At 59.7% G+C, this 57,671-nt stretch carries 53 protein-coding genes (2 of these 53 cut by a window edge); 18 read left to right on the plus strand and 35 right to left on the minus strand.

Annotation, left to right across the window (positions count from 1 at the left end; genetic code table 11):
• Window positions 1–404, plus strand: the 3' portion of a protein-coding gene (melR, locus tag G5195_RS05155) for a transcriptional regulator MelR (RefSeq protein WP_421172683.1). Its footprint begins 517 nt before the window's first position; only the last 404 of its 921 coding nucleotides appear in the window; its start codon lies off the left edge, out of view; its stop codon occupies window positions 402–404.
• 51 nt (window positions 405–455) lie between these two features.
• Here melR and G5195_RS05160 read toward each other — a convergent pair whose 3' ends face one another.
• The 5 genes from G5195_RS05160 to G5195_RS05180 all read right to left on the minus strand — a co-directional run bounded on the left by G5195_RS05160 (window position 456) and on the right by G5195_RS05180 (window position 6,562).
• The gene (locus G5195_RS05160) at window positions 456–2,042 is read right to left on the minus strand and encodes a hypothetical protein (protein ID WP_421235912.1); all 1,587 of its coding nucleotides are present in this window, start codon (window positions 2,040–2,042) and stop codon (window positions 456–458) included.
• A 58-nt stretch (window positions 2,043–2,100) separates the two neighbouring features.
• Entirely contained in the window at window positions 2,101–3,501 is a 1,401-nt protein-coding gene (gene melB / locus G5195_RS05165) for a melibiose:sodium transporter MelB (protein WP_216952768.1), read from the minus strand.
• Window positions 3,502–3,545: 44 nt separating this feature from the next.
• On the minus strand, window positions 3,546–4,898 hold the full coding sequence (locus G5195_RS05170) for an alpha-glucosidase/alpha-galactosidase (protein ID WP_421222751.1): 1,353 nt from the start codon (window positions 4,896–4,898) through the stop codon (window positions 3,546–3,548).
• A 202-nt stretch (window positions 4,899–5,100) separates the two neighbouring features.
• On the minus strand, window positions 5,101–5,610 hold the full coding sequence (locus G5195_RS05175; protein WP_421235913.1) for a GNAT family N-acetyltransferase: 510 nt from the start codon (window positions 5,608–5,610) through the stop codon (window positions 5,101–5,103).
• A 130-nt stretch (window positions 5,611–5,740) separates the two neighbouring features.
• Window positions 5,741–6,562, minus strand: coding sequence for an HDOD domain-containing protein (locus tag G5195_RS05180; protein WP_201937502.1), 822 nt, complete (start codon window positions 6,560–6,562; stop codon window positions 5,741–5,743).
• A gap of 169 nt (window positions 6,563–6,731) precedes the next feature.
• Between G5195_RS05180 and G5195_RS05185 the strand changes: the two genes are divergently transcribed.
• Window positions 6,732–6,995, plus strand: coding sequence for a hypothetical protein (locus G5195_RS05185; protein ID WP_042658108.1), 264 nt, complete (start codon window positions 6,732–6,734; stop codon window positions 6,993–6,995).
• A gap of 100 nt (window positions 6,996–7,095) precedes the next feature.
• On the opposite strand, the gene G5195_RS05190 is transcribed toward G5195_RS05185, so the two are convergent.
• A complete protein-coding gene (locus tag G5195_RS05190; RefSeq protein WP_302055900.1) occupies window positions 7,096–7,242 on the minus strand; it encodes a hypothetical protein in 147 nt (48 codons plus the stop codon).
• Between the two features lie 290 nt (window positions 7,243–7,532).
• On the opposite strand from G5195_RS05190, the gene G5195_RS05195 reads away from it, so the two are divergent.
• The 5 genes from G5195_RS05195 to G5195_RS05215 are packed head-to-tail and all read left to right on the plus strand — an operon-like array spanning window position 7,533 to window position 14,019.
• Complete coding sequence (locus G5195_RS05195) at window positions 7,533–8,753, plus strand: PAS domain-containing protein (protein WP_216952764.1); 1,221 nt, start codon at window positions 7,533–7,535, stop codon at window positions 8,751–8,753.
• 15 nt (window positions 8,754–8,768) lie between these two features.
• Window positions 8,769–9,140 (plus strand): anti-anti-sigma factor, encoded by a 372-nt coding sequence (locus G5195_RS05200; RefSeq protein WP_216954502.1) that lies wholly within the window; start codon window positions 8,769–8,771, stop codon window positions 9,138–9,140.
• Between the two features lie 6 nt (window positions 9,141–9,146).
• A complete protein-coding gene (locus tag G5195_RS05205; RefSeq protein WP_216952763.1) occupies window positions 9,147–10,211 on the plus strand; it encodes an ATP-binding SpoIIE family protein phosphatase in 1,065 nt (354 codons plus the stop codon).
• Complete coding sequence (locus G5195_RS05210) at window positions 10,212–12,878, plus strand: response regulator (protein WP_216952762.1); 2,667 nt, start codon at window positions 10,212–10,214, stop codon at window positions 12,876–12,878.
• Window positions 12,817–14,019, plus strand: a complete 1,203-nt coding sequence (locus G5195_RS05215; RefSeq protein ID WP_216952761.1) for an HD-GYP domain-containing protein — start codon at window positions 12,817–12,819, stop codon at window positions 14,017–14,019. Before G5195_RS05210 ends, G5195_RS05215 begins: the two co-directional genes overlap by 62 nt.
• On the opposite strand, the gene G5195_RS05220 is transcribed toward G5195_RS05215, so the two are convergent.
• Window positions 14,016–14,696, minus strand: a complete 681-nt coding sequence (locus G5195_RS05220; RefSeq protein WP_421172712.1) for an ATP-binding protein — start codon at window positions 14,694–14,696, stop codon at window positions 14,016–14,018. The genes G5195_RS05215 and G5195_RS05220 overlap by 4 nt on opposite strands.
• 166 nt (window positions 14,697–14,862) lie before the next feature.
• Between G5195_RS05220 and G5195_RS05225 the strand changes: the two genes are divergently transcribed.
• The 8 genes from G5195_RS05225 to G5195_RS05260 all read left to right on the plus strand — a co-directional run bounded on the left by G5195_RS05225 (window position 14,863) and on the right by G5195_RS05260 (window position 22,361).
• On the plus strand, window positions 14,863–16,182 hold the full coding sequence (locus G5195_RS05225) for an MFS transporter (protein ID WP_151287144.1): 1,320 nt from the start codon (window positions 14,863–14,865) through the stop codon (window positions 16,180–16,182).
• A gap of 144 nt (window positions 16,183–16,326) precedes the next feature.
• A complete protein-coding gene (locus G5195_RS05230; protein WP_151287145.1) occupies window positions 16,327–17,049 on the plus strand; it encodes a MarC family NAAT transporter in 723 nt (240 codons plus the stop codon).
• Between the two features lie 159 nt (window positions 17,050–17,208).
• On the plus strand, window positions 17,209–17,412 hold the full coding sequence (locus G5195_RS05235) for a hypothetical protein (RefSeq protein WP_216952760.1): 204 nt from the start codon (window positions 17,209–17,211) through the stop codon (window positions 17,410–17,412).
• 182 nt (window positions 17,413–17,594) lie between these two features.
• Complete coding sequence (locus G5195_RS05240; protein ID WP_041209699.1) at window positions 17,595–17,798, plus strand: hypothetical protein; 204 nt, start codon at window positions 17,595–17,597, stop codon at window positions 17,796–17,798.
• Window positions 17,799–18,060: 262 nt separating this feature from the next.
• Window positions 18,061–18,957 carry an N-acetylmuramic acid 6-phosphate etherase gene (gene murQ, locus G5195_RS05245; RefSeq protein ID WP_227341511.1) on the plus strand — a complete coding sequence of 299 codons (897 nt, stop codon included), beginning with the start codon at window positions 18,061–18,063 and terminating at the stop codon, window positions 18,955–18,957.
• Window positions 18,958–19,053: 96 nt separating this feature from the next.
• A complete protein-coding gene (gene murP, locus G5195_RS05250) occupies window positions 19,054–20,508 on the plus strand; it encodes a PTS N-acetylmuramic acid transporter subunit IIBC (protein WP_041234056.1) in 1,455 nt (484 codons plus the stop codon).
• Between the two features lie 102 nt (window positions 20,509–20,610).
• Window positions 20,611–21,684, plus strand: a complete 1,074-nt coding sequence (locus G5195_RS05255) for a porin (protein WP_227341512.1) — start codon at window positions 20,611–20,613, stop codon at window positions 21,682–21,684.
• Window positions 21,685–21,728: 44 nt separating this feature from the next.
• Window positions 21,729–22,361 (plus strand): DUF2057 family protein, encoded by a 633-nt coding sequence (locus G5195_RS05260; protein ID WP_421235914.1) that lies wholly within the window; start codon window positions 21,729–21,731, stop codon window positions 22,359–22,361.
• Between the two features lie 68 nt (window positions 22,362–22,429).
• Here the strand turns inward: G5195_RS05260 and G5195_RS05265 are convergent, their stop codons facing one another.
• The 27 genes from G5195_RS05265 to G5195_RS05395 all read right to left on the minus strand — a co-directional run bounded on the left by G5195_RS05265 (window position 22,430) and on the right by G5195_RS05395 (window position 52,120).
• Window positions 22,430–23,293 carry an SIS domain-containing protein gene (locus G5195_RS05265; protein ID WP_041209636.1) on the minus strand — a complete coding sequence of 288 codons (864 nt, stop codon included), beginning with the start codon at window positions 23,291–23,293 and terminating at the stop codon, window positions 22,430–22,432.
• A 32-nt stretch (window positions 23,294–23,325) separates the two neighbouring features.
• Window positions 23,326–24,774 carry a metalloprotease TldD gene (tldD, locus tag G5195_RS05270; RefSeq protein WP_005348653.1) on the minus strand — a complete coding sequence of 483 codons (1,449 nt, stop codon included), beginning with the start codon at window positions 24,772–24,774 and terminating at the stop codon, window positions 23,326–23,328.
• A gap of 133 nt (window positions 24,775–24,907) precedes the next feature.
• Entirely contained in the window at window positions 24,908–25,741 is an 834-nt protein-coding gene (locus G5195_RS05275) for a carbon-nitrogen hydrolase family protein (protein WP_421235915.1), read from the minus strand.
• A 25-nt stretch (window positions 25,742–25,766) separates the two neighbouring features.
• Window positions 25,767–26,087: a Dabb family protein gene (locus G5195_RS05280; RefSeq protein WP_421235916.1), complete on the minus strand. Its 321-nt coding sequence runs from the start codon at window positions 26,085–26,087 to the stop codon at window positions 25,767–25,769.
• Between the two features lie 34 nt (window positions 26,088–26,121).
• Window positions 26,122–30,015 carry a YhdP family protein gene (locus tag G5195_RS05285; RefSeq protein ID WP_421235917.1) on the minus strand — a complete coding sequence of 1,298 codons (3,894 nt, stop codon included), beginning with the start codon at window positions 30,013–30,015 and terminating at the stop codon, window positions 26,122–26,124.
• Window positions 30,016–31,485 (minus strand): ribonuclease G, encoded by a 1,470-nt coding sequence (rng, locus tag G5195_RS05290; protein ID WP_005340056.1) that lies wholly within the window; start codon window positions 31,483–31,485, stop codon window positions 30,016–30,018.
• A gap of 95 nt (window positions 31,486–31,580) precedes the next feature.
• Window positions 31,581–32,168, minus strand: coding sequence for a Maf family protein (locus G5195_RS05295; RefSeq protein ID WP_227341517.1), 588 nt, complete (start codon window positions 32,166–32,168; stop codon window positions 31,581–31,583).
• A gap of 2 nt (window positions 32,169–32,170) precedes the next feature.
• Complete coding sequence (gene mreD, locus G5195_RS05300; RefSeq protein ID WP_227341518.1) at window positions 32,171–32,656, minus strand: rod shape-determining protein MreD; 486 nt, start codon at window positions 32,654–32,656, stop codon at window positions 32,171–32,173.
• Entirely contained in the window at window positions 32,656–33,549 is an 894-nt protein-coding gene (gene mreC / locus G5195_RS05305) for a rod shape-determining protein MreC (RefSeq protein WP_005342907.1), read from the minus strand. The genes mreD and mreC overlap by 1 nt, the downstream gene beginning before the upstream one ends.
• A 42-nt stretch (window positions 33,550–33,591) precedes the next feature.
• The gene (locus G5195_RS05310; RefSeq protein WP_005340051.1) at window positions 33,592–34,632 is read right to left on the minus strand and encodes a rod shape-determining protein; all 1,041 of its coding nucleotides are present in this window, start codon (window positions 34,630–34,632) and stop codon (window positions 33,592–33,594) included.
• Between the two features lie 204 nt (window positions 34,633–34,836).
• Window positions 34,837–38,493: a DUF6701 domain-containing protein gene (locus G5195_RS05315; protein ID WP_421235918.1), complete on the minus strand. Its 3,657-nt coding sequence runs from the start codon at window positions 38,491–38,493 to the stop codon at window positions 34,837–34,839.
• On the minus strand, window positions 38,490–38,915 hold the full coding sequence (locus G5195_RS05320; RefSeq protein WP_144716014.1) for an MSHA biogenesis protein MshP: 426 nt from the start codon (window positions 38,913–38,915) through the stop codon (window positions 38,490–38,492). Before G5195_RS05320 ends, G5195_RS05315 begins: the two co-directional genes overlap by 4 nt.
• A 37-nt stretch (window positions 38,916–38,952) precedes the next feature.
• Window positions 38,953–39,882 (minus strand): PilW family protein, encoded by a 930-nt coding sequence (locus tag G5195_RS05325; protein ID WP_421235919.1) that lies wholly within the window; start codon window positions 39,880–39,882, stop codon window positions 38,953–38,955.
• Complete coding sequence (locus G5195_RS05330; protein WP_128834797.1) at window positions 39,882–40,442, minus strand: type II secretion system protein; 561 nt, start codon at window positions 40,440–40,442, stop codon at window positions 39,882–39,884. The genes G5195_RS05325 and G5195_RS05330 overlap by 1 nt, the downstream gene beginning before the upstream one ends.
• On the minus strand, window positions 40,429–40,917 hold the full coding sequence (locus G5195_RS05335) for a type II secretion system protein (protein WP_128834795.1): 489 nt from the start codon (window positions 40,915–40,917) through the stop codon (window positions 40,429–40,431). Before G5195_RS05335 ends, G5195_RS05330 begins: the two co-directional genes overlap by 14 nt.
• A gap of 58 nt (window positions 40,918–40,975) precedes the next feature.
• Complete coding sequence (locus tag G5195_RS05340) at window positions 40,976–41,407, minus strand: prepilin-type N-terminal cleavage/methylation domain-containing protein (RefSeq protein ID WP_106844143.1); 432 nt, start codon at window positions 41,405–41,407, stop codon at window positions 40,976–40,978.
• A 14-nt stretch (window positions 41,408–41,421) separates the two neighbouring features.
• On the minus strand, window positions 41,422–42,093 hold the full coding sequence (locus G5195_RS05345) for a prepilin-type N-terminal cleavage/methylation domain-containing protein (protein ID WP_106844142.1): 672 nt from the start codon (window positions 42,091–42,093) through the stop codon (window positions 41,422–41,424).
• Window positions 42,094–42,170: 77 nt separating this feature from the next.
• Window positions 42,171–42,632 (minus strand): hypothetical protein, encoded by a 462-nt coding sequence (locus tag G5195_RS05350; protein WP_128834793.1) that lies wholly within the window; start codon window positions 42,630–42,632, stop codon window positions 42,171–42,173.
• A 145-nt stretch (window positions 42,633–42,777) separates the two neighbouring features.
• On the minus strand, window positions 42,778–43,998 hold the full coding sequence (locus tag G5195_RS05355) for a type II secretion system F family protein (protein ID WP_005340027.1): 1,221 nt from the start codon (window positions 43,996–43,998) through the stop codon (window positions 42,778–42,780).
• A gap of 3 nt (window positions 43,999–44,001) precedes the next feature.
• Window positions 44,002–45,711 (minus strand): MSHA fimbrial ATPase MshE, encoded by a 1,710-nt coding sequence (gene mshE, locus G5195_RS05360; RefSeq protein ID WP_421223044.1) that lies wholly within the window; start codon window positions 45,709–45,711, stop codon window positions 44,002–44,004.
• A gap of 73 nt (window positions 45,712–45,784) precedes the next feature.
• A complete protein-coding gene (locus tag G5195_RS05365; RefSeq protein ID WP_266134568.1) occupies window positions 45,785–46,867 on the minus strand; it encodes a tetratricopeptide repeat protein in 1,083 nt (360 codons plus the stop codon).
• Complete coding sequence (locus tag G5195_RS05370; RefSeq protein WP_216952746.1) at window positions 46,864–47,760, minus strand: ExeA family protein; 897 nt, start codon at window positions 47,758–47,760, stop codon at window positions 46,864–46,866. The genes G5195_RS05365 and G5195_RS05370 overlap by 4 nt, the downstream gene beginning before the upstream one ends.
• A 92-nt stretch (window positions 47,761–47,852) precedes the next feature.
• Window positions 47,853–49,523 carry a pilus (MSHA type) biogenesis protein MshL gene (mshL, locus tag G5195_RS05375; protein ID WP_421235920.1) on the minus strand — a complete coding sequence of 557 codons (1,671 nt, stop codon included), beginning with the start codon at window positions 49,521–49,523 and terminating at the stop codon, window positions 47,853–47,855.
• Between the two features lie 70 nt (window positions 49,524–49,593).
• A complete protein-coding gene (locus G5195_RS05380; protein ID WP_106844136.1) occupies window positions 49,594–49,923 on the minus strand; it encodes a SctD/MshK family protein in 330 nt (109 codons plus the stop codon).
• Window positions 49,916–50,563, minus strand: a complete 648-nt coding sequence (pilO, locus tag G5195_RS05385) for a type 4a pilus biogenesis protein PilO (RefSeq protein WP_106844135.1) — start codon at window positions 50,561–50,563, stop codon at window positions 49,916–49,918. The genes G5195_RS05380 and pilO overlap by 8 nt, the downstream gene beginning before the upstream one ends.
• Complete coding sequence (locus tag G5195_RS05390) at window positions 50,563–51,156, minus strand: PilN domain-containing protein (protein WP_227341523.1); 594 nt, start codon at window positions 51,154–51,156, stop codon at window positions 50,563–50,565. Before G5195_RS05390 ends, pilO begins: the two co-directional genes overlap by 1 nt.
• A 100-nt stretch (window positions 51,157–51,256) precedes the next feature.
• On the minus strand, window positions 51,257–52,120 hold the full coding sequence (locus tag G5195_RS05395) for an MSHA biogenesis protein MshI (RefSeq protein WP_421205609.1): 864 nt from the start codon (window positions 52,118–52,120) through the stop codon (window positions 51,257–51,259).
• Window positions 52,121–52,206: 86 nt separating this feature from the next.
• On the opposite strand from G5195_RS05395, the gene G5195_RS05400 reads away from it, so the two are divergent.
• Window positions 52,207–53,130, plus strand: a complete 924-nt coding sequence (locus G5195_RS05400) for a 1-aminocyclopropane-1-carboxylate deaminase/D-cysteine desulfhydrase (protein WP_216952742.1) — start codon at window positions 52,207–52,209, stop codon at window positions 53,128–53,130.
• 64 nt (window positions 53,131–53,194) lie between these two features.
• Here G5195_RS05400 and G5195_RS05405 read toward each other — a convergent pair whose 3' ends face one another.
• Window positions 53,195–55,123, minus strand: a complete 1,929-nt coding sequence (locus G5195_RS05405) for an EAL domain-containing protein (RefSeq protein ID WP_421223052.1) — start codon at window positions 55,121–55,123, stop codon at window positions 53,195–53,197.
• 495 nt (window positions 55,124–55,618) lie between these two features.
• Between G5195_RS05405 and G5195_RS05410 the strand changes: the two genes are divergently transcribed.
• On the plus strand, window positions 55,619–57,148 hold the full coding sequence (locus G5195_RS05410) for an EAL domain-containing protein (RefSeq protein WP_421223054.1): 1,530 nt from the start codon (window positions 55,619–55,621) through the stop codon (window positions 57,146–57,148).
• A 265-nt stretch (window positions 57,149–57,413) separates the two neighbouring features.
• On the plus strand, window positions 57,414–57,671 hold the 5' portion of the coding sequence (locus tag G5195_RS05415; RefSeq protein WP_216952739.1) for a calcium:proton antiporter. Its footprint extends 840 nt past the window's final position; the window shows 258 of its 1,098 coding nt (coding positions 1–258); it begins with the start codon at window positions 57,414–57,416; its stop codon lies beyond the right edge, outside the window.

The following is a 57,671-nucleotide window of genomic DNA, read 5'->3' on the forward strand; positions in this document are numbered from 1 at the left end:
GCTGGAGCCGCCTGCTCGCCAACCACAGCAATCAGGGGACGACGACGGGTGCCTCAAAACACTCCCAGTTCCATGTGCAGCAGATGCTCGAATACATTGCCGCCCACCATGATGCCCCGCTCACCACCAGGGAGCTGGCCGATCATGTTGGGTTGCACCCCAACTACGCCATGGGGCTGTTTCAGAAGGTGATGCAGATGAGCATCAAGCAGTACGTCACCGCGATGCGGATCAACCATGCCAGAGCCCTGCTCAGCGATACCGACCGCACCATCCTCGATGTCGCACTGACGGCAGGTTTCAACTCCAGCAGCCGCTTCTATGAGACCTTCCAGCGTTATCTGGGGCTGACACCGAGTCGCTACCGCCAACTGAGTCGGGAACGGGCCAACTCTTCGCAGTAAATTCCCAAATAAAAAAGGGGCTCACGCCCCCCTGACTCAATCTCTCACCGCTTAGCGGGACGGTACCGATACATTCACTCGTCCACCCGGCGGCACAGTCACCTCGACCGCACTCACAGTGACTCCGTTGAGGCGCTGCATACTCGCCTTGCGCAGCTTGCCATCCACCAGCAGGAATCCGTGGTTGCCCGGGAAGCGGGCCTCCCAGAACAGCGCGCGCGGCCCCGTGTTGCCCAACTTGCTGGCGGTAACGCCCTCATGGCGCAGTGACAACCGGTGGGCCCCGACCGGCAGTTGCTCGATGGCTACCCAGTCGATGAAAGCGGGCAATCGGGACAGGGTTGCCACCCGGTGCGCGGCCGCATCCGGCTCAACCCCCATCATCCCCTCCACGGTCTGCGACACCAGCGTAAAGGAGATCTCCGGATAGTCGCCATTGGTGCCCTGACTAGGCCGCTCATGGGGGAGATTTCGCTTGGCCAGAATGTAGCGCATCCAGCGCCACGCCTCCTCGTTGCGCTGATAGGGGAAATAGGTATCCGGCAGATAGGTGTAGGCCTCGATGTTGGCGGGTGCCTGTGGTGTCGAGCCGATCCCCTCGCCCACCATCTCGCTGATAAAGTCGAGATAGCGGTCATTGCGCGGCCCCGGCTCAGATAGCCGCTTCATCGGAATAAACCAGCTGTTCTCCTTGCCAAAATCGTTGCGCTTGCTGAGATTGCTGTCGAGTATGCGGGCATAGTGGCCCTGCTCATCCCCGGCAACCCGGCTCCACTCCTCGTTGAAGTAGCGCTTCAGCAGCACCGCCTTGCGCTGCCAGACTTGCGCCGCCCGCTTTTCACCGCGAGCCTGCAGCATGGCGGCATAAGCCAGCGTCGCCTGATACTGGGAGCCGATGGCATCGGCTGCCTCTATCGGGTGCTCGCCCCGCTCGTTGTAGGTGCAGGATCCCTGGAAAATACCTCCCTTGCCCTCGGCGATCCCGTTGGGGTGCTGCTCATCATGCAGCGCGATGAAGTCGGTCAGCACCTTGCCGTAAAAGGACCACAGCTCGGGATCCTCGATATAGCGGCGATCGCCGCTCCAGAGGTAGGCGTGGTAAGCCTTCTCCACCAACTCGAACTGGGCGGGCACCTCGCGCACGAACCAGCTGTCATCCTTGTAGTCGATGGTGTGGGGAGAGCCATCAAAGTTGAAGGCCCAGAGGGTATACCACTTGCGCGCGTCGGTGGCATTGCGAGCAAACACCTTGAACATCGAAAAGTTCTCGGCGCGCCAGCCAGCAATCTCGGCACCGGCAACCTGATGGGCAAAGTCGCGTCCGTAAAAGGCCGTGCGATCGTAATAGCCGGCCCAGTATGAGGGGATGTAGTCATGCAGGCCGGTGCCATCCCCCTCCGGGTGGTACTCGTCCTTGTTGGTGACGCCACGCTGGCCGGTCATGATGAACTGCGCCGTTTTGGCGGCCGCCCAGTTGAATCCTTCTGCCAGTTCGGTGCTGGAAGAGCTGAGATGCACGGCCGGTTGCGATGCTGCCTCCACTCCGGCGGCGACCGCCGGCTGCGCACAGAGGGTAGCGATGCCTGCCGCCATCATGGCGCATGAGAGACGGGCCCGGCGACTCATTGGATATCCCATGTTCAACTCCTTTGATGATGAACGCCGACCCCAAGGTCGGCGTTATAGGTGAAAGAGATCAGCTGGCCGCCGCCTGCGCCTGCTTGGCCTCGATACTTTCGGATTCATATTTGCACATCAGATGATCTACCACCTTGCTCTGGTAGTGGCCGTTGAGCTTGTAGAAGCGGAAGTAAACAAACAGGGTCAGGGCAAAGAAGATGGCCGGCAGCACCACCATGATGGCCTGCATGCCGAAGAGGGTTTCGGCACTCTGCACCGCATTGGGGACATAACCGACCAGAGTCAACATGACACCGATGAAGAAGCCGGCGAAGGCCGAGCCAGCCTTGACCACCATGGTCTGCACCGAGTAAGCGATGCTCTCGTTGCGGGTGCCAAGCTTGTACTCGCCATAGTCGACCGTGTCGGCGACCATGATCACCTGTAGCACCCAGAACAGGGCGGTACCTATGTGGAGCAGGATGCCGGAGAGGATGATCAGCGCGACATTCTGGGGAGCAATGAAACCGATATACATCAGCATCAGGCAGCTCGTTATGGGGCAGAGTGAGGCCAACGCCCAGAGCACCCGCCGCGAGATGAAGCGGGCCAGCCGCGGGAAGATCATCAGGGTGATCAGGTTGGCGATGCCCCCGTACATCATGAAGCTGGGAAAGAGGGACTCCTGACCAATCACATAGGTAAAGTAGTAGATGGCGAAGGCGGTGATGGTGTTGTTCGCCACGTTGTAGCAGAGCGCCATAAACAGCACGCTGGTGAGCTGATCGTTGCGGAAAATAAGCTTGACCGAATCCATGATGGTGGTGCGCTGCTGACTGACAGTGGGGGTCGCGGCCGAGCTGTAGCGCTCCTTAACATTGCGCAGGGTGACCAGGGTCGAGACAAGAAAGAAGGCGACCAGGATGAAGGTGAACATCAGAAAACCGTGGGCCTTGTCCCCCTGGCCAAAATAGTCCACTACCTTGAGGCCGATGGCACCGGTAATAAGCCAGGAGAGACTGGCAAAGAAGCGGGGATAGGGAACCAGTGCCTCGCGCTCGTGCTTATCGATGGTCAACGTTGGCACCAGCGACCAGAAGGGTATATCCATCAGGGTATAGGTCATGCCCCACAGGATGTAGGTGATGGCCACATAGACGAGCAGGGCCGTCCCTTCGAAATAGTGGGCACTGAACACCATCACCAGGGCGATGGAGTTGACCACTGTACCGATCAGTATCCAGGGTTTGAACTTGCCCCAACGGCTACGGGTATTGTCGACAATCCACCCCATGATGGGGTCATTGACCGCATCCCAAATCCTGGCAATCAGAAAGATGGTGCCGACGAAGGCAGCCGACACCCCCACCACATCCGTGTAGTAGAACATCAGGTACATGTAGACGATGCCGATGGCAAAATCCTTGCCGAAGGCCCCGAAGCCATAGCTCAACTTGGTTTTCAGCGAGACGCTCATGGTTTATCTCCTTGGGGATTAAGCCCCCCGCAGGGGACTCTTGCTCAGCCGTGAATCCACTCCGGCAACCAGCCGCGGTGGGCTTCAATCAGTTCGTCGATCAGGGCGTAGATCTCGTCCATGCCAAGCACTGCTGCGGTGTGGGGGTCGAGCAGGGCTGCATGGTAGATGCTTTCCCGCTTGCGCTCGGTGATCGCTTCGGTGACTAGCGCCTGCACGTTGATGTTGGTGCTCATCAGGGCGGCCAGATGGGTTGGCAGCCGACCGATGGCGGTGGGCTGAATGCCGTTGGCATCCACCAGACAGGGCACCTCCACGCAGCAGCCATCCGGCAGGTTGGTAATGAGGCCGTCGTTTCTGACGTTGCCATAAATGACGCTGGGCTGACCGCTCCAGAGGGAGTTGATGATGACGCTCGCATACTCGTTCGATTCGGGCACCTCGACCCGTTCGGCCTGACGATAGGCAGTGAGGTCATCCTGCCAGCGGGCAATCTGCTCGACGCAGCGCTTGGGATACTCGTCTAGCGGCACCTTGTAGCGCTCGATGAGATCAGGGCGCCCCGGCTTGATGAAGTAGGGGGTGTACTCGGCAAAGTGTTCGGAGGATTCGGTAACGAAGTAACCAAACTTCTTGAACAGCTCGTAACGCACCAGATTCTGGCAACGCTGGTTGTGGTGCAGGCCGGGCTTAGGGGCAGTCCCCGCTTCATAGGCAGCCAGCAGCTCGGGATAGAGATTGACGAATTCGCCGCTCTCCAGCTGACGCTCAAGGGTCAAATAGAAGGCCATGTGGTTGATACCGGCACAGCGATAACGCAAGGTCGTCGGATCGATGCCGAGATCACGGGCCAACTCGTGCGCCGTTCCCTGCACCGAGTGGCACAGTCCCACCTGCTTGATATGAGGGAACTGTTGATACATGGCCCAGGTGTTCATCGCCATCGGGTTGACGTAGTTGAGCATGGTGGCGTCGGGGCACACCTCGCTCATTACCTCGCACACCCGCCAAAGATGAGGGATGGTGCGCAGTGCCCGCATGATGCCGCCGGGCCCAAGCGTATCGGCAATGGTCTGTTCGAGACCGTGGCGTTTGCACACCTCGAAATCGGTCACGGTACAGGGCTCGTAACCGCCGATCTGGAAAGCAACGATGACAAAGTTGGCCCCTGCCAGCGCAGGTTTCAGCTCGGTATGGCAACTGAGCAGCCCCTTGGCACCGCTGGAATCCATCAGCTTGCGCACCACAATCTGGGACTCTTCCAGCCGCTGTGGATCTATGTCCATCAGGGAGATGTTGGCATTTTTCAGGGCCGGTTTGTGAAACACATCCCCTAGGATGTTCTTCACAAAGATGGTAGAGCCTGCGCCGATAAAGGTGATATTGGGAGTTCTCATGTCCATTGCTCCAATGACGGTGAAACCAGTGTGCCTACTATGCAGGGCTGGTCCCGTCAGGTGCGTCTCGCTTACGGAACAGAGACTCCCAAAAACTCATTTTTGATGGGCTGGCTGACAAGATCTTAGAAAACGGGACACTTGTTCCCGAAAGTGGGACTCCCCTCTCCTGGCATCGACCGGCTCGCAGACAGCCGGAACGTTACTCCGTTACCCCGGATTCGAGCAGCAGGCACTCATCGGCATCTTCGCTCAATTTGACCAGTCGACTGTGCACCAGCCCCAGCTTGGCCAGCAGGCCGATGGATCGCTCGTTGCCCGGAGTGACGATGGCAACTACCTGCCCGATCCCCAACCGGCTTTTGCCATCGGCAAGGGTGGCCTGTGCCGCTTCAATGGCGTAGCCCTGGCCACGATATTGCGGCAGGAAGGCGTAACCGATATCGACCTGCTCCAGGGTATCGCGCTTGATCAGACCGCAGATACCGAGGCTGGCACCGTCATCCTTGCGCTCCACCAGATAGAGCCCGTGACAATAGCGGGCATAGCTGACTGCCGGCCCCTGCTGGATATACTCCTGCGCCTGTTCGAGGGTGCGAATGCCCCGATCACCGATGTAGCGATAGAAGTCACCGTCATTGAGCAGCTCAAGGATGAAGGGGGCGTCGGTGGCGATCATTTCGCGCAGGACCAGGCGGGAGGATGCAATCATGGCAAGGGCTCTCAAACGGAAAGTGAAGGGCAAAGAGTGCCCCGTCACTCCCGGGCTGGCAAGCCTGTGGCACCATCACTCATACAAAAGGGGCCGCAGTGCGACCCCTGACGAGATGGGAGAAACGGGCTCAGGCGGCCAGCAGTCCGGCATAGCCGTTGCCCTGCTCGCGCAGCGCAGTGAACTGGGCAGCGCAATCGGCCCAGCTCAGCCCCAACGCATCTGCCACCTTGTGGGGCCACTCAGGGGGCGCCTCTTCCCCCACATCGGACTGGGCCGCCAGCACAATGGCCAGATGGATCAACCCGGCCTCGGCGGAAAATACCTTGGCCAGCATGGGATTGTAGTGATACTCCACCGCATTGCTGATGGTATCGGGAAACTTCCAGTAACGAGCCATGGCCGCCCCGACCTGGGCATAGTTGAAGCCAACCACCAGCTCTTCTGCCTTGGCCCGCCCCTTGTGCAGCTCCAGATCGTGAATGTGGTGGACAGTGTTTTCAGGCAGCCCCACGTGCATCACCAGCCGGCCAAGATCGTGCAGCAGAGCGCAGGTAAAAACCTCATCTCCCTTCATCCCTTTCTTCACCGCCAGACGGCGGGCCAGTTCAGCCACGTTGAAGACGCAGCCCCAGAAATGTTTGAGATCAATGCCGGGCACGGCCTTGACCGATTCGGTGAGCCCGCAGGCCAGCACCATGTTGCGCACCATCGCCAACCCCAGCCGCACCGCGGCTTCATTGACGGTGCCGATCTGACGACTGCTGCCGAATTTGGCCGAGTTGGCCAGCCGCAGCAACTTGGCGGAGATGACAGGGTCCTTGTTGATCAACTTGCTGATCTTCAGCAGATCCGGATCCTTTTCATTGAAGGTCTGGATCAAATCGCGCATCACTTCCGGGATCTGGGGCAGTAGCTTGGGCTCAGCCAGCAGGGAATCTATCGTGGGCATAGGCGTGTCCATCCATGTTATCTGTGTTCCAACCTGTTTGCCTTGGCAAACTCTTCCTAATTATGGGTAACAAATGGCCTCCTCATCGGATTGTTTATTCGCTGGCCATTCAAGGTGTTAGTCACATTCAGGCTATACTGGCCGCCACATTCACTGTTGCGGATATCCCATGAACGACACTCAGGAATTTTTTGACGAAGAGACGCTGCTGGAGATGGTGGAGAACCAGCTCAACGATGGTCACCCTCCCCATGTGAAGGCGACCCTGATGCGGCTGGTGATGAAGGGCACCCCGCGGGAAGAGGCGTTGCAATATATCGCCTGCGCCCTAGGGGCCGAGCTGATGGCGATGGAGGCCGATCAGGGCCCCTTCAATCTGACCCGCTACGGCGAATTCCTCGACAGCCTGCCCGAGATGCCGTGGGCTGACTGATAACCGGAGCTGACCAAGGCGCTACGCCTTTGCATGACTCCTTAAAAACAGAAGGGCGGGCGCCAATGGCCCCGCCCTTGTTGTATGGATCCGCTCCGGATCAGAACTGGGAGTTGATGACCACCTCTTCCCCCAGCGCCCCTGCCAACGGCAGTGGTCGATAGCTGGAGTTGGCGGCCCGCAGCAGCCGAATGCCGCGAATGCCGACCTCCTGCGCCGCCTTGATATCACCGTAGAAGAGCGTCATCTGCTTATCCTTGAGCCACTGCACCTTGGTGTTCTGCCCCGCTGGCCACCGGCGAAGATCACCGGATTGAGCTGGTCGGCCGGAATATTCATGGTCTGCTGCAGGATCTGGCTCACGGTCTCGGTCTTGGTGGCTAGCCCCCCATTTTATCCGCCCGGGATAAGCCTCCACCAACCAGGATATGACAAGCCTCTTTTGACCCTAGATATCGGCTGGAAGAGCCAGAGTGGGCTATAACTGCTTAACACCCGCTATTGATATCAAAATCAACGACTCTCTCTGGAGATGCCATGGACGCGCACACTTCCTCTTCCAATACCACAGGTTCGGCCCCTTCCACTCATCATGCCGGGATAGACACCCTCGATCAGGTGCTGGTACGGCTCGAACTCTCGCCAGAGGGGCAGATCCTTGATGCCAACCCGCGATTTCTGAGCCTCATGGGCTACACGCTAGATGAGCTCTCCGGCAAGCACTACGGCATGCTGCTCTCCCCGGACCAGGTGCAATCCGCCACACATGACACCTTTCAGGCCGCACTGCGCAGCGGCTCCTCGCAGGAGGACGAGCTTCACCTGCTGGACAAGCCGGGGCGGGATGTCTGGATCCGTGGAGCCTGCAGCCCGGTTCTGGATGACAATGGACAACTATCTCGTATGACTCTGTACGCCATGGATCTGACCGGGCAGAAGCAGCTCACGGCCAGCTTCGAGGGCCAGCTCAATGCGCTGAGCCGGGTCATGGGCAAGGTCGAGTTTTCGCTGGAGGGCACCATACTGGATGCCAATCCACGCTTTCTCGACATAGTGGGTTACCAGCTGGAAGAGCTGAAAGGGCAACACCACAGGCTGCTGGTTGACCCAGACTACGCCCAGTCGGCGGATTACCTCGCCTTCTGGGACACGCTGCGCCGGGGCGAGTTTCTGGCTGGCGAATTCTGCCGCCTGAACAAGCAGGGACAGGAGGTATGGATCCAGGGCTCCTACAACCCCGTGCTGGATCTGAACGGCAAGCCCAGTAAAATCGTCAAGTTTGCCACCGACATCACGGCACAGGTGGAGCAGCACCGCCAGCTCAAACAGGCGATGGTGGAAGCGGAAGAGGCCGCCAGAGTGCGCGAGGAGCTGCACAAGTCTCTGCAAGAGATGTCGACCCCTGTCACCCCTATCTGGGACGGGATCCTGCTGCTGCCACTGGTTGGGATCATCGACTCCATGCGCACTGCCGACGTGATGAACAAGTCGCTCACCAAGATTGCCGAAACCCGCGCCCGGGTCTTTGTGCTGGATATTGCCGGAGTCGCCACCGTGGACACTGGCGTCGCCAACCAGCTGATCAAGATCACCAAGGCGACCCAGTTTATGGGCTGTGAAGCCATCATCTCGGGAGTCTCCCCCGCCATTGCCCGTACCATGGTGGAGCTGGGGGTGTCGGTCGGTGACGTCCGTACCACAGCGACCCTGAGAGACGCCTTCGAAATAGCGCTCAAACGGGTTGGCTCAGCCCTCTAGGTCGCGGCAATGACCATGCAGCTCAACAACGATCTTGGCATCGCCGATATGGCCGACTGCATAGTAGTCAGCATGCGCCCCGATCTCGGAGACGACGGCATGCAGATGCTGATGCAGGCCCTCTCCCAGCGACTGGTACACGGGCGTCACCATGCAGTCTTGCTCGACTTCTCCGGCGTCATGCTACTGGATCACCATGAATTCAGACAGGTTTGCAAACTTGCCGAGGTGTGCCGTCTGTTGGGTGCCACCTGCCTGCTGGTAGGGCTCAATGCCGGGATCGCCGCATTTCTGGCGCTAGCCGAGGCACAGCCCGGGCCACTGCGCTGCTTCATCGACATGGACGACGCTTTTGCCCATGTCAGCCGCCTCCAGGGCGAGGAGTAAACCGCCATGATACAAGAGCATGCGACCCGGGAGGCCAGCTATCCGCTACGCCACGATATCGATCTGCACCTGGCTGTGATGTCGGTTCGTCGGCTCCCATTTATCGCCAACCTATCCGACGTGGATCGCGCCATGCTCTCCACCGTGGTCTCCGAACTTGGCAGCAATATCCTGAAATACGCCGGGCAGGGGGAGATCACCCTGATGCTCCATCACCCGAAGGGGAGATCCTGCATCGACATCATCGCCCGTGACAAAGGGCCCGGCATATCGGATGTCTATCAGGCCCTGCAGGATCACTACAGCACTTCCGGCACCCTGGGACTGGGACTGCCCGGCGTGCGGCGCATGATGTCAGAGCTCACCATCAGCACACCGCCGGAAGGGGGCACCCTGGTGCAGGCGCGCAAATGGCTGGGTTCTGTACCCTCGGTCCCACGTCTCATCACGCCCACCCAACAATGGGGGCAGGCAGGTCTGACACTGGTCTGGGCTAGCGAAAACAGACCCTGTTATCCGGAAAAGGTCTCCGGCGATCTGGTCTTTATCCGGCCCACATCCGACGGCGTCTTGCTGGTACTGATCGATGTCAGCGGCCACGGCTCCTCGGCCAACAAGCTGGCACTGATACTGCAAGAGGCGCTGCAAAACACCCCTGAACAGGAGCCGGCACCTCTGCTGCAGCTGTTGCACCAACACTGCATCGGTACCCGGGGAGCGGCCGCTGGCATAGCCCTGGTCAACAGTGAACGGGGTGAACTGAGCTACGCCGGCATCGGCAACACCCGCATCTGTCTGCGCGGCCATGACCTCTGGCGCGGTATCTCCCGTGATGGGGTGCTGGGGGAGCGCTTCCCCACCCCCTTGCTGCAACGGCAGCCCATCAAGCCGGGGGATGTGCTGATGCTCTATTCGGATGGCATCAGCGAGTCACTCAACCTGCGTGACGGCGCACTGGATCTGGGGGCTGATCCCGTCATTCTGGCCCGTCAAGTCATAGACCATAGTGGGCGCAGCACCGACGATGCGAGCTGTATTGTGCTGCGGGTACAACCAGAGAAGGAGCGCTAGATGCGGCAGCTGATCGGTGATATCAGGCTCTCTGGCCCGACGGCAGCCCTCACCGCCAGACGCAAGGTGATCCAGGTGCTCACCTGCATCGACAAGAGCCCCACCTTCGTGGCGCCGCTGGCGGGTACCACCTCGGAGCTGGTGCGCCAGCTGACGGCAACCATCGACTCACTGCAACTCCAGCTTTGGCTGGAGAGCAATACGCGGGAGCTGTGGGTCTCCCTCTCGGCCGACGAGCCACTGCAGCACAACGCACCCGGTGCAACCCATGGCAGCATCCGGCTGGTTCCTCATGCTGACACCGCCATCGCTCTGGTATGCCACCTGCCACACTGGCCCGATGACGCTCTGCTGTTGCAGATGCAGCAGCAGTTCGCTGAACCGACCCGGGATGAGCTGTTCGCCGTGATGCAGACCAAGAATCAGGAGCTGGAGCAGGCCTATGAGCTGGCAGAAAGCGCAACCCGGGCCAAAAGCGATTTTCTCGCCAACATGAGCCATGAAATCCGCACCCCGATGAACGCCATTCTGGGTATGGCCCACCTCGCCCTGCAAACACGCCTCGACTCGCAGCAGGCTGATTATCTGGGCAAGATCCAGCGCTCGGCCCATCACCTGCTCGGCATCATCAACGATATCCTCGACTTCTCCAAGATCGAGGCGGGCAAGCTGGATCTGGAGCAGATCGAGTTCGATCTCGACCATGTGCTGGAAAATCTGGCAACCCTGGTGGGCGAGAAGGCCGAAGCCAAAGGCATAGAACTGCTGTTCGAGGTCGATCACCAGCTAGACACCCTGCTCTATGGCGATCCCCTGCGGCTCGGCCAGATCCTGATCAACTACGCCAACAACGCAGTCAAATTCACCGAGCAGGGGGAGATACTGGTCAAGGTCACTTGTCTGGAGAAACGACCGCAAGAGGTGCTGTTGCACTGCTCGGTGCAGGACACGGGGATCGGCATGAGCCAGGAGCAGCAGCAACGGCTGTTCCAGTCTTTCCAGCAGGCGGACAGCTCCACCACCCGCAAATACGGCGGCACCGGCCTCGGGCTCGCCATCTCCCGCGAACTGGCGGCACTGATGGGAGGGGAGGTCGGCGTGCAGAGCGAACCGGGCAAGGGAAGCACTTTCTGGTTTACTGCCCGACTCGGCCGCGGCAGATACCGCTCACGCTATCTGCCAAGTCTGGATCTGCGTGGCCGCCGCATACTGGTGGTCGACGACAGTGCCAGCGCCCGCACCATACTGGCTGCCCTGCTGCGCAGCATGAGTTTCGTGGTCGACACCGCCGAATCGGGTCAGCAAGGGCTGCAGATGATCGCCTGTGCCGAGCAGGAAGGTAACGCCTACGAGGTGGTGCTGCTGGATTGGCACATGCCCGGGCTGGATGGCATAGAGACGGGGCGCCGCCTCATCGCCCGCGGCCTTGGCAAGCGGCTTTATCGGGTCATGGTGACAGGTTATGGGCGGGAAGAGATTTTTCGCGAAGCAGAGGCCGCCGGCTTTGATAGGGTGCTGGTCAAACCAGTCTGTGCCTCTGTGTTGTTTGATACCATCATTGGGCTGTTCGGCCAGCAAACCACGGCGACTGCCTTGAAGCCCACCCAGCCTACCCACAACTATCGCTTCGAGGGACTCCGTATACTGCTGGCAGAAGACAACGAGCTGAATCAGCAGGTGGCCATGGAACTGCTGCGAGCGGCGGGCATCGACGTCAGCATTGCTGCCAATGGTGCCATTGCTCTGGAAATGGCTGCGCAACAACCATACGACCTGATCCTGATGGACATGCAGATGCCGGTGATGGATGGACTGACTGCCACCCGTCAGTTGCGCCAGCAAGAGAGCGAAGGGCACCACACTCCGATCCTCGCCATGACGGCCAATGTCATGGCCGGTGACCGGGAACGCTGTCTGGCGGCCGGTATGGATGACCACATCGCCAAGCCCATCGACCCCGACAAGCTTTATGCCGCACTGCAGTGCTGGGCCCCTGCCTTCAGCGTTGAAACCGATGCAATACCCAAGAGCGCACCTTCACCACAGCACCAGCCATTGCAGCCTCAGTTAAGAGCGCTCGGACTCAATGCCGAAGCCGCCCTGCAACGGCTGATGTACAACTGGGGGTGGTATCAGGATCTGCTGCAACGATTTGCCCAACAGGGCACCCGGCCCATGCAGAGCCTGATCGCCGCCCTGCAGAAGAACGACCGGGAGGAGGCCCATCGTCAGGCCCATACCCTCAAGGGGATTACCGCCACTCTGGGCGCCGAACCACTGCGGGGTATCTCGGCCAGGCTGGAGAGTGCACTCTCCCGGGGGGATGACACCACCAGCCTGCTTCCACTGGCGGAACAGGGGCTGCAGATGCAGCAGCAACTGAGCGATGGCCTACAGGCCCTGCTACCCACCCAGACCACAGCCGACCTGCCGGAGCAAGAACAAGTCGACCTGGCGCCCCTGCTGGCGCAGCTGATCCGGCTGCTGGCGGAAGATGATGCCGGAGCTCTGACCCTGTTCCAGCAGCATCAGCAGCAGCTGACGAGAGTGCTGGGAGAGACGGCATCCAGGATGGCTGACGCCATTACCGGCTTCCGTTTTACGGATGCACTTGCACATCTGCAACGAGTCCGGGCCCTCAGGCCCGATCTGTTCAACCAAGAGTGAGGGCACCACCATGCTCAACCTGCTGGATCCCGATACCAAGCCCACCCTGCTGGTGGTCGATGACACCCCTGAAAACCTCTCATTGCTCAGCGCCTTGCTCAGCCCACAATACCGGGTCAAGGTCGCCATCAGTGGCCAGCGGGCACTGGAGATACTGTCATCAGACTCCCGGGTAGATTTGATCCTGCTTGATGTCGTGATGCCCGGGATGGATGGTTATCAGGTGATGCAGGCACTGCAGGAGATGCCGCAGGCACGGCATATTCCGGTGATTTTTCTGACTGCCAAGGTAGAGGAGAGCGCCGAGGCACATGGACTGGCTCTCGGCGCCGTGGACTATATTCACAAGCCGATCTCCCCCGCCATCGTGCTGGCCCGCGTCAGAAACCACCTTGAGCTGAAGGCGGCACGGGATCTGCTACATGACCAAAATGCCTATCTGGAGCAGGAGGTGGAACGACGCACCCGAGAAAACGAGCTGATCCAGAACATCACCATCCACTCCCTCGCCTCTCTGGCCGAAACCCGGGACAACGAGACCGGCAACCACATTCTGCGCACCCAGCATTATGTGAAGCTATTGGCGGAAACTCTCTGCGAGCACCCTCGCTTTCGTGCCGAGCTGACCCCCAAGACAATAGAGCTGCTGTTCAAGTCGGCCCCCCTGCACGATATCGGCAAAGTCGGCGTACCGGACCGGATCCTGCTCAAACCTGGCAAACTCGATGAAGATGAGTTCGCCCAGATGAAACACCACTCCACCCTTGGCAAGGAGGCCATAGTCCACGCCGAGGAGGCACTGGGGGTAGAGGTGGAATTTCTGAGACTGGCCAAGGAGATCGCCTGCTACCACCACGAGAAGTGGGATGGCACCGGCTACCCCTACGGTCTGATAGGAGATGAGATTCCCCTCTCGGCCCGACTGATGGCGCTAGCAGATGTGTACGATGCCTTGATCAGCAAGCGGTGTTACAAGGCAGCCATGACCCATGCAGAGGTGGTGCCCATCATTTTGGCGGGAAGGGGCAACCATTTTGATCCCGACATCACGGATGCCTTCGCTCACATCCACGTGCAATTTCACGAGATCGCGCTGCGCTACAACGACGACAAGAGCGATCAGGAGGCCAAACTCGACTAGGTGCTGGAATCAGCAGGCAACAAGTCAGTGAAGATGAAACCATCGCGCTCCACCGTCTTCCCCGTGCAGATCGCCAGCGGGCGCAGAAACATGGGGCCATCATAGGCCAGAGTGTGAAACTCGCCGTTCTCGCCGCACGGATCGACCCCCGCCGGCTGCGCCGCCAGCAGTGCCTCGTCAAAATCGTGGCCACCCAGGCTGGCATCCAACTTGTTCGGGTCGAGAGCACTGATCCGCGCCTTCAACCCAGCGGCCACCATCTGCGACGCCAGTTCACGGGTATTGCTGCCCCACAGCGGGAACAGTGGTTCGATGCCGGTGCCTGCCAGCTGCTTTTCACGGTAGGCGCGCACATCCTCAAGGAACAAGTCGCCAAAGGCCATATGGCGGATCCCCTGTGCCACCACATCGGCGATAAAGCCGGTCATGATGCGGGCGTAATCCTCGTTGCTGCAGGGCCAGGGCAGATCGATGGTGATGAGGGGCAGCCCGACGCAGGCGGCCTGTTCGGTCAACAGCTGCTTGCGCACCCCGTGCATCGCCACCCGCTCGAATGCCTGATTGAGGGTGGTAAACAGCCCCACCACCTCGATGGCGGGATCCTGCCGCAACTGATGCAGAGCCCATGCGCAATCCTTGCCGCTGCTCCAGGAGAGCAGTACCCGTTTCTTTTCCATCATTCCTCCGCCAGCGGGGCATTCGGATTGCCCCAAAAAGATGCAAGACAGTGTTGCGAATTGCGCGATTTACACACAAGAGGCAGGCAGCATACTCTCGATCACCTGTATATGCCCCTTGCACGGGGTGACAATAACTAAAAAAACCGATGGGAAACATACGGATATGACCACGACCACACAACAACACGATCACGCCCGCCCCCTCAATCGACAGGATTACAAAACCCTGAGTCTGGCTGCCCTCGGCGGTGCGCTGGAGTTTTACGACTTCATCATCTTCGTCTTTTTCGCCGTGGTCATCGGCGAGCTGTTCTTCCCGGCAGATATTCCCGAGTGGTTGCGCCAGTTCCAGACCTTCGGCATCTTCGCCGCCGGTTATCTGGCCCGCCCGCTCGGCGGCATCATTATGGCCCACTTTGGCGATCTCATCGGTCGCAAGCGGATGTTCACCCTCAGCATCATCATGATGGCGCTGCCGACCCTGTTGATCGGTCTGCTACCCACCTATGCAGTGCTCGGCATCGGCGCCCCCATCGCCCTGCTGGGACTGCGGATCCTGCAAGGCGCCGCCATCGGCGGTGAAGTGCCGGGCGCATGGGTGTTTGTCGCCGAGCACGTTCCTGCCCGTCGGGTCGGGGTCGCCTGCGGCACGCTCACGGCGGGATTGACGGCCGGCATCCTGCTCGGCTCCCTCATCGCCACTGCGGTCAACAAGAGCCTGACCCCGGCCGAAGTGAGTGACTGGGGCTGGCGAGTGCCCTTCCTGCTGGGCGGTATCTTCGGCATCGTCGCCATGTACCTGCGTCGCTGGTTGCACGAGACCCCGGTCTTCGCCGAGATGAAGGCCAACAAGACCCTGGCTGACGAACTCCCCCTCAAGTCGGTACTGCGCAACCACAAGAGCAGCGTGGTGGTCTCCATGCTGCTCACCTGGCTGCTCTCCGCCGGTATCGTGGTGGTGATCCTGATGACCCCCACCTATCTGCAGAAGGTCTATGGCATCAGCCCGGCTGACGCCCTGACCGCCAACTCGCTGGCGATCATTGCCCTGACCCTCGGCTGCATCGTCTATGGCCGACTGATCGACCTGCTGGGCAGCGGTCTCACCTTCATGTTCGGCTCCCTGCTGCTGGCAGGCTCCAGCTACGCCTTCTATCACGGTCTGGCGGCCGGTACGAGCCAGCTGGTGCCGCTCTACATGCTGGCAGGCTTTGCGGTCGGGATTGTCGGCGCCGTGCCTTACGTGATGGTCAACGCCTTCCCGCCGGTGGTGCGCTTCTCAGGTCTGTCGTTCTCCTACAACGTGGCCTACGCCATCTTCGGCGGCCTCACCCCGATGGCGGTGACCCTCTGGATGAAGAGCGACATGCTGGCCCCCTCCCACTATGTGGTAAGCCTGTCGGTGCTGGGTTTCGCCATCGGCCTCTGGCTCTGGTTCCAGCAACGGGCCATCCGGCAACAGCAAGCGCCGCAAGCGGCCTGAACCGAACATCAAGCCCCGGTATCTGCCGGGGCTTTTTTGTACTGCTTATGTTCAGTTTCGCCAGCATAAGATAGCCTCCCTCTTGAGTCAGGTGACCACCTGGCTCAAGGTATTCCCATTCATCCCTGCTATCCGAGGCTCAACATGTTCTTTCAGGTCGTATTTCTCGCTTTGCTGGCGTTGCTGCCCATGGTCAATCCGCCTACCACGGCCACCCTGCTGCTGGGGCTGAGCAAGGGGATGTCGCGCGAACATGTGCGACGTCAGGTCAATATGGCGGCCATCTATCTGTTCTGCACCCTCTGCATCACTTTCTTTATCGGATCCTCGATTCTGGATCTGTTCGGTATCTCCATTCCGGGTTTGCGCCTGGCCGGGGGGCTCATCATCGGCTTTATCGGCTTTCGCATGCTGTTCCCCGCCCCCAGCCAGCAGAGCGGGGTCGATATCAACCAGAGCATTGCCTTCGTACCACTCACCATGCCCAGCATGTGCGGGCCGGGCACCATGGCGCTGGTGATAAGCGGGGCAGCCCAGATTGCCGAGCTGCCTGACGAGTACAACCGCCTCACCATCTATGGCGCCATGGTCACTGCGTTTGCCCTGATGAGCCTGATCAGCTGGGGAGTATTGAAGCTGGCGGATCCGGTCTGCAAGATCCTTGGCGCCACCGGCATCGATGCCATGACCCGCATCATGGGCTTCCTGCTGGTCTGCATGGGTATGCAGTTTTGCATCAACGGCATCAAGGAAGTGGCACAGGATCCGGTCTTCCACGGTGGCCAGGCCGTGCAAACCGCACCGGCGCTACCGCAGGCTTCCGGCACGTTTGATCAGTTGCCGCAAAAGCCCGTCAGCCCTGATTGAAAACGGTATCAAAAAGTCCCTGACGATCTGCACTGATCTTGTTCCTGATCATGTTATTGACACAAAAATGGGTTAGTTTGTTTTTTATACAGACTTTATTCAGACGGACGCTGATAGGTTTGTTGATGAATACCCACTCAACTTCAGGAGAGTATGCAGATGGAGAAGATACTGACCGAAATAGGGAGCCATAGCCTGTTTCACGAGTACCTGAACGTGGTTGGGATTGCGAGCCCATCCCTCGCCAAAATTGAGCAACACTGGGAATATAAAAAGCGGGAGCAGCTGGTCGCCAAAATCCAGATCGACAAACAGGGCAATGCCCGTTACTTCATCGATGCTCGCGCAATATCCATCAACTGATACCGAATAACCAGCCAGCCCCGCTCCACCGAACGGGGCTTTTTGTTGTCTGCGATCCCGCACTCGCTGACCCGCATTATCTCTGCTGTTGCCAGAAGCTCTGTTTGTTTTTTGTACAGCACTCATTCAGCTCGACATGGCTATCTTGTTATCTGCCCCCCTTGTTCCAGAAGAGTGCCCATATGACCAAGATGCTGACCGAAATCGGCAGTCATAGCCTGTTTCACGAATACCTGAATGTGCTCGGCATAGCCAATCCAGCTCTTGCCAACATAGAACAACTGTGGGAACACAGGCAGCAAGAGAGGCTGCTCGCCAAAATCCAGATCGACAAACAGGGTAAAGCCCGTTACTTCATCGACGCCCGCGCCATCTCGGTCAATTAACACCGATGATTCTGCAAGCCCCGGCCTACTGACCGGGGCTTTTTGTTGCATGTCCATCAAGCAGGCTAGCCAATCCCCCTGTCACTCCCTCTTCTCTCTATGCTCCTCTGATGGAATTTTACCTCCTTTAAAAAGAAAATAATTGGAATAATTAATTATGCGACATCAGTCTCATAATAAAAATCAAAAATCGAGCATGATGACCCGCATCGAGAAGAATGATTTACGCCGGGAATGGCGACGACCTGAAGTAGAGGAAGCGATGACCATTGACCTATCAAGCATGATTACCGAAACCCGCAATCCAGCCAGCATCGAGATCGATCAGCTCCCGACGCTGGATATGCTGCGGATCATCAATCAAGAAGATCAACACGTTGCAGTGGCTGTAGGCCAACTGCTGCCCGAGATCGCCAAGGCGGTCGATGCTATTGCAGCCGCATTTGGCAAAGGCGGCCGCCTGATCTACATCGGGGCTGGCACCTCCGGACGCCTCGGCATCCTGGACGCCAGCGAATGCCCGCCCACCTACGGGGTCTCTGCCGAGCTGGTCATCGGCCTGATTGCCGGGGGCCACAAGGCCATACTGCAGGCGGTGGAGAATGCCGAAGACGATGCAGAACTCGGTGCCAACGATCTTAAAAATATCCACTTCAGTGCCCACGACGTGCTGGTGGGTATCGCAGCCAGCGGGCGAACCCCCTATGTGCTGGGCGCCATGCAATATGCCAGGAGCCTGGGTGCCACAGTGTGCAGCATCAGCTGCAACCCGGGCAGCCCGCTCGCCAAAGCGGCCGACATCAGCATGGTCGCCGTGGTCGGCCCCGAGATTGTGACCGGCTCCTCCCGCATGAAAGCGGGCACAGCCCAGAAGCTGATCCTCAATATGCTCTCGACCGGCGCCATGATCCGTACCGGCAAGGTCTACGGCAATCTGATGGTGGATGTGGAGGCGACCAACGCCAAACTGGTGGAGCGCCAGAAGCGCATCGTCATGGAAGCAACCGAATGTGACCGTGGCACGGCCGAGCAGGCTCTCGCCGCCGCAGATAACCACTGCAAGACCGCCATCGTAATGATCCTGGCCAATATCTCCGCCAGCGAAGCACGAGAGCGGCTGAAAAGCAGCGGCGGCTTTATCAGCAAATGCACAGATTAATCGGCCGACCGCACATTGGCCGCGCCAGCAATGGCGACAGGATAACAACATAAGCGGGGGCATCCGCCCCCTCACATCAGACTGACCGGGTTCTTTATGGCAAAAATAACTGATTCCATGATTGGCCAGATCATCCAGGCCATCGGCGGCCGGGATAACATCACCAACTGTGGCCACTGCATGACCCGCTTGCGGCTGAGCCTGGCGGACAGCCTGCATGCCGATCGCGATACCATCAAACGGATCGCCGGGGTGATGGGGGTGATTGAAAGCGACAACCAGTTCCAGATCGTGCTTGGTCCGGGCAAAGCCCAGACCGCCTGCGAAATGATGAACGGCATGCTGAGTGCGGACGCGGGCATCCTCACCGCCCCCCGCCCGCAATCAGCGGATCTTGTCGACATCGCCGCCGCCAACAAACAGGCGCTGAAGCAGAAACAGAGCAGTGCGGCGCACCGCTTCCTGGCCAAGTTTGCCACCATTTTCACACCGCTGATCCCCGGTTTTATCGCTGCGGGTCTGCTGCTCGGCTGCGCCACCCTGATCGAGCAAACCCTGCTGCTGGAAGGACAGCAGACAGGGGGCATGCTGGCCGAATTTGTCGGCTACATGAAGCTCTTCAGCAAGGGATTGTTCAGCTTCCTCAGCATCCTGATCGGCTACAACGCCCAGAAGGCGTTTGGTGGCTCCGGCGTCAACGGTGCCATCATCGCCTCTCTGTTTGTCATGGGTTATGACCCTCAGGCCAGCAGCGGCATCTACTCCGGTATCACCGACTTCTTCGGCCATCAGATCGATCCCCGCGGCAACATCATCGGCGTGCTGATCGCCTGCATCATAGGCGCCTCAGTTGAGCGCCAGGTTCGCCGCTACATGCCGGACAGTCTGGATATGATCCTCACTTCCTGCATCACCCTGCTGATCATGGGAGCCGTCACCTTTATCCTGATCATGCCCCTCGGCGTGCAGCTCTATAACGGCATGTCCTGGCTCTTCATCAACCTCAATGGCAACCCGTTCGGTACCGCTATTCTGGCTGGCCTGTTCCTCATCTCGGTGATGTTCGGCATCCACCAGGGGTTCGTTCCCGTCTACTTTGCGCTGATGGATGCCCAGGGCTTCAACTCCCTGTTTCCTATCCTGGCGCTGGCCGGTGCCGGACAGGTAGGGGCTGCGCTGGCGCTCTACAGCCGGGCAGGCAAGGATTCCCTACTGCGCACTCAGGTGAAGGGCACCATCATTCCGGGCATTCTGGGGGTCGGTGAGCCGCTCATCTACGGCGTCACCCTGCCGCGGGTCAAACCCTTTATCACGGCCTGCTGCGGTGGTTCGCTGGGGGGCTTCGTGGTTGGCCTGATCTCCTGGCTGGGTCTGCCGGTCGGCCTCAACACCGTCTTTGGACCATCCGGTATCGTCGCCCTGCCGCTGATGACCTCCGCCCAGGGGATCTTCCCCGGCATGATGGTCTATGCGGTCGGCCTCGCCGTCGCCTACCTCGGCGGCTATCTCTTCACCCTGATGTTCGGCTGCAAGAACGTCGATCTGAGTTAATCCCTCCTCCGGATTTCTAGCCAAGGTCTGGCCCCGAGCAATCGGGGTCATGGCCAAACTCATCCCGGCTCTGGCACAGAGCCCGTACAGGAACGATAAAAAATGAAAAAATCCATGCTTGCTCTGGTTCTTCCCGCACTGCTCGGCACAGGTTCCGCTCATGCGGCCGTCATCTATCAGGCTGACGATGGCTCCAACGTCGACCTCTACGGCCGTCTTGGCTTCAATATTTCCGACAAGAAGAGCGGCAATGATCAGGGTGACTTCGATGGCCGTATCGGCTTTACCGCCCGTCAGACCGTCAATGACGATGTCGCAGTGATCGGCATGGCGCAATATCAGGTCAATGCAGCCGAATACGCCAACAACGTGCAGAAGAACAGCAGCGACCTCACTGCCCGTTACGTCTGGGCAGGGATCGATGGTGGTCAGTGGGGCAAGGTGACCGGCGGGCGCGTCTCTTCCGGCCTCATCATGTTCACCGATATTGGCGATGTGTTTGCCGCCTCTGATGTCTCCATGGCTCGTCAGGCCAGCAAGGTGGACTCCACCGCCGTGCAGGTGTTCCGTCAGGATGGCACCCTGCAGTACCAGAACACCCTCGGCAATCTGGATCTCTCGCTCGCCTACATCCTTGGTAACGGTACCTCGGATCTTGATTACGGCTACAACGGCGCCCTGCGCTACACCTTCGATCTGGGCAATGCAGGCAAACTGGCTCCAGTCGTGGCGTATCAGCAGACCAAAGCCGCCCAGAGCAGTGGCAGCAAGGTCGATCCCAATGCCGATGAGTATCGCTTCGCCGGGATCGGTACCCGCTACTATCTCGGCCCTCTGATGTTGGGCGCCCTCTATAGCAAGGATCAGGTGACCTATCGCGATGGCCGTGCCGACAGTGAAGACAAGGTGTGGGAACTGACCGCGGTGTATGACATCAACCAGAAGTGGGCGGCCCGCGCAGGCTATCGTCACCTCGTCAACGAGGGGGGCGACCAGATGGCACTGCGCGATACTACGCTGGAACTGCAATACAAGCTCACCCCGCGATCTTCCCTCTACAGCGCCTATGTGATCCGCAATGGTGAAGATGGTCTGGCTGGTAGCACCATCACCAGTTTTGGTGGCAGCAGCAACAGCGAGAGCTTCTACCACCTCGGCCTGCGCTACGAATTCTGATCTGGTTGCCGGCCTGCGGGCCGGCTCCTTCATGGAGTCTTATGATGGCACGATCCTCCCTGCTCTCTCCCCTACTATTATCCCCCCTGTTTGCCCTGCTGCTCAGCGTACCGGCCACGGCCGCCCGACTGGAGCTGGCCGATACCCTCACCCTGCTCGCTTCGCCACAGGGCAAACCCTCGGTCTTCACCCGGACCATTGAGCTCCCGGCGGGAGAGTCCCGACTGCTGGTGCGCTTTGACAGCCCAAGTGACCCTCGCTCCACCAACGAGAGCCAGGGACGCGTGACCTCGGCTCCTCTGCTGGTTACCCTTACAGCACCATCACAAGGGACGCTGCAACTGACCACCCCGGTGCTGACCAGCTCCTCGGCTATCCGCCAGTTTGCCGCCAGCCCGGCCCTGCTGCTGAGTGACGACAAGGGCACCTCACAGCCGCTGGCACTACAAGCCCTGCCACACAGCCAGGATAGTCTGGGCACCGATTACCAGGCCCTGCTGGAAAGCCATACGCCAACAGTAAGCCCGGCCCCCATTTTCGCAACACAGGCCGCAACTACTGCTCATACAGCTTCGGCACTTACGCCGGAGCAGGCGGATGCCACCCTGCGGGAACTCTATCTGGCGGCCGATGCCAAGCGGCGTAAAGCCTTTATCCGCTGGGCCCTTGACCTCTAGCAGACAACAAAAAACCACCTGTTCAGGTGGTTTTTTGTTGTACGGATGATGCAGCGGGAGAGCCGGCCTCACTCCTTGTTGAGTCGGTCGATGGCATCCCGGGTACCATCGATCAGGGCCCAGGCTCGCTCGTCTCTGCGCTGCACCAGGCCAAGGAACAGGATGTCGGTAATGGTGTTCTGGGCGGTACGGGAGGAGATGGAAGAGATACGCAGTTCGTTCTCCTCCGCCACCGTATCCAGCACCATGTCGGCCATCTGGCGCAACTGGGTTTGCCGGAACGAAGTCACGGCAATCAGGGTGGCACCATTGCGCTTGGCCAGCTCGGCCGCCGCCAGCACATCACGGCTGGCGCCAGAATAGGAGATGACCAGCTGCACATCACCCGGCCCCAGGGTCTGGGCGATGGAGATCTGCACATGGCTATCCTGGGCAAACAGGGTAGTTACGCCGATCTTGAGCAACTTGTACCAGAGATCCTTGGCGGTCAGTGCCGAACCGCCAATCCCCACCAGCTGTACTCGCCCGGCGCCATCTATGGTGTCGAGTACCTGCTTCAGCAGAGCACTGTCGAGAGCCTGAGTGGTCTCGATAATAGAATTTATCTTCTCCTGCGCCAGCTTCTTGGCCATGGTCTCCAGATCATCGTCTCGCCCGATGCCATTGTAGAGATCACCGACAGTGTCGGTCTTGATGGCATGCTTGCGCCCCAGATCCTCGCTGACCGCCAGCTTGAAGGCGGTGAAGCCCTTGAACCCGATCTTCTGGGTGAACTTCACTATGCTCGACTGGCTCACCTCCGCCTGCTGGGCCAGCTCCTGAGAGGAGAAGTGGGTCACCTGTTCCGGACAGGAGAGGATGTAATCGGCAATCTTGAGCTCGCTGGGGGAGAGCTGGCTCCTGATATTGGATATTTTCGACAGGGTAAGCATGGTTTCTCTCTGTTCTTGTTCTGCGTCGAGGCTTACTGGGTGCCACCCACGGTGAGCTGATCCAGTTTAAGGGTGGGCTGGCCGACACCGACCGGCACGCTCTGCCCCTCTTTTCCGCAGATACCGACTCCGCGATCCAGTGCAAGATCGCTACCCACCATGGAGACCTGGCTCATCGCCTCGGGGCCGTTGCCGATCAGGGTCGCCCCCTTGATGGGGGCAGTGATCTTGCCATCCTCGATGAGGTAAGCCTCGGAGGCGGAGAAGACAAACTTGCCGGAGGTGATGTCCACCTGACCGCCACCGAAGTTGGGGGCATAAATACCCTTCTTTACCGAGGCGATGATCTCGGCCGGATCGTACTGACCCGCCAGCATGTAGGTGTTGGTCATGCGCGGCATCGGCATGGCGGCGTAGGATTCGCGGCGACCGTTGCCGGTGAGCGGCACCCCCATCAGACGGGCATTCTGCTTGTCCTGCAGGTAACCCTTGAGAATGCCATTCTCGATCAGCACGTTGTAGCCACCCGGCGTCCCCTCGTCATCAATGGAGACGGAACCACGGCGACCCGGCAGGGTGCCATCATCGACGATGGTGCAGTGCTTGGAGGCCACCTGCTCGCCGATGCGACCGGCAAATGCGGAAGATCCCTTGCGGTTGAAATCCCCCTCCAGACCGTGGCCCACCGCCTCGTGCAGCAGCACGCCAGGCCAGCCGGAGCCCAGTACCACCGGCATGGTACCGGCTGGCGCGTCGATGGCTTCCAGATTGACCAGCGCCTGACGCACAGCTTCACGCACATAGCCAAAAGCGCGGCTCTCCAGTCCATCCAGTTCGAGGAACCAGTCGTAACCAAAGCGGCCACCGCCACCGGCACTGCCACGCTCGCGGCGATCGCCCTTCTCGGCGATCACGGTCACCGACAGACGCACCAGCGGACGCACATCGGCGGCCAGGGTGCCGTCGGTGGCTGCCACCAGCACCTCTTCGTAGACGCCGCTGATGGAGGCCATCACCTGATTGATGGCGGGGTCCAGACTTCTGGCGAACTTGTCCATCTGCTCCAGCAGGGCAATCTTCTGGTGCTTGTCGAGGGTTTGCAGCGGATCCATGGCCGGATAGAGCAGGTTCGCTTCGGTGCGAGCCCACGCTTTCACCTTACCGTGCGCACCGGCAGCCGCGATGCCACGGGCGGCAGTGACCGACTGCTGCAGCGCCAGCAGGCTCAGCTCGTCCGAGTAGGCGAAGCCGGTCTTCTCACCGCTGACGGCGCGCACCCCGACCCCCTGATCGATGTTGTAGCTGCCATCCTTGACGATGCCATCTTCCAGCATCCAGGACTCGTGCCAGCTGCGCTGGAAATAGAGATCGCCGAACTCAACCTGATGGCTCATCAGGCTGCCGAGCAGCTGCTGCAGGCGCCCTTCGTCGAGATCGTTCGGGGCCAACAGGGAGGCACTAACCTGGCTCAATAGACTCAATCTTCTTCTCCACTCTCGTAACGAGCTGTTTTAAATCGTCTTGCCGACGGGTTGGCAACAAGCCACACCATCACAACAAACGGGCATGCTCCAGCACGGGCAAACGGCTGCGTTTCAATTTTTCACCACACCATCAGAGCAAACGGGCGTGTTGCAGCACTGGCATGGTGCGTTTCAATTCGTCGATAAGCCCGGGCTCCATCTTCGCCAGCACTGTGCCGCGCCCGCACTCTTTGCTCGCCAGCACCCGGCCCCAAGGATCGATCACCATGCTGTGGCCCCAGGTCTGGCGCCCCGTCTCGTGGCTGCCGCCCTGATTGGCAGCGACTACGTAGCACTGGTTTTCGATGGCGCGGGCCCGCAGCAGCGGCTCCCAGTGCGCCTCGCCGGTCACGGCGGTAAAGGCGGCAGGCACCAGCAGTACGCGGGCACCGGCACGGGCCAACTGACGATAGAGCTCGGGAAAGCGCAAATCATAACAGATCGAGAGGCCGAGGGGACCAAAGGGGGAGTCCACCAGCACGCAGTCCTGACCAGCACTGAAAGTTTCCGACTCCCGATAGCGACCGTGATTGTCCGCCACATCCACGTCGAACAGGTGGATCTTGTGGTAGTGGCCCCTAAGCTCACCACTTGGGTCAAACACCAGCGAGCTGGTGTGGATATGGTCAGAACCTGCGATGGTGGTCGGCATAGCCCCAGCCACCAGCCAGATGCCATAATCGCGGGCCCATTCGGCCAGTTGTTGTTGAATGGGCGTTGCTCCGCTCAGAGTGGCGCTGGGATCGGAGACGATTGCCTCGGCACCATCCAGATAGCCCTGTCGTTCGCCAAACAGGGCAAAGTTCTCCGGCAGCAGCACCAGCAGCGGCCGCTCTTTTGGCAAGGCTGCCAGCTCGGCGGCGATCTGCTCCCGGTTATCCTGCCAGTGACGGCCAGATACCAGCTGTATTGCGGCTAACCACATGACGTTCTCCTTGTCGCTTGGGCCATCAGACGGTGACAGCATCCCCCGCCTGCAGGGTGTAATCCAGCACTATGATGCGCGCCAGCACCGGGCGGAAGATGGCCTTGAGGGCATCGTGATCCGGATGGGGCAGATAGCGCTGGCGGGCTGCTTCGTCGGCGAAGGTCATCAGCACGCTGTGGGTAAAGCCATCATCCCTCCCCTCCGGGCTGTCATTCTCCCCCCACTCCACGGCGGTCACGCCGCTGACCTGATGGGGAATGGCGAGAAAGGCGGTACGCACCGCATCTATCTGGGCAGGCTGGGTGCCCGGCTTGAAGGCGATCAGCAGGATATGTCGGATCATGGCTCACTCCTTGTGATGGTGCCGGGCCGCTCGTTCAGCGCTGAGCGGGCCCCGCGTGTTTAGGGCTCAGCAGGAAAGGGGTCACCTCTTGGGTCGGCAGGCCGGGGGCAACGGCGTCAACCGCCTCTTTCTGCTGCTGGTTGAGCTTGATGCGCGCGCGATCTCGTCCCGCCTCAATCAGCTTGGGTGCGTCGAGCGGGCCCGAGATACGAAAGTCGATGCGGGTCACCACATCCACCACCGGCTCCAGCAGTTTGGAGAGGGCCAGCACATAGAGACCCGTGATCGGCGTGATGGAAAAGGCCGCCACCACCGGCAGGGTGCCACCCAGATTCGGGGAAAAGCTCAGCTCGTAGTCGAGCCGCCAGCGCACCAAATCGGCGATCCCCTCGCCGCGCAGATTGCCTGCCGCCCCCTTCATATAGAAATCATTGTTGCTGACCTGCCCCTGCTTGATGGTGGCAGAAGCAGACATGGATTCGAAGTAGAAACCCTTGTCGAACACATCGCGAAAATCGAGGCGCAGCTTGCGCAGCAGGGAGTCGAGACTGAGCAGGGAGAGCAGCCGTGCCCCCTTGTCGTTGACCTCGCGCAGGGTGCCGCCCTCCAGCTGATAGTTGGCACTGCCCCCCAGAGTCGGCAGGCTCGGGCGATAGGGCACATCCTGCCAGTTCAGATCAAAAGCGAGGGAGCCGGGGGCATCGCCGATGGGGGAGGTGTAGCCGAGCCGCTTGAGCAGCAGCTCGCTGTTGTTGCTAGTCAGCTTGCCACGGGCGCGGGTCTCCATCCGGTTGCCATCGGCCAGCCAGTCGACGCTGCCGGTGAGCTGACTACCTGCCAGCCGCATATCCAGTCCCTTGAGGGTCACCTTGTTGGCGCCGGGCACCAGCTCCCCTTTCACTTCGCCGAGCGGCAATGCGCCAAAGCGGCAATCGACGCAGCTGAATGTCAGCCAGGGGATGGAGGCCATGATGGCGTTATCCTGCCTGGCATCGGGATCCGGACTGAGATCCGAACTCTTGCCGGACCAGAAGATGCGGGCAAACTTGGCGTCTACCGGGCGATTGGCTACTGCGGGCTGGCGGATCACCCCCATCACGTCGGGGCTGTCGATCATCACCTCGGTCGCCTGATTGGTCGGCCCCACGGTGAAACGTACCGCCTTGAGGGTGGCACTGCCGATATAGGCGCGAGCCAGCTGCCCATCCACCCACCACTCCTGCGGCAAGAAGGCCGGTCCAACCACCGCATTGCCGGTCTGGTTCTGCGCTGGCAGCCACTGCTTGAGTCGTGCCAGCCAGCTGCCAACGTCAGCCTCCTGCTGGTTGATGGCAAGCAGCATGGGGGCATCGCGCAGCACCCGGGCACCCGGCTGTCCCACATCGACCCGCACCCGGCTGAGATAAGGCACCCCTTCGCCGTAAACCAGTCGGGTCTGCATATCCACATCAGCCCCAAGCACGGCGCGAATGTCGGCGCTGCCATCCCGGCCACGGGCGATCACCTTGAGCGGCAGCCGGCTGGCGCTGCTCTTGGCCAGAGGCAGCGGCAGATCCAGCCCCATCCCCTGCAGGTTGGAGTCGAGCGCCAGCTGGAAGCTGAATGGCTTGCTCTCGGGCAAGGTCAACCCGAGCTTGCCGCCCCAGTTGCTGCGGCCGTTGAGGATACCGTACGAGGAGATGGCGGCGGGTTGGCGGCGGCTATCCCACTGCCCCTTGAAATCGAGGTCGACCTGATAGTGATCCGGATGCTGGCGCCCCTGATAGTCGAGGGTCAGCGGCTGGTTCCACAAACTCGCCTTGAGGTTACTGAAACGGGTCTGTTCGTTGTCATATTCGAGGCGCCCCTCGACCTTCTCCAGCGGCAGATCCAGACTGGCGACCCGCACCTTGTTGTTGCTGAAGGTGGCATCGCCACTCGCCTTCACCTCGCTCTCGCCATCGAGAGGAATATCGAGCTTGACCGATCCTGCCATCGGGCCGCGGATCTCGATCTCCCGCAGCGCCTGACCTACCGAACTGCCCAGCGGGGAGTCCTGCAGGTAGTCGCTGATGGCCTTGCCCTCCCCCTGCACCTTGGCATCCACATAGAGGTGGGCGCCGGGGGAGAGATCCGGGATCCAGGCATGCACCGAGTCGGAGCTCGCCTTGCCGAGTTTGGTGGATCGGCTGCGCATATCGAGACCGGCATTCTGGAACAACAGATCGATCTGCAGATCGGTAAGCGGTTGCCAACCGGGGAAGAACTCGTAGGTGGCCTGCTCGAGGGGCACCGCCACCTGGAAGATGCCCTTGCCATTGTCGTAGGGGAAATCCCGAAACTCCCCATACCAGAGCAGGTCGGCCCCCTTGGCCTTGCCTCCCTTGATGGCGCCACTCAGGTAATCCACCAGCCCCTTGTCCATCGCCTGCAGCGGGAAGTAGCGATCCGCATGGCCCGCATTCTTCACATCGATGCGACCAGTCAAGGCCAGGAAGGGGTGCTCGAACAGATCGAGGCGGAAACGGCTGGCCAGGGTCAGATCCGGGTTATCCAGCGCGATATCCTGCCCGTAGAGCACCCAGCCCTGTTCCTCACGCCACCAGTCGAGGCGGGCCGAGAAATTGTCGACCGGGATCGGCATCTTGAAGTGACGGGCGGGATCCACCTTGTCGTTCGCCAGCGCCAATCTGGCGCTGCCCCCCTTGGGGGTGAGCCAGAATTCTCCATTGAGATCCCTCATCCCGGGCACGTCGTGCCAAGCATTGAGGCTCACATTGGCGATCTCGCCACTGAGGGAGATATCCTGCCACCCGGCATCGGCCTGCAGGGTCAAATCAGTCAGCTTGCCCTTGGGTTTGGTCTGCTTGAGCAGCTCGCTCTGGGCAGGATAAATCGCGGAGACCAGCTGGCTCAGCTGAGCAAACTGCTCGAGATCGATCTGCGGCACATAGCCCTGCACCCGATCCCCGATCCGCTCCAGCTGCAACCGGCTCTGCAAGCAGGGTTTGCCGTCCAGCTTGAAGGTGACGTTGTGGCTCGCCAGTTGCCAGTCGGTGCCATCCCGACGCAGCTGGATCTTGCCGCCATCGAGGCCAAAGCGGTGCATCTCCCCTTTCTTGGGATCCTTCCAGATCAGGTAGTTGTTGCCAAACGCCAGCAGGGTATTGCCCAGCTTGCCGCTGTCAAACTCGCTCCAGAGCTGGAAGTCGAGCTGACCGGTAACCCTGGGTTCACCAGCATGGATCCTGGCCAGGGTCGGGGTGATATCGAGCTGGCGGGCCCCCAGATAGAGTTGCCCCTTGAGGCGATCGAGTCGATCTTGCGGCGTATCTACATCGAGTATCAGATCGAGGGTGCTCTCGCCCACCCCGTTGATGAGATAGGCCTTGCCGACCCCCTGATGGCGCTTGCCACGGTTCTGCCAGCGCAGCTGGGCGATATCGAGTGCCCGCATGTCACCCAGTGCGGTGGTGACATTGAGCCGGGTGTTGTGGATGTCGAAGGTAGAGAGCTGGGTCAGCAGAAAGCGCAGCAGGGCCCCCTGCTGGGGATCGCCAGCGGGGCTGTCGTCAGCCGGCTGGCGCAAGTCGATGGTGATATCGCCATCGTTCAGGATCAGCTCGCCAAACACCGGCTTGAGCTCGTTAATGGTGCGCCAGAAGTCGAGATGCACCCAGGCCTTGCCGAGCTTGACGGTGTAGCGTTTGGAGTCGGGGGCAACGGCGAGCTGTTGCAGTTCGAGGGCCGGGCCGGATTGTGTCCAGCTCAGCCCAATCTGATCGACGCTGACCTTGATTTGCGAATCGCCGAGCAGAGTGTGGATCAGGCTCTCTCGATACTGATTCAGCAAAGGGCCCCCAACCCGTACCAAGGTGACCAGCATGGCCATCAGTACGAACAGGACCCCCAGGGCCAACCAGCCCCGACTCAGCCAGCGATAGACCAATTACATCATCACCACGTCGAACTGCTCCTGACCACAGAGGGGTTCGCTCACTACCCGCACCTGCTTGCCGATGAACACTTCCAGCTCCGCCAGACTGTGGGACTCCTCGCCATGGAGGTAGTCGGCCACGGCCGGGGCCGCATAGACGGTGAACTGATCCGCATCGTAGGCACGATTGACCCGAATGATCTCCCGCAGGATCTCGAAGCAGACCGACTCCACCGTCTTGACCCGGCCGCGCCCTTTGCACTCGGGACACTCGGAGCAGAGCACATGCTCCAGACTCTCGCGGGTGCGCTTGCGGGTCATCTCCACCAGGCCCAGCTGGGAGAAGCCGTTGACGTTGGTCTTGGCTCTGTCCTTCGACAGCGCCTGCTCCAGACTGTGCAGCACCCGGCGGCGGTGATCTTCCGACTGCATGTCGATGAAGTCGATGATGATGATGCCGCCAAGGTTGCGCAGGCGCAGATGACGAGCGATGGCCGCCGTCGCCTCGACGTTGGTATTGAAGATGGTCTCTTCCAGATTGCGGTGGCCGACAAAGGCGCCGGTGTTGATATCCACCGTGGTCATGGCTTCGGTCTGGTCGATGATGAGGTAGCCGCCGGATTTCAGCTCCACCTTGCGCTCCAGCGCCCGCTGGATCTCGTTCTCCACGTCGTAGAGATCGAAGATGGGCGACTCGCCGGGATAGTACTCCAGCTTGCTGGCCAGCTCAGGCACGTACTCTTCGGTGAAGCGCTTGAGCTGATCGAAGCTCTGGCGCGAGTCGACGCGGATCTTGTCGAGTTCTGCACCGACGAAATCGCGCACCACCCGAAAGGCCAGACTGGGATCCTCGTAGAGGATCTTGCAGGGGGGATACTTCTGCTTGCGCTCGAGGATCTTGCGCCACAGCCGCTTCAGGAAGGCGGCATCCTGCTCCAGCTCCTGCTCCCCCACCCCTTCGGCGGCGGTACGGATGATGTAGCCACCCAGCTCATCCACATAACCGGCCACGGTGCGCTTGAGGCGTTCCCGCTCCGCTTCGGACTCGATTCGCTGGGAGACGCCGACGTGAGCGCTGCCCGGCATAAAAACCAGATAGCGGGAAGGCAAGGTGATATCGGTAGTGAGACGGGCACCCTTGGTACCCAGCGGGTCTTTCACCACCTGCACCATGATGTCCTGCCCCTGACGCACCAGCTCGGCGATATTGCCGACCTGGAACTGCTCCTTCTCCTTCACCGCCACACACTCGGTATGGGGCACAATATCGGAGGCGTGCAAAAAGGCCGCCTTGTCCATGCCGATATCGACGAAGGCTGCCTGCATGCCAGGGAGCACCCGGCTTATCTTGCCTTTGTAGATGTTGCCGACAATGCCGCGTTTGGCCTGACGCTCTACATGCACTTCCTGCAGCAGACCGTTTTCGACCAGAGCGACCCGGGTTTCGGAGGGGGTAACGTTAACCAGCAGTTCTACCGACATAACTAACCTTGCCTGTTCCAGTTTTGAATTCTTATACAGCCAATCCGGTACAACGCGCGCAAGGAAGAACGCAGCAGAGCACAGCTGACGGAAAATTACTTGTGTTGTTCCAGATGCTGCTTGATCAATAGATCCGTCTCCAGCAGCGGCAGGCCGACCACGGCGCTGTAGCTCCCTTCGATACGGCTGACAAACTTGCCGGCAATACCCTGAATGCCGTAGGCCCCGGCCTTGTCACAGGGCTCGCCGGTTTGCCAGTAAGCCTCGATCTCGGCCTCGTCCAGCTTGCGAAACGCCACGTTGGTGGTGACCAGTCGCACGTCACAACGCTCGGGGCTGGCCAGCGCCACCGCGGTCATCACCTGATGCACCTTGCCGGAGAGCGCCTCCAGCATATCCTTGGCATCGAGCAGATCGGACGGTTTCTCCAGCACCCTATCCCCCAGCACCACTATGGTGTCGGCACCCAGCACCGGCAACGCTGTCGGCGCACACGCCACACCCGCCATCGCCTTGTCGCGAGCGAGACGACAGACATAATCTTGCGGCTTCTCCCCCTCTTCCCGTTGCTCCGGTACATCCAGTTTCAGCACATCAAAACGGTAGCCAAGCTGGGTCAGCAGTTCGCGACGACGGGGAGAACCCGAGGCGAGATAGAGTTGCAGTTCGTTGTTTTTGCTCATATTTACCTGATATTGAAGCGGCGCCGCACCTTGCGCAGCACCAGAAATACCCAGGGCCATATTAGCATCGTCGTCAACATCGACCAAAAGTAGGCGAAGTTGAGGCTGGCCCGGCTGAACAGGTGCTCGGCCCAGAACACCGTCAGCTTGCCCACCAGCGACAGCCCACCGATGATCAGGGCCTGTTGCCAGAGGGAAAAGTTGCGGATCTTCTGGAACTGGAAGGCGGCCAGATAGGTAGTGATGGCCATCGCCATCGCCCGCACACCGAGGGTGCTGCCAAGCAGCACATCCAGCAGCAGGCCGGCCACCCAGGCGGTGCCGACATTGGCCCGGTGCGGCAAGGCCAGTGCCCAGTAAATGAGCACCATGGCCAGCCAGTCCGGACGGAATGGATCAAATTCGAAAGGAAGCGGCAGGATCGACAGGCTCAAGGCCAGCAGGATCGAAATCCAGATCCAGATCCTGCCGCTGGCGGGTTGCAGCATCAGCGAGTGGCTCCAGCGGCGGAGGCAGCCGTTGCCACCCGTTCGCCATTCTCATCATCATGTACTTCGGGTTTCTTGTCGGTCCACAGCAGCAGCAGATAACGCAGCCGATCCAGCTCTACCAGCGGCTTGGCCTCGACCTGGGCGAAGGGCTTGCCCTCCACATATTCGGATCGGGTCACGGTCGCCACCGGATAACCTTCCGGGAAACGGCCACCCAGACCCGAGGTGACGAGCAGATCCCCCACCTGAATATCGGTGTTGCGCGGCAGGTTGCGCAGCTCCAGCTTGTCGAGCTCGCCACTGCCGGAGGCGATGGCGCGCAAGTCGTTGCGCAGCACCCGCACCGGAATACCGTGGCTGGAGTCGGTGATCAGCAGCACGCGACTGGTGGTGGAGCCCACGTGGAGCACCTGACCAATCACCCCCTGATCGTTGATCACCGCCTGACCGTTATAGACGCCATCCAGCGCCCCCTTGTTGATCAGCACCTGATGGCTGAAGGGGTCGGAATCCACCGACAGCAGCTCAGCCACCATCTTGCGGGACTCTTTGTGCACCGGTGAACCCAGCAGCTCGCGCAGACGCTGGTTCTCGTGCTCCAGATGATCCATCTTGAGCAGGCGAGAGCGCAGGGTAAACAGCTGTTGCTCCTGCTGCTTGGTCTGCTCGATGAGATCGGCACGGGTCTGCACCTGGGTCGACATGGTGTCGAGCAGGGTACCGGGCGCATTGGCCATGTATTGCAGGGGACTGACTAACGAACTGAGGTAGACGCGGACATGGGTAAACACACCGAAGCGGGAATCCGCGACGATGGCAGCGATGGAGATGATGACGGCGAGAAACAACCGTAACTGAAGCGAAGGGCCTCTACCAAAAATGGGTTTCATGGGTCGTCAAAAAAGAGCCGGCACGCTGGCCGGCTTTGGGTCTTATTCGTAGTGGAACAGATCGCCACCGTGCATATCGATCAGCTCCAGCGCCTTGCCGCCGCCACGGGCCACACAGGTGAGGGGATCTTCGGCCACGACGACAGGAATGCCGGTCTCTTCCATCAGCAGACGGTCGATATCTTTCAGCAGAGCGCCACCACCGGTCAGCACCATGCCGCGCTCGGAGATGTCGGAAGCCAGTTCCGGCGGAGACTGCTCCAGCGCCACCATGACGGCGGCCACGATACCGGACAGCGGCTCTTGCAGCGCTTCCAGGATTTCGTTGGAGTTGAGGGTGAAACTGCGCGGTACACCTTCAGCCAGGTTGCGACCACGGACTTCGATCTCGCGCACCTCTTCGCCCGGATAGGCGGAGCCGATCTCGTGCTTGATACGCTCGGCAGTCGCTTCACCGATCAGGCTGCCGTAGTTGCGACGGACGTAGCTGATGATCGCTTCGTCAAACTTGTCGCCACCGATACGGACTGACTGGGAGTAGACCACACCGTTCAGGGAGATGATGGCCACTTCAGTGGTACCACCACCGATATCAACCACCATGGAACCGGTCGCTTCGGATACCGGCAGGCCGGCACCGATGGCAGCAGCCATAGGCTCATCGATCAGGTAGACCTCGCGGGCACCGGCGCCCAGTGCGGACTCCTTGATGGCGCGACGCTCAACCTGGGTTGAACCGCACGGTACACACACCAGCACACGCGGGCTGGGGCGGAAATAGTTGTTGTCGTGAACCTGCTTGATGAAGTGCTGCAGCATCTTCTCGGTCACGTAGAAATCGGCGATCACGCCATCTTTCATCGGGCGGATTGCGGAAATGTTGCCCGGGGTACGGCCCAGCATCTGCTTGGCGGCATGACCGACAGCAGCGACCGATTTGGCGTTCCCGCGCTCTTGGCGAATGGCGACAACTGAGGGTTCGTTAAGGACGATCCCTTGATCTTTTACATAGATCAGGGTGTTGGCAGTTCCCAAATCGATCGACAGATCGTTGGAAAAGACGCCTCTGAGCTTTTTGAACATGGCTACGGGAAATCCTAAGAATTTGGAGGTGCAGAAAACCGGCTAACTTTACCAATGCCCACCCCAATGGGCAAGCGCTCAAACTGTCGCCAATCAATCAGGCGCGACAAAAATGCGAGTCATCACTCACTCGCACACGCTTGCAAACACTAATAAACAAGGATTTAGGGGGATGCTGTTGAGCCAACCCCCCTTACACATCAATTACTGCAATACTTCGCGCCGATAAATAATTCTGTCATTACCCCGGCTGGAGCCGAAAATGGCCTCACCTTGCAGGTTGCCGTCATTGGCACTCGTTGGGTCAGACAACCAGAGTGGCGATGATGGCTGTTTTGCCAATTCGACCTTGTAGGGGATGCGCACCGAGATGTCCGGCTTGGCAAAGTGGAACAGGATCTCCCCGTCTTTCGCCAGTGCAGCATCCCCACCCGGTGCCGAACTGCCCAATCCCAGCTTGATCTTGCGACCTGCCCCCAGATTCAGCTCGCGAGTCGCCGCATCAAAGGTGTGACTCGGATTGAGGAAAGTGAACCCCTGATTGGCCAAAGAGAACTGGGTACATTGATCTTCCTTGTTTTGCAGCCAGTTGCCCCCTTCGTAATATTGCATCTGCAGTGGAATGGCCAGCGGTGCCGAGGCCAGACCCGCCGCCGTGCCCGCCTGCAGGCGGCCAAAATAGGCTTTCATAGGCACACTGTCTATCTGACGGGCATTACAGCCGCTGCCACTGCAGTTACCTACCACGGCATCATTGAAATTCGGGCTGGCAATCAGCGTTCTGTCGCCATCGTTATCCCTCATATACAGACCAAACAACAAAGAGTTGTAGGGACCATCCGGTTGCGTGCCAGAGAGGCGCACAAACTCGCTGCTACCGGTAGTCAAGGCCGCACGGCCATCGAGCCATGGCAGCGGCTGCAGACTGCGCAAGCGGCTCGACAGGGATTTACCATCCTTATCATTGGCAACCGAGAGATAGGCTTCGCCCTTGGCAAAGGGCCCCGTATAGTTTCGGGTCTGTACGCCCATCGTATTACGAGCCAGCACATCCAGCATGACGCCAAAGGGCTGCCCCATATAGGAGAACGCATTGCAGGCTGGCACTATGTCGCCGCTCACCAGATTGAAGTCGGCAGGAATAAAACGCCCCACCGGCTGGCTCTGGGTTGATGGGATGGTGTAATTGAAGTAGCCATTGACTGGCGGCGTCGCCGTCATCCGGAATACTCCCACCTCGCTCACAGTCTGGCTAACGCTATTGATACTGTTGGCCGCAGCAACATGGTTATAGGTGGTAGTACCCAGCGTTGCATTAGTGCCCGGATTGGGTGCCACCAGCGTACTGCCCAGAGCAATATTGGGCAGGGCAAAGTTGGGCGTAGTCTGATTCCCTACGCAGATATCCCCATCATTGGCGGATTCCCAGGCCATCGCCTTGATATCTACCTGGAACGTTTCCCCCGCTTTTTTGAATACCGGACAGCTGCTGTCACCTGCCGCGCAGACCCCTTGCGGGGGCGTGATGCACAGACCGACCGGGCGAGCCACAAACTGATCCGCGCCTAGCATCACCAGACCGGCTTCACTGCCAGTACCATCATAACGAGCATCCAGTTGCACCTTGCCCGCATCCGGGTACTTAACCGTTATGGTCGACTGCCCCTGCGCATCGAATACGAGGGAGAGCGGCGTTGCAGCCCCCTGACTGGCACCAATCGTACTGCTGTTGACGCTCATCTGGCTGTTATAGGGGTTACTGGTGGGGGTGATATAGCTGCTCCAGAACTTGACGCTCTTGGTCTGGCTGGCAAACCCCGGCACACACTGCTTGGTCACATCGCTCTTTTTGACCGCCTTGATGGTCACCGTCTGCGGCTGGTTCGAGTAGGTGTCGGGCACGTCGAAGATAAATCCGCTGTCGGCAAAGGTGAGCGTACAGGCAGCCGCACTCTTGGCGCCACCGCCAACCCGGCACAGGGTGGTACTCAACGGTTTGGTCGAGGGCGTCGAGCCGCTGACCCCGACGGTCACCGTACCGGCGGTATTCTGTCGCAGCGCCAGCGTGGTGGTTCCTCCGCTGAAGCTCACTTGATTGCCTCCCACCCAACCACCGCTGCTACTCGTTGCGGGTTGCAGGGTGGCAGTCACGGGTTCGGTCACCAACAGGCTGCAGTCGGCATTGGCACAGGCCCGAATGGTCAGGGTTTCAGGGTTGCAGGTCAGCGCATTGCCGCTGTGATCGAATTCGAAATGATCGATCTGGGTGCCCACTGGACTGGAACGCAGCGCACAGATCCGCACGTTATCGATCTCGTGGAAGTTGGTCACCGACCCGGTGGACCCAGTCAATGACAGCAGGAAGTTGCCCGGTACTGTCGCTTGGCCGGTCTGGCTCGTCATGTTGATTGGACCAACGAGCGTACGAAACCCGTCACCGCTATCCCGTTCGACGGTGGCCACCGAGTTGCCCGCCGTGCGAGAGTCGACCGTAATGCGATAGCGGTGGGGGCGATTGCTGTTGGTACCGCTGTCGACGGTCGGGTTGAGATTGCTGGCGGTTCCGGCCAGGTAGCGGTAACCGGAGGTACCGGAGCCGGATCCGCGAATAGAGACGGCCTGCGGTCGGGAGCCGATATTATAAGACCCCCCCTCATTGGCGTAGTTGCCGTATTCGTCGATCCCGACACCAAGCCAGCCGCCCGCAAAACCACTGATCCCGGTCTTGAAACCGTATCCCAGGGGGCCACCAAATGCACCAGGTTGTGGCGTCAGGGTGGCATCCGAGAGCACCACCGCCATGCCATCCGCCCCGCTTGTGCCGGAAGTCTTGTAGGCGTATTGATCGAACTCGACCGTCACCAGGTTACCTGCACCGGGGAAGAGGCGCTGGAAAGTGGCCGACGTGGCCTGGTTGGTGACGTTCTGGGTGAGACGCAGGCGACCATTCTGCACCGATGGCAATGTGCTGTTGTTGCGCTGAGCCACGACCCAACTGTCGGGGTTGATCTGGCTGCTTTCGAAACCGTCGACAAAACAGGTCAGCATCGGCGGAAGTACCGCTTCATTGATGCTGGACTGGGCATCCATGGCCAGATAGCGGGCCGTCACCCTGCCATAGACGGTGGCATTATTGTTCATGGTGAGCTTCCCATCGGCATAGAGATAACCATAAAACGTGGTGCGGTTGTCGATCACCATGTCGTTATAGTTAACCCAGATGAGACTGCCCTGATTATTGGCATTGATATTGACCGTATTGACCAGCTTGACATCCTGATTGACGAAAATCCGGGTGGTGCCACTGCCTGAGAGACGGATGGTACCGCTGTCCAGAATCAGCTTGTCGATGAAGTAATCCCCCTCCCCCAGCACCAGGATCGCGTTGTTGCGCACTGTCAGCGTCTTGATCAGGTAGGTGCTGCGGCTGGGGAACGTCATAGTGCAGTTTTCTACCGTCATCGCACCATAAGAGGTACTGGAAGCCGTTTGCGAACCGAACGAACAGAGCTGGGTCGAATTGGAGGTGATGGCGGGAAAAGCATTATTCCCGCTCAGGGACAGCCCGCGGATATCTTTGCCAGTAACGCTACAAACCATGTAGCCGCCAGTACCATCATCGCAGCGCGGCGTATTGTTCTGATCCGGCTGGATGGAGCAGAAGTTGAGAGGCAAACCGCCGGAACCGTTGATCTTGGCGTTGTTGAGTTGGCTAAGCTGGTAGCCGCTAATCTGATGGCAAACGTTATTGTTGTTGCCATGATGCCCTTGCACCACATCCGGAAAGAGCGTGCCTGTGTCGATAGGGTCGAAGGCCCAGACATGGCCAGTAAAGAGGGCAAGCGCCCATACCCATTTCATTGTCCGCCTCCGTCATACGCTTCAAGCATCAGAGTTCTGCTCACGGCAAAATCGGGACTCGCACTATCCAGTTCAGAGGAACCACAGGTTCCGACACTCTCGAGACGATAGCCATTAGTCACGGCACCGTTATAGGTCACCGGAATCTGAGTGCAACGCACAGCAACTTGGCACTGCACCAGACCGGTAACGCCGGTGAACGAGGGGGTCGGGCTGATCCAGTCACAACGATCCTGGGGAGATGGCGCAGCAGGCCGGTTCGGAAACAGCTGATACAGAGCAATCTCCAGCCCGCTCTGGGCGGCCAGCAGAGCACGCACACTGCGTACCTCCACGGTATTTTTCTCGCTACTGTCGACCAGAAAACGGCCCATGGCGGCCGCCAGCAGCGCCATCACCACGATCACAAACAGGGCGATCATCAGGGCGCTACCACGCATCCGTCCTGCCGGGAGTGCATCACGGGACATTGAACACCTCGATCTTGTGGCTGAAGGTGACCGACTCCCCCTTGCGTTCGAACAAGAACCGCATGCCAAACTCCCCTTCCGCGTTGAATGCCGATGTTTCCCGATAGAAACCGCCAGCGCGGAGCGACTCTGCCATCAGCACGCCTTGCGCAGGTAAAGGAGCACCGATTGCGGCACTGGCACGAGTGAGGGTGCCCCCATCAACGCAATAACGTACCTGTTGATTGGCAAAGTAGACACGGCTACCGGGAGAGAGGCCAGCCAGACTCTCGCTATTGGTATAGCGGATCGTTTGTGCGCCGGAGACGGGCGCCAGCACATCAGCAACCCTGGCCACACAGCGGCCATATTCACAATTGCTCAGCAGCGACCCTGCACTTGGGTCAGGTACCGGGAAAACGATCATCCAGTCACCTTTGCCGACGGCTAACGGATCTGCACTCGACGGGCTGGCAGCAGAAGCCGGGGTCGCCATCACCAGCTCAAGGGTGGCCGTGCTCCCCGACATGGCACGGTTAAGCGCCAGATAGCGGCTGGAGGTGCTGATAGGCCAGAACCGCAGGCAAGCCCCCGAGTCAACCCAGGTACCATCAAGCGTCTCGATCCGCTCCGATCCCGGCACCGCATCGCGCAGTTCGCGATTAAGCCGTTCCATGGTGAAGCGGGCATCGCTCATCAACTGCTCACGACTGCTGGCATCACCATAGATCTGGCTGCCGATGCCGATAAACTGGCTGGTAAATGTCGCCATGATGCCCAGCAGCAGGATCACCATCACCAGCTCGACCAGGGTAAAGCCACTGTTACCCCCAGGTTTACGGTAAGTTCGACTAGCCGCCAGACATAATCGGAGGCCGGAAGTGGTTACAGGAGCGGACTTTCGGACAGGCAGGCAACACCCGACAGCGGAACGATTCATCAGTAGTTCCCCCGGTAGAAGGAGAAGTCGAGTACGCTCTCATCCGGCAGCTTGATCTGCAGATCAATCCGCTTGCCCACAGAACAGGGCGCGGTACAACTCTTGAAGGTGCCATCGCTAAAATCGACGGCGCTGACCGCAATCCTGACCTGATAGTTGCGATACTCCTCGCCGCTGATCCCCGCCGCCGTCTGGGTAAACCAGCTGGCATCCCGCCAGTTTCCCGCAGTATCGAAGTCATCCACATCGTTATAGGCGTAGGGAGCCGGCTCACCATCGGGGCCATAACTGCCGGAGCAGGGAGCTATGTTCACCCCCGCCACCTGCTCGCCACAACGATAACGGCCACCATTATGATCCGAATGTTCATCAAACGACTTTTGCAGGATCTCGCCGGAGAGGCGCTGGGCCAGCTGGGCGGCACGCACCTGCTGCACCGGGTCTACCGCCCGGGGCGCCTGATTGATGAGTAACCCCAATATGCCGGTCAAGGCCACCGCCAGCAGCACTATGCCAACGATCAGCTCAATCAAGGTAAAGCCGCGCTTAAGGGATCTCATGGATATACCCCTCAGACTCAATCTGGATGCGGCTGGTTTCGCGACCATCACTCACCAGCAAGGTACAACCGTTGGCACAGCTGCCTAGCGGTCTGCCCATCTGATCGAAGCGGAGTACGAAGCTTCTGTTGCTGTTCAGGGAAAGCGTGATTCCGTCAGAGGCGGTCACCAGCCGACCACGGGTGCGCAGGTTATCGGTCCAACCACTGCCCAGATCATCGCTGGCGGGACACGCCGCATAAGTACGGTGGGCAAAACGGGGAGAGGCGACCACCAGCAGGGTACAGCGGTTGGCAGGCTCATGCATATTGACGGTCTGTACCAACCGCAGACGGGTCAGCAGTTCATCACGCACAGTTTGAGTTTCAACGCCGCCTTTGCCCAGCCATTTGGGCACGACAAAGGCGGCGAGAATCCCGAGTAACAGGATCACCACAACCAGTTCAATCAGGGTAAAGCCCTTGGTTGCAGGCATGGTTTTTCTCATAGGGGGAAAGAAGAAAGCGAGGCCAAAGCCTCGCTTGATAATTCAATCAGTTGCTACAACCTGTCACATCAACACTGAATGCAGCGGCTGAAGTGGCCTCATTGTATTTAACTTGGCAATTAGCGTTATTGCCAGCCGCCTTGGGCTTGAAGGTCCCTTTGGATGCAGATACTTCATCCCACCCATCTAAAGTAACGGCGTTTGCAATGGTACCTACTGTCGGATAGCCATACTTGGCATCGACGGTAGTGCCAGCAACAGAGACTGCCGAAGAAGAGTTTTCAATACCTTGGATAGCCGCCTTACTGTAAATCATCTGAGCCGCACTCTGTAGTGATGCTTTGACCCCATCAGCAGCTGCTTTACGCGCATCATCCTGCAGATTCAGGAACTTGGGTGCAGCGGTGACCGCCAGAATCCCCAGAATAATGATCACGATAACCAGTTCGATCAGGGTAAAACCCGCCTGTTTTTTCATTTCACTTTCCTCTGTCAATTGATGTTGGTAGTCACCTGACCGGACGCCGGACGGTAACTGAAACTCATGAATGCATCAGTACTGCCTTGCGGATCCTGATACTTGCCATCGCTGCCCTTACTCAAACTATTGACCAGATAGTAACGACAGACCGAATCCAGTCCATTACTGCTCACAGTGGCATAGTATTTCAGGTCATTGCCGCTACCGCGTACTTCATTGAAGTTGGCCGTAGCCTTGGGCGGGTTTTGCAGCAACCCCTCCCAAATCTTGAGACAACGCTCTGCGCTCAGATTGGCCGGATCCACATCCGGATTGCCGCTAGCCGCAGTATCCATGGGATAGCCGGGAGACAACTCGCCGTTGCTGATCTGGGCATCGGTCGGCGTGGTCAGATAGAAGCGGCTGCCGTCATAGAGCACGGTATTGAGGCTATCCTGTTTGGCGCGCCCTTCCGCTTCCCACTGGGCCCGCACTAGCGACACTCCTGTTGCAAAACCACCCGAGACGCCCTCGACGCTGGCCTTTTTCGCCTCGTCGGTTACATCCAGAAAACGGGGCAATGCTGTTACCGCCAGGATCCCCAGGATCACGATAACGATCACCAGCTCAATCAGGGAGAAGCCGGCGGTCACTCTTGTCATCCCGTTATTTGGCATTGATGGTGCCATTGGTTTCATTTTCATGCTCCCTTGGTAATGGCCGATATTATTTCATGCAGACCTAAAAAAATCATGTAGTTGGGTCATATGATTAGCCTCATTCAAGGCTTTTTAATCACTCGCCCGTCGGAAAACAGATAAACCAGCCAATAACCATCCCACCCCATCTCGCACCCGCTGCCATCGGGGCGGGCCAGAAACTGCAAGGGTGGCATGCCCCCCTCCGTCTCTCCCACCAACGCCAGCCACAACTGACGACAATTTTCTGATGGTGATTGCAGGGGCAACAGTCCGAGTGGCCAGCCACGCTCATCAAATTGCCAACCATGACCCGCGCTATGCAGGGTGTCGGGGCGCCGTTCATTCAGCCAGATCCCGTGCAAACGCTGTGCCCGCTCCGCAAATTGCTCTCCCAGCAGGGTGAGCGAAAGCTGTTGCGCCTCCTCCCGGTTGATCTGATAGCTGCGCACCAGGGTCGTGACGATCACCATCAGCAGGATTATCACGGCGATCCGCCGATATCCGGCCAGCCAGCGATCATCCTGTTGTGTCTGTCTGTTCATCCACTCCTCGACTCCCTCGCCCTATTGCCTCTTACGACGCTCATCATGCCCAGCCACTCAGGTGTGAAGATGCCGAGTTACTTGCTACGAACCACTCACATCCCGCTCGCATCATGTCCCACCATTCTGGCGTGAAGATACGGGGTTACTTGCCTCTTACGGCCCTCATCATGTCCCACATAGGCGTGAAGATACCCAGCGCCAGGATCAACACCATTACTGCCACGATCCCGATCAGGATCGGCTCGATGCGGGCGGTGAGACTCTTGAGGTCATAATCCACCTCGCGCTCGTAATACTCGGCCGCTTCGTGCAGCAGGTCATCGACCTGACCGGTCTCCTCACCCACGGCGATCATCTGCATCACCAGCGGGGTGAACAGGCCGCTGCTGCTGGCGGTGCGAAGCAGGCTCTCGCCCCGCTCGATACCGGCGCGCATATCCCGTACCCGCCCCGCCATATAGGCGTTATCCACCGCATCGGCCACCAGGGTCAGCGCGGTGTTCAGCGGCACCCCTGCCTTGAGCATCATGGAAAAACTGCGGGCAAAACGGGCCAGCAGGGAGCGCTCTATGATGGTGCCGACGATCGGCAACTTGAGCTGCCAGCGGTGCCAGGTCAGCTTGCCCTTGGTGGTGGCGACCCAGCGGCGCCAACCGAACACCATCCCCGCCAGAATAGCGAGCAGCAGCCACCAGTAGTTGACAAAAAAGTGCGAGGTGGCGAGCAGAATGCGGGTCGCCAGCGGCAACTCCACCCCGAATTTGGCGAACATGCCGGCAAACACCGGGATCACCATGATATTGAGGATCACCATGGCGATACCGATGGCGATCATCACGAAGCTGGGGTAGCGCATCGCGGTCTTGATCCGCTTGCGAGTCTCCAGCTCCAGCTCGAAATAGTTGGCGAGCTGCAAAAAGGACTCTTCCAGCTGACCTGTGTTCTCACCCACATGGATGATGGCGACGAACAGGCTGCTGAATACCTTGGGGTGCGCCTGCATCGAGCTGGAGAGCGGGCGACCGTTGCCAAGATCTTCCCCCAGCGAGTGAAGCGCCCGCTTGAGCGGCTTGCTGTGGGTACTCTCCTCCAACCCGGCGATGGCACGCAGGATCGGGATCCCGGCCCGGGTCAGGGCATACATCTGGCGGCTGAAGATCACCAGCTCATCCAGCTTGACGCCACCTTCCAGCAACAGTGACCAGTCGATGGCGGCGGACTTGGCCTTGCCCGGTTTGAGCTCGGTGGGCATCACACCACGGCGCATCAGCTGCTCGGCGGCCGCCATCTCGTTGGCCGCTTCGACCACGCCACTGGTGGCGTTGCCCTGGCTGTCACGCCCCTTGTAAGCAAAGTTAGCCATCGCTTACCCCAAATCCTCGGCCAGTCGCAACACCTCATCCACCGAGGTGATCCCCTGACGGGCATAATCGAGGGCAGTGAGGGCCAGCGGCCGGTAGTGTTCGTGTTGACGGGCCGCCTTGGCGAACCCTTCCGCATCGTTGCGGCGCAGGGCATCCATCATCGGCTGATCCAGCTCCAGTAGCTCGTAGACCCCGATCCGGCCGGAATAACCGGTAAAGTTGCAGCTCTGGCAACCCCGGCCCTTGTGATAGGTATGCTGGCCAGGCGCCTCGCCGGAAAGCACGGTGAGCCAGGTGGCCTGCCCTTCGTCGGGCGCCTTCTCCTCGACGCAGTGCTCACATACCCGCCGCACCAGCCGCTGGGCGACCACAGCCCGCAGGGCACTCGCCACCAGATAGCCGGGCGCCCCCATGTCGATAAGGCGCAAGGCACTGGTCACCGCATCGTTGGTGTGCAGGGTGGTCAGCACCAGGTGACCGGTGATGGCGCCACGCAGGCCGATCTCCACCGTCTCGTTGTCACGCATCTCACCCACCAGCAGGATGTCCGGATCCTGACGCAGGGTAGAACGCAACACGTGGGAAAAGGTGAGACCGATCTTGGGATTGACCTGCACCTGGCTGATACGGGGCAAACGATACTCCACCGGATCTTCGACCGTGATGATCTTGTTGCTGGACTGGTTGAGCTCGGAGAGAGCGCCATAGAGGGTGGTGGTCTTGCCGCTACCGGTGGGGCCGGTCACCAGGATCATGCCGTGCGGGCGTTTGAGCTGACGACGGAAACGGGTCAGGATCTCCGGCGGCATGCCGGTCTCGGTCAGCGACAGGATGCCGGAGGATTGATCCAGCAGACGCATCACCACAGACTCGCCATACTGCACCGGCATGGTGGACATCCGCACATCCACATCACGGCCGCGCACCTTCATGTTGAAACGGCCATCCTGCGGCAAGCGCTTCTCGGAGATATCGAGCCCGGCCACCAGCTTGAGACGCAGCACCAGCGCCTGGGCGATGCGCACCTCGTTGAGGATATTCTCGTGGAGGATGCCGTCGATCCGCTGGCGAATGCGCAGCACCTTCTCGTCCGGCTCGATGTGGATATCCGACGCTCCCACCTGCACCGCATCCTCGAACAGGGAGCGCAGCAGCTTGGCCACCGTCGCCTCCCCCTCGTCATTGGCCCCCAGATTACCTGAACCCAACTCGAAGCCGGAGTCCTGATACTCCTCCTGCAGCTGTTCGGCGAAGCTCTCAATCTCGCGGGTGCGGCGATAGAGGCGGTCAAAATAGTCCAGCAACTGCCCTTCCCGCGCGACCGCCAGCACCATATCCCGCGGGCTCAGCAAGGCAGCAATGGCATCCAGCGCACTCAAGTCCGCCGGATCCGACATGGCTACCGTCACCTTGTCGTCGGTAAGGTTGACCGCCAGCGCCCGATAACGGCGCGCCTGCACTTCGGGCAGCAGCGGCACCGCGGCGGCATCGATGGTGAGGTTATTGAGATCGAAGAAGGGTACATCCAGCTGGCGAGCGAGGAACTGCAGCAGCTGTACCTCGCTGATAAAGCCGAGGTCAATCAGAGTGGTACCCAGTTTGCGTCCGGTCTGACGCTGCTGCTGCAGGGCAAGCTGCAACTGATCATCAGAGATGATCTGCTCCTGAACCAGCAGGTCGCCGAGGCGCATTTTCAGTCTGGGTTGTGCCATGTTTGCTCCGATATCTGTTACTTCACACCCGTTGCCGCATCCGATGAGGCTTCGCTCATCGAATCTGCGTTTATCAAGGGGTTAGTTGGCCTATTCGTTGTTCCAGCCAGTTGGTCGACGCCTCGCCGAGATTGCCGTGCAGCAGGGCGTTGCGATAGGCATCGAGTGCCCGCTGGCTGTGCCCCTGACCATCCTCGGCGACACCGAGACCAAGCCACCAGCGGCCCTGATCCGGCTGCTGGCGCAGCAGCTTCACATAGAGCGCCGCCGCATCGGCATTTTGACCCAGCTCCTGGGTCAGACCCGCCCAAGTGGCGTAATAGTCCAGGTTGCTGGCAAGATCAGGTTGATAACCGGACAACCAGCCAAGCGCCTGCTGTTGCTGCCCCTCGTTGATGGCAAGACGGGCCAGCAGCAGACGAAAATCGGCCTGTTGGGGATCGAGCCGGATCCCCTCCTCCAGCAGCTGGCGCGCCTCGGTCAGGCGCCCCTCGCCGTAGAGCAACCCCGCCAGTTGCTCGCGCGCCCCCTGGTTATAGGGATCGTGGGCCAGCACCTGATAGTAGTTGTCCTGCGCATCCCGCAGGCTTCCCTTGGCCATGGCGGTCGTCGCCTTGCGCTCCGCCAGTGCCGCCAGCTCCTTGGCCGACAGCTCGACCGTCTCGATCTTCAATATGCCCGGTTTACGCGGGGCGCTGGCGACAGCCTGCTGCTCTGCCGCCAGTTCGGCGTATAGCTCGGGCTGCAGCTCTTCATCGGTCGGCTCCGAATCGTCAACATCGCTGGAGGCATCAAAGGGGGCACCATCGGCCATCTCTCCCTCTACCTGCCCGCCAGCGGTATCAGCCACTCTCTCATCCCCACCCGGCAACGGCAGCGCAGCGGCCACTGCGACCGGCTCGGGCGGATTGACTGGCTCGGCGGCCCGTGTCACCACATCGGGAACCACCACTTCGCTGGCGGCGACGACAGGGTGTGTCTGCTGCCAGTAGATCCAGGTGCGCCAACCGAGGATCCCCAATGCCAGACCACAGATCAGGGTCAGCAGCAACATCCACCACCCCTGCTGGCGCGCAGGGGCAATATAGACGGCAGTTCCCTCGGCGCCTTGCTGGCGCCGATCCAGATCTTTCAGCATCTGGTTGATAACGCTCATGGCCAGACTCCATAAGCCAGGGCGCACCCCAGCAACAGTAACAGTAACAGGGGCCACCAGCGCAATGGCGCAAAGCGGCTGGCATCGTCGGTATCGCGAATGGCGAGCCTCACCAGACGGCTATCGATCCGGCGCCTCCCCTGACCGTAGGCCAGCATCAGGCACTTGTGCGCCAGGATGTTGATAAGTCTCGGGATCCCTCGCGAGGCCCGCCACAGCATCCGCATGGCGCGGCCGGCAAACAGTGGTGCCCCGCGGTAGCCGGAGACCTGCAATCTGTGCTCCAGATAGGCGCGGGTCTCGTCAAAGCGCAGCGGGCGCAGGCAGTATGAAAAGCCGATCCGCTGGCGCAGTTGGCGCAGGTGGGGCCTGGCCAGTCTGATATCCAGCTCCGGCTGGCCGAACAGCACAATCTGCAGCAGCTTGCTCGATTCGGTCTCGAGATTGCCAAACAGGCGAATCGCCTCCAGAGTCTCGTCAGGCAGCGCCTGGGCCTCATCGATCAGCACCACCACCCGACTGCCCTGCTGGTGCAGGCTGATCAGGTGACGATGGATGCGATCGGTAAGATCCAGCTCACTCTGCTCCCGCACCGACAACCCCAGTTCCAGCGCCAGCGCTGTGCGCAGCTCGGCCGGGCTGAGGTGGGGATTGGGCAACCAGGCGAGCCGCACCGGGCACTCTTCCGAGCCCAGCTCGCTCAGCAGTTTTCGGCAGAGCAGGGTCTTGCCGGTACCCACCTCGCCGGTCACCTTGATAAATCCCTCCCCTTGCGCCAGCGCCCAATTGAGCACCTGTTGCGCCTCCTCGTGAGGGGGCAGGCCGTAGTAGAAGCCGGTATTGGGGGTGAGGCCGAACGGCGCCTCCTGCAGGCCGAAGTGGCTCAGGTACATGGGCGCTCACCAGCCAGTACGGGGAACCTGCGACCGCGAGCCTCGGCCCGCAGTACGGCGGAATGGAAAGATGCCAATCGCCAGCTCATGGCTTACCCCTTCGCCGGATACCACTTGTCGAGCAGATCTGCGGAACGCTGCAGCTCGTTTTGCCAGGTATCTTTCTCCACCACGGTCGGTTTGAGCATGATCACCAGCTCCACCTTCTTGGTGCTCTCGCGACGATTGGTAAAGGCTTCGCCCACCCAGGGAATATCTCCCAGCAGCGGCACCTTGCTGACGATCTCCTGCTTGTCGGTCTTCATCAGACCACCGATGACGATAATGTCGCCGTTATTGGCCTGCACTACGGTATCGGACTCTCGAATGGAGCTTTTCGCCAACGGCAACACCAGCGTATCGCTGTCTGTCACCTTTATGGTCTTGGTTTGTTCTTCAGTATCGATAACGGAGGGATGGATATGCAGCAGCACCTTCCCCTCTTCATCGATCTGTGGTGTTACATCCAAAGAAATACCTGAGAAGAAAGGGGTCAACTCTACATTGGGAGTTGTTCGGTCACCGCTCGTCGTGCTCACGGTTGTTGTCGATGCATTGGTGACGAAATATTCGTCCGTCCCCACCTTGATCACCGCCTTCTGGTTGTTGGTCGCGGTGACACGGGGGCTGGAGAGGGTATTCACATCGCCCTGGGTCTTGAGCAGGTTGACCGCCACCTCGAAGTTGCCATCAGAGATCGTGAAACCGGCGCCGCCGCCCAGCGCACTGAAGATCTGGTTGGGGGTGGTGGGCAGCTGGGTCTTGGCAAGTGACTGGCCGCCGGTAATACCCTTGCCGCCATCCCAACTGGCGGAGAGACCGCTCCAGTCAACCCCCTGCTCATACCCTTCGTTGAGGGCGACTTCGATGATCCGCGCCTCCAGCACCACCTGGCGCTTGAGGTGACTCTCGGATTGATTGAGGAATTCACGTACCGCCTTGAGCTCCTTCGGATAGGCGCGAATAGTGACCAGACCCGCCTGCGGGCTGGTGATCACGGCGCGACCATCACCCGTGCCAATCAGGGTCTGCAGGGAGTCGCGCAGATCGGTCCAGTAGTCGCTGTTGGTGTCAGTCTCGATCCGGGTACCGTTGCTGTTGTCACCGCTCGAGTTGTTGCTGGAGGAGCTGTTGCTGCCGCTGTTGTTGGACGCGCTGTCGAAACTGCTGTTATTGCTGCCATTGTTGTTGTCATTGGCAGTCACCCCGCCGGTGCTGACCGAGGTGCGGGAGAGGCCACGGCGGGACATCATCAGATAGTTGACCGGAATGGTTTCGGTGCGCAGACCCGCCGGATAGATGTGGAAGACATTGCCCTTGCGCTGCACGTCGAAGCCATACATGTCACCTACCACCGCCAGCACCTCCGGCAGGGTCACATCCTTGAGCTCGACCGAGACCAGCCCGGCCACCCCGGGATGAACCGCCACGCTGTAGCGGGAGCCCTTGAACAGGGAACCGAAAAACTCCACCGCCTCCACGTCGTGAGCCGCGATGCGCAGCCGCTTCTCCGGCATGCCGACCGGCATCTGCGGCCGGTTCAGCTGCAGCAATTCACTCTGCACCGATTTGGGCAAGGCGGTCAGCGGGGCAGCCTGCTTCTGCTGTTCGTTCATGGCCTGTTTGAGAGCATCCTTGGCCTGGGTCGGCTCGGGGTGCTGATACGTGGTACAGCCTGCGGCCATCATGGCCATGGTGATCAGACAGAGACGGTGTTTTTTCATGTAATTAGAGCACCCTGACTTGCAATTAAACTCGATAAAGCCGCTCCACCTCTCGAAAGGCAAGCACGACTCAAACCCGGATCTTGCTGGCAAAGAGTGTGACCGCGTGGCGTTTGCCCGCCTTTTCCAGCACCACGGCATCTGCCGTGATGGCCACCAGCGTATAGCCATCCACCTGTTGCCCGACCCGATAACTCTTGCCATTGAGCACCGCCAGCGCCGGGCCATTGCCCAGCACCACACTCTGCAGCTTCGGTAAACCGGTGTTGCTCTCGCCGGTCGCACGGGCGCCAATCGCCACATCCGCCAGCGGTGCGGTGGGATCCTGCAATACCTCGACCTGCTCCGCCTTTACCAGCACGCTGAACAGGCAACAGCACAACGCAAACACTCTAGCCACGGATAAACTCCTTGCTGGTACTCAGGGTGTAGATCTCCATCTCCACCACCGCGCCGGGATAGGATTTGACCCGGTAGTCGAACTGCTTCCAGTAAAAGTGGCGCGGCAAGGCTTCCAGCGCTTTGAGATATTGATAAACATCGAAATAGCCGCCTTCAAGCTGAAGCCGGATACCATGTTTGTAGAGATTGACCTTCTGTTCTCCCGCCATCAGCGGGGTCGGCTCCAGCGAACTGAGCGCCAGCATGTGAAGGTTGGCGGAGCGGGAGAGCAGCGCCTCCAGCACCTGCGGCATCTCGTGCGCCGGGATCAGATCGACGGTCTGGGCCTTCAGCTCATCGTCGATCCGGGCCAGATCCGCTTCGACCTGCGCCAGCTGGTCGCGAACGCCCTGATTGGGATCCCGCTTGAGCCGAGCCTGTTTGCCGAGGTTCTCCAGCTCCATGATTTCGAGGTCGCGCTCGGCGGCGCTCAGGGCCATGCGATCCTGCTGCAGGCGGGTATCGGCGCCATCGAGCCAACCGTAGATGCTGCCAGCGCCCAGCAAAACCAGACCGGTAAGCAGGATCAACACCCGCTCCCGCTGGCTCAACCGGGCGATACGCTGGCCCCACGCCTGCCATTGTGCTTTCAGGTTCATCAGGGTTTCTCCCGCGCGATGCCGCTCAACTGGAAGGTCAGACGACCCTCCTCGTCACGGCCGAGGGTCAGTTCACCAAACTCCTTGCCTACCAGACTCGGGGTCTGCTTGAAGCGGTTGACCCAGGCCGGCACATCCTGACTGCGTCCGGCAAAACCGGAGAGGTTGATCCGCCCTTCGTTGATCTCGATGCGCTGCAACGAGAGGTTGCTGCTGCGAATGCGGGAGAGATCCGCCATCACGCTGGCATAGCCCTGGGATTTTTGCAGAGACAGGCTACCGAGCTGACGCATCAGCCCCTGCTTGGCGGTCAGCTCATCCCGTTTATTGACCAGTTGCTGTTGCAGCCGGGGATCCGCCTGATGGCGCGCAAGCTCGGCATCGAGGCGTCTGGCCTCGCTGCGCTTGAGCTCCAGCTCGGCGGTGCGTTGCGCCAGCGCCCGGCTGACCTGCTGCTGCTGCCAGCTGTAACCGATAGCCGTCAGCAGGATCAGCAACAGCACAACACCCCATACCAACGCCATCTGATTGAGGCTGGCCCACTGCCGCTTGGGACGAAACTCGGCACCATAGAGGTTTATCTGACGTTTCATCACGCATCCTCCCCGATGGCGGCTGCGTAGGCAGAAAGGTATTCGACGCCAGCCAGCAACATTGTCTTGTTGACCATGGCAGCAAGGGGGAATAACACTCTCATTGATCATCCCCCAATGCGGCAGCATAAGCCGAGAGGTATTCGACGCCGGCCAGCACCGCCTTGTTGGCCATGGCGGAGACGGCAAAGCCGAAGGTCTGCTCCATGTGACGCACCAGGGTACCGATAAAGGGCGAAGCGACGGCAAACTGCATCTGCCCCAGCTCGGGCAATTTGAGCTGGCCCGCCAGATAGTCGAGGGAGCGCTGGATCTCCAGCGCCAGTGAATCGAGCAGCATGGCGTCAGGCTCATGTTCGCCGGTCAGGCTGGTGAAACCGCGCAGCTGGCGGGAGAAGCAGAGCCCGCCCTGATGGAAGACCAGCAGTTGCAGATCCTGCCCCTTGGGCTGCCACAGCAGCATGCGCACAGTGTCATCCGCTTCATAGAGAGAGGTGAGCGCCAGCTCGTCGCTGATGATGGATTGCAGGGTGGCGATGCCGTTGATGGCATCGGCCAGCTGTTGCACCCGGCTCTTGGGCAGGCAGATCACATTGATGCGCGGACGACCGGCAGGCGGGGTGGGCAAGTCCACATAATCCATCGCCAGTTGCAGCACGGGTTCGCTGACATAGTCCTTGATGGCCCAGGGGAGCGCCCCCGCCATCTCGGCGTCGGGCACGGCGGGCTTGTCGATCTGGATCTGTTGATAAAGACTGGCGGCGAGGGCTACCCGCACTTTAGACTTGGCCAGCCCATAACGGCTGAACAGCTCGTTCATGGCCACAGCCCACTCCTGTGGGCCGTTGATGGTGCGCGTCGCGAAGACGGGGGGATTGCCCACTGCAGCCAGCATGATCCTGTCATTGGCCAACAAGAGCCCGACCTGGCGGCTTGGCGTCGACCGTCTGAACAGTTTTTTCATGTAAGCCCGCCCATCAATAGTGATTAAATGTATGAAATATTAACATAAACAGCAGATTAGCCTCTATATAAAAGACGGACTCACCATTGCAAGCCAGCCTTCCAGCCGAGCCAGAGGGGTCAGCTATCCTGCCCTCCCCCCTGCACCCCCTCCACCACCCGTTGCTGACCCGCTACGGCGTCGAACTCTGGTGCAAGCGGGATGATCTGATCCATCCGACCATCTCCGGCAACAAGTGGCGCAAGCTCAAATACCACCTGCTTCATGCCAGAGAGCACGGCAAACGGCATCTACTCTCGTTTGGCGGCGCCTACTCCAATCACATCCATGCACTGGCAGCAGCAGGGTGCCAATCTGGCCTTCGAACTACCGGTATCATACGGGGCGAATCTGATGCCGTCAGCAATACCACCCTGAGGGATGCCAGACGCTGGGGTATGGATCTCGTTTTCGTCGACCGCCAGAGTTACCGCCGTCGCCAGGATCCCGACTGGCTGGCCCAATTCGATGCACCCGATACCCTGATCGTGCCGGAAGGGGGCAGCAGCCCGCTGGCTATCCCCGGGGTTGCCGAACTGGTCGGCGAGGTACCCTTCTCGCCGGATCTCTGGGTACTGCCCTGTGCCAGCGGCGGCACCCTGGCGGGCCTAATCGCTGGCAAACAGGACCGGGAGCAGATCCTCGCCATTGCGGTACTGAAAGGAGGCGGCTTTATCGCTGACGAGGTGTGTCGCCTCCATCCCGCTGCCGCCAGCATCCCCGGCTGGCGGGTCGCACTCGATCACCACGATGGTGGCTACGCCAAATTCAGCCCGGCCCTCTGGCAGTGGGTTCAAGATTTCAGCGCCGAAACAGGTCTGCCTTTGGAGCCCATCTACAGCGGCAAGGCGATGTGGGGGCTGTTTCGCGAGCTGGCTGCGGGCCGCATCGCCCCCGGCAGCAAGATTGTCTTTATCCATACCGGCGGCATGCAGGGATTGGCCGGACTGCGGGAGCAGGGGCGACTGTGAGCCCCGCCTGACGGCAACCGAAAACGAGAGAGGGTCGCCCCACGACGACCCTCTCTTGTTTATCTCAATCACCAGCCGGCTCCTGCACCAACCGGCGTGGCTCGGCAAACCAGGGCCCCTGCCCGGCATGCACCCCGAGGTGGCGCAGCATCTTCCACTCATCGCCACTCTCTACCCCCACCGCCAGCACCCGGGTACGGGTATTGGCGCAGCCCCCCACCAGACTGCGGACCGCCATCTGGTTCACCTGTCGGGCGTGAATCTCCCGCACCAGGCTGGGGTGCAGCTTGAGGAAGTTGATCTCGAACTCCTTGATGTACTGGGTGCTCACCACATCCTGGCCAGCATGATCGATGGCCAGCTGGCAGCCCAGCATCCGCAGGGAGCGCAGCGGCCGCTTGAGTGCTTCGAAGTGGCGTGTGACCTGAGCCTCCGAGAGCTGCAGGATCAACCGCTCGTTGATGCTGCGCGGCAGCTGGAACAGGGCGAAGAAGAGCCAGCGCTGGAACTCGCGGTTGAGCAGACTCTGGGCACTCAGGGTCAGAGTGATGGGACAGCTCTGCTCGGAACGCTGGCGCAGCAACACCAGCGTTTGCTCCGCCACCAGCCGATCCAGTTGCAGCAGCAGGCCCACCTTCTCCGCCATTGGCATGAAGATCCCTGCTTGCAGTTCCCGCCCCTGCTCATCGTGGATATAGGTGAGCAGATCCTGCTGCAGTACCACCTGATCCCGATCCTGCTGGACCGGTTGGGTATAAAAATCGATCCCCTGCTCTTCAAGACGGCGACTGATGAGGGTGCGCCAGCGCACCGTCCCCTTGCTGCTCTGCTCCTCGTCCAGCTGCTTTTCATAGAGGAACCAGCCGTTGTGCCCCTGCAGACGTGCACTCTTGAGGGCCAGCTCGGCCTCCTCCTGCACCTTGAGCAGAGTGTCTTGCGCCTGGTAGCAGACAGCCCCGATATAGATGGCCGTCTCCGGATTGACCTGCTGCGGCCAGTGTAGCCGTTGCAGACTTTTGAGCAGCTGGCTGGCACTGTCCACCATCTCGCTCTCCGACATGTTGGGCAACAATACCGCAAAGACATGTCCGGCATAACGAGCCTGCAAGGCACCGTTATGCTTGCGCACAAAAGCACTGATCACGGCGCTCGCCTCCAGCAGCAGATCATGCCCCTGCAGCTCGAACTGCTCCGCTTCCAGCTCTTCCAGACAGGCGAGTTCAATCAGCAAGACACCGCCACTCATCACGCTCGCCTCCATGATAGCGCTCTCGAGCCGGTTATCGAAGAAGAGGCGGTTGCCGATGCCGGTCATCTTGTCGACGAAGGCGTTGCTGCGAATGAAGTTGTCGAAGCGGCTGCGCTCCTTGCGGGCATCCGCCAGCTCGGCGAGCAGATGATCGAGGGCCTGACTGGCGGCCACCGGCCACTCTTCGGCGGGGTCATGGCTTAGTTTGGAGAGCTTGTCATCGAGGATCAGCTGGGCGCGAATGCCCAGCAGCTCGGCGCCGCGCAACTGCTGACGCAACCAGCGGATGGAGTACCAGAGACCGAACACCACGATGAAGATCCCGAACGAGATGCCCGACATCGCCTTGATGGAGTACTCCGCCTCCTTGAAGGGGCGCTCCAGCTTGAAGCTGGCCTGCATGCCAGCCTGATGGGGCAGCGGATGGCTGTATGGCACCAGCAGCGGTTCATCAACCGGACGCTGTACGTCACGGAACCAGTAGACCCGCTGGTCATTCTGGCGCACCTCCAGCTCCACCACATGAGCCGCCCGCAGCAAGGTGGGCAACCAGCGGCTCATATCCTCCATACCGTGAGCAACGTCGAGTTGCTTGTCGATCACCTCGACCAGCGCATCGACCTTCTTTTGCTGCAACTCCATGCCCAGCTCGCGAAAGCTGAACACCCCGCCAATCAGCACGGTCGCCATGGCAGCGATCACGCACAAGGTAATAAACGAGACAAGATGTGTTGTGAGTTTCATGTGCCTTTCCGTGTGCCCGGCATCATCCATTGGAGTTCATGGTAGCAGTGGCGCTGTGGCCATCACTATGGACGGGGATCCCGCTTCTGTAATTTAAGCGGGGCAGCATACCCAAAGCAGCGGGAGAATACCAAGGAAGGTACACAGGTGGAGCAGGGGAAGATAGCAGACAGAAAAATGGTCCCTCAAAAGGGACCAAAAGGAACACTCATATCAAAACTAACACTCTGTGCTACTGACAAAAAACAGATACAGGAGTATTGAACACACGGTGAGTCAAACCGCAGGGGTACTCTAAAGCAGTTCGGATAAGTTGAGCAATTGTCATTTATGACAGGTCAGCGATTGAATCTTTTCAAGGTTAATAATAAAAACATTTAAAATCATACATTTAAAAAATCATCCAATAAGTGTGACAAGTAGAGCTCAAATTGATTGTACTAATGCACTATGATGGCTTGACCCATTTGTGTCTCGTAAAACTGGCAGGCGCCCTTGTTACGCATCACCCCCCTCTGGATCACGGTACTGCTACTGCTCTTGCCCATCCTGGCAAGCCAGTCCGTCGGTCTGTGGCTAACAAAACCGATGGCCAACCACCTGCTTGAGCAGAAGGTGGCCGAGATAAAGCGAGCCATGGCGATACGCCATCACACGCTGGACAAGGCCATGAGCGAGCAGCTGACGCTGTTTGATTTCGATTGTGGTGCCAACGACATGGCACTGCTGCGGGATCCCCGCTTTTACAACACCCATATTCGTCTGCAGGGGCTGGAACTGGCATCAGGGAAAAGCTGCTCAAGCCTGGGTGTGGGTATTTCGCTCATCAAAAACGCCAACCAGGATGGCGCCCTCCCCGACAAACTGGGGCTGACTGCTACAACGGCCAGTTTCAATACGGAACAGGAGATGGTTGCCTACTACAAAAACGGCGGCAACATTGCCTACTGGGTGCTCGATAACAGCTGGAGCCACGATCTGCTACAGCTCCCCTGCAGTGACTGTTTCTATCTGGAGTTCAGCCAGCGGGATCCCGCAGCGATGACCCCCCGCTTCCCGCGCGGTAACCGGACCATCAAGCTGGAAGAGGGCAGCCGCAGCCTGAGCTTCTTTGATCAGGACAAACTGACCCGACAAACCATCTGGGCCGGTTCTGCACTGGACCTGTATGCTCGCGAGCAAGTCAGACGAATCGCACTCTGGAGCGGCACTATCCTGGGCCTGCTGCTGGTGACCGCTTACTGGTCGCTGCGAAACTATCGCCGCTCGCTCAAGGGGCTATTGCAGGCCGGATTGGTGCGCCAGGAGTTCATCCCCTTCTATCAACCCGTGGTGGATCTTCGAACCTGGCAGGTTGCCGGTTTTGAGGCGCTGCTACGCTGGCAACGTGGACACGAGCTGATCCCCCCGAGCGCTTTCATCGAATATGCTGAAGATCAGGGACTTATCCTGCCTATCACCAGGCAGTTGCTGGAGCAGGTGATCACGGATCTGCCGCTGTTGCCACCAGAGCAGTGGATCAGTGTCAATCTGATGGCCACCCATATCGAACAACCCTTGCTGCGCAACATGTTGAGTGAACACCATAACCCTTCGCCCGAGCGCCTTACCTTCGAGCTGACAGAACGCAAGCCGATCCTCGACATCAAAGCCGCTACCGAGGAGATCACCCTGTTGCAGCAGATGGGATATCACTTCAAACTGGATGATTTCGGTACCGGCTACGGTGGTTTTGCCTACCTGCAGAGCCTCGGGATCCGCCAGATCAAGATCGACAAGATGTTCGTCGATACCATAGGCACCAACGACCTCAAACGCAGCGTGCTGGATGCCATCATCACGTTTGGCCTGGAATCAGGCATGGAGATGATTGCGGAAGGGGTTGAGACGCGGGAACAGGTTGATTACTTGCGGCAACACGGCGTCTATCTGATCCAGGGTTACGTCTTTGGCAGGCCCATGGCGCTGGCAGAGCTTGCCATCTGGCAGCAGACATGGCCTCCACAATATTCGCAAGAGAGCTGACACCGATATTGCACAGGCCAGCGCTGGCAGGGCTCCCCCCACCGGGAGCACACGCACCCTTTTGCACAGAGGCTGACACTCCCAAAGCCTCTGCCACGACCTGGCTCATCGCCCTTGAACCACCATTTACATTCAGCAACAAAATGATCTGCCCCTGAGAGGATGGAACCCTTATCATAAGCATTCGGCTACCGTGAGCACCTTCACGCACGCCTCCCATCAATCCCTGTCGGCCAGCGCCGTCCCGAGATGAGAACCATTGCCTATGAAGACATTTATCCGGCAAGAGATTGCCCTGCCCGTCGGCCTGCTGACCCTGCTCTTTTTCAAGACGATCGGGAGCGACCTGCTGACAGAGACAACTCCGCTCGGGATCTATCTTCCGGTTTCGGCTGCACTACTGGCCATCGTCACCTGGGCTATCTTCTCGGTGGTGCGCCACTCCGATGCCCTCGCCATCAAGCTGGGCGAGCCCTTCGGCACCCTGATCCTCACCCTCTCGGTCATCTCGCTGGAGGTGGTG

The organism is Aeromonas sp. 601039, assembly GCF_049174415.1.
GTDB lineage: Bacteria > Pseudomonadota > Gammaproteobacteria > Enterobacterales > Aeromonadaceae > Aeromonas > Aeromonas veronii_A.

Excerpts from the sequence above, each read along its gene's own strand:
- G5195_RS05160 (WP_421235912.1), bottom strand. The coding sequence starts at position 2,042 with ATGGGATATCCAATGAGTCGCCGGGCCCGTCTCTCATGCGCCATGATG.
- melB (WP_216952768.1), bottom strand. The coding sequence starts at position 3,501 with ATGAGCGTCTCGCTGAAAACCAAGTTGAGCTATGGCTTCGGGGCCTTC.
- G5195_RS05170 (WP_421222751.1), bottom strand. The coding sequence starts at position 4,898 with ATGAGAACTCCCAATATCACCTTTATCGGCGCAGGCTCTACCATCTTT.
- G5195_RS05175 (WP_421235913.1), bottom strand. The coding sequence starts at position 5,610 with ATGATTGCATCCTCCCGCCTGGTCCTGCGCGAAATGATCGCCACCGAC.
- G5195_RS05180 (WP_201937502.1), bottom strand. The coding sequence starts at position 6,562 with ATGCCCACGATAGATTCCCTGCTGGCTGAGCCCAAGCTACTGCCCCAG.
- G5195_RS05185 (WP_042658108.1), top strand. The coding sequence starts at position 6,732 with ATGAACGACACTCAGGAATTTTTTGACGAAGAGACGCTGCTGGAGATG.
- G5195_RS05190 (WP_302055900.1), bottom strand. The coding sequence starts at position 7,242 with ATGACGCTCTTCTACGGTGATATCAAGGCGGCGCAGGAGGTCGGCATT.
- G5195_RS05195 (WP_216952764.1), top strand. The coding sequence starts at position 7,533 with ATGGACGCGCACACTTCCTCTTCCAATACCACAGGTTCGGCCCCTTCC.
- G5195_RS05200 (WP_216954502.1), top strand. The coding sequence starts at position 8,769 with ATGCAGCTCAACAACGATCTTGGCATCGCCGATATGGCCGACTGCATA.
- G5195_RS05205 (WP_216952763.1), top strand. The coding sequence starts at position 9,147 with ATGATACAAGAGCATGCGACCCGGGAGGCCAGCTATCCGCTACGCCAC.
- G5195_RS05210 (WP_216952762.1), top strand. The coding sequence starts at position 10,212 with ATGCGGCAGCTGATCGGTGATATCAGGCTCTCTGGCCCGACGGCAGCC.
- G5195_RS05215 (WP_216952761.1), top strand. The coding sequence starts at position 12,817 with ATGCACTTGCACATCTGCAACGAGTCCGGGCCCTCAGGCCCGATCTGT.
- G5195_RS05220 (WP_421172712.1), bottom strand. The coding sequence starts at position 14,696 with ATGGAAAAGAAACGGGTACTGCTCTCCTGGAGCAGCGGCAAGGATTGC.
- G5195_RS05225 (WP_151287144.1), top strand. The coding sequence starts at position 14,863 with ATGACCACGACCACACAACAACACGATCACGCCCGCCCCCTCAATCGA.
- G5195_RS05230 (WP_151287145.1), top strand. The coding sequence starts at position 16,327 with ATGTTCTTTCAGGTCGTATTTCTCGCTTTGCTGGCGTTGCTGCCCATG.
- G5195_RS05235 (WP_216952760.1), top strand. The coding sequence starts at position 17,209 with ATGGAGAAGATACTGACCGAAATAGGGAGCCATAGCCTGTTTCACGAG.
- G5195_RS05240 (WP_041209699.1), top strand. The coding sequence starts at position 17,595 with ATGACCAAGATGCTGACCGAAATCGGCAGTCATAGCCTGTTTCACGAA.
- murQ (WP_227341511.1), top strand. The coding sequence starts at position 18,061 with ATGACCATTGACCTATCAAGCATGATTACCGAAACCCGCAATCCAGCC.
- murP (WP_041234056.1), top strand. The coding sequence starts at position 19,054 with ATGGCAAAAATAACTGATTCCATGATTGGCCAGATCATCCAGGCCATC.
- G5195_RS05255 (WP_227341512.1), top strand. The coding sequence starts at position 20,611 with ATGAAAAAATCCATGCTTGCTCTGGTTCTTCCCGCACTGCTCGGCACA.
- G5195_RS05260 (WP_421235914.1), top strand. The coding sequence starts at position 21,729 with ATGGCACGATCCTCCCTGCTCTCTCCCCTACTATTATCCCCCCTGTTT.
- G5195_RS05265 (WP_041209636.1), bottom strand. The coding sequence starts at position 23,293 with ATGCTTACCCTGTCGAAAATATCCAATATCAGGAGCCAGCTCTCCCCC.
- G5195_RS05275 (WP_421235915.1), bottom strand. The coding sequence starts at position 25,741 with ATGTGGTTAGCCGCAATACAGCTGGTATCTGGCCGTCACTGGCAGGAT.
- G5195_RS05280 (WP_421235916.1), bottom strand. The coding sequence starts at position 26,087 with ATGATCCGACATATCCTGCTGATCGCCTTCAAGCCGGGCACCCAGCCT.
- rng (WP_005340056.1), bottom strand. The coding sequence starts at position 31,485 with ATGTCGGTAGAACTGCTGGTTAACGTTACCCCCTCCGAAACCCGGGTC.
- G5195_RS05295 (WP_227341517.1), bottom strand. The coding sequence starts at position 32,168 with ATGAGCAAAAACAACGAACTGCAACTCTATCTCGCCTCGGGTTCTCCC.
- mreD (WP_227341518.1), bottom strand. The coding sequence starts at position 32,656 with ATGCTGCAACCCGCCAGCGGCAGGATCTGGATCTGGATTTCGATCCTG.
- mreC (WP_005342907.1), bottom strand. The coding sequence starts at position 33,549 with ATGAAACCCATTTTTGGTAGAGGCCCTTCGCTTCAGTTACGGTTGTTT.
- G5195_RS05310 (WP_005340051.1), bottom strand. The coding sequence starts at position 34,632 with ATGTTCAAAAAGCTCAGAGGCGTCTTTTCCAACGATCTGTCGATCGAT.
- G5195_RS05315 (WP_421235918.1), bottom strand. The coding sequence starts at position 38,493 with ATGAAATGGGTATGGGCGCTTGCCCTCTTTACTGGCCATGTCTGGGCC.
- G5195_RS05320 (WP_144716014.1), bottom strand. The coding sequence starts at position 38,915 with ATGATCGCCCTGTTTGTGATCGTGGTGATGGCGCTGCTGGCGGCCGCC.
- G5195_RS05325 (WP_421235919.1), bottom strand. The coding sequence starts at position 39,882 with ATGAATCGTTCCGCTGTCGGGTGTTGCCTGCCTGTCCGAAAGTCCGCT.
- G5195_RS05330 (WP_128834797.1), bottom strand. The coding sequence starts at position 40,442 with ATGAGATCCCTTAAGCGCGGCTTTACCTTGATTGAGCTGATCGTTGGC.
- G5195_RS05335 (WP_128834795.1), bottom strand. The coding sequence starts at position 40,917 with ATGCCTGCAACCAAGGGCTTTACCCTGATTGAACTGGTTGTGGTGATC.
- G5195_RS05340 (WP_106844143.1), bottom strand. The coding sequence starts at position 41,407 with ATGAAAAAACAGGCGGGTTTTACCCTGATCGAACTGGTTATCGTGATC.
- G5195_RS05345 (WP_106844142.1), bottom strand. The coding sequence starts at position 42,093 with ATGAAAATGAAACCAATGGCACCATCAATGCCAAATAACGGGATGACA.
- G5195_RS05350 (WP_128834793.1), bottom strand. The coding sequence starts at position 42,632 with ATGAACAGACAGACACAACAGGATGATCGCTGGCTGGCCGGATATCGG.
- G5195_RS05355 (WP_005340027.1), bottom strand. The coding sequence starts at position 43,998 with ATGGCTAACTTTGCTTACAAGGGGCGTGACAGCCAGGGCAACGCCACC.
- mshE (WP_421223044.1), bottom strand. The coding sequence starts at position 45,711 with ATGGCACAACCCAGACTGAAAATGCGCCTCGGCGACCTGCTGGTTCAG.
- G5195_RS05365 (WP_266134568.1), bottom strand. The coding sequence starts at position 46,867 with ATGAGCGTTATCAACCAGATGCTGAAAGATCTGGATCGGCGCCAGCAA.
- G5195_RS05370 (WP_216952746.1), bottom strand. The coding sequence starts at position 47,760 with ATGTACCTGAGCCACTTCGGCCTGCAGGAGGCGCCGTTCGGCCTCACC.
- mshL (WP_421235920.1), bottom strand. The coding sequence starts at position 49,523 with ATGAAAAAACACCGTCTCTGTCTGATCACCATGGCCATGATGGCCGCA.
- pilO (WP_106844135.1), bottom strand. The coding sequence starts at position 50,563 with ATGAACCTGAAAGCACAATGGCAGGCGTGGGGCCAGCGTATCGCCCGG.
- G5195_RS05390 (WP_227341523.1), bottom strand. The coding sequence starts at position 51,156 with ATGAAACGTCAGATAAACCTCTATGGTGCCGAGTTTCGTCCCAAGCGG.
- G5195_RS05395 (WP_421205609.1), bottom strand. The coding sequence starts at position 52,120 with ATGAAAAAACTGTTCAGACGGTCGACGCCAAGCCGCCAGGTCGGGCTC.
- G5195_RS05405 (WP_421223052.1), bottom strand. The coding sequence starts at position 55,123 with ATGAAACTCACAACACATCTTGTCTCGTTTATTACCTTGTGCGTGATC.